Here is a 49677-nt window from a genome sequence, read left to right as displayed (position 1 = left end):
GGCCACACCGCCCCCGCCAGGTGCGTTGCCGCCGCCCCGGCTGCCGCCGTCGAGGCCCTGGCGGAGGAATACCTGCCGGAACTGAACCGCTGCGCTGTTGAAATCTCCCGGCGGCTCGGCGCCCCTGCCGGACCGTAACGGCGGGGCGCTGCCCGGAATCCCGGCAATCACGGGCACCGATCCCTGGAACGGGTGCTGTCTGGTATCCCAGAAAGCGATGGCTCCGGAGGCGGTACGGGAAAGCCCGTGGGCTACGGTCTGGCTATGGCAACCACATCCGATCCGGACCGGCAGGTCAGTGCACCCCGGGGTACCCGTCTCACTGCGAAAAGCTGGCAGACCGAAGCGCCGCTGCGCATGCTGATGAACAATCTGGACCCCGAGGTGGCGGAACGGCCGGCGGACCTGGTGGTCTACGGCGGTACCGGGCGCGCAGCGCGCAGCTGGGAAGCCTATGACGCCATCATCGCGACCCTGTCCACCCTGGCCGGGGATGAGACGCTGCTGGTCCAGTCCGGCAAGCCGGTGGGTGTCTTCCGCACCCACGAATGGGCCCCGCGGGTGCTGATTGCCAACTCCAACCTGGTGGGGGACTGGGCCACCTGGCCCGAGTTCCGGCGGCTCGAAGCTGAAGGCCTGATGATGTACGGGCAGATGACTGCCGGGTCCTGGATCTACATCGGCACCCAGGGCATCCTGCAGGGCACGTATGAAACCTTCGGTGCCGTGGCCCGCAAACTCTTCGGGGATGGCAACGCCACCCTGGCCGGAACGCTGACGCTTACCGGCGGGTGCGGAGGAATGGGCGGTGCGCAGCCGCTGGCCGTGACCCTGAACGGCGGAGCGGTGCTGATTGTGGACGTGGACGAAACCCGGCTGCAGCGCCGTGCCGCCAAGCGCTATCTGGACGAGGTGGCACCGGACCTGGACACCGCCGTCGCCCGGGTAATGGCGGCCCGGACCGAAAAGCGGGCGTTGTCCGTGGGCGTGGTCGGCAACGCCGCCGAGGTGTTTGAAGAGCTGCTGCGGCGCCGTCACGACGGGGAGATTACGGTGGACATCGTCACTGACCAAACCTCGGCCCACGACCCGCTGAGCTACCTGCCGGCAGGCATCCCGGTGGACCGCTGGCACGCCGAAGCGGCAGCGGACCCGGACGGATTCACCAAACAGGCACGTGAGTCCATGGCACGCCAGGTCGCGGCCATGGTGGGCTTCCAGGACGCCGGGGCGGAGGTCTTCGACTACGGCAACTCCATCCGGGACGAGGCCCGCCAGGGCGGTTACGCCCGCGCCTTCGACTTTCCCGGGTTTGTGCCCGCCTACATCCGGCCGCTGTTCTGCGAGGGGATGGGCCCGTTCCGCTGGGTGGCGCTCTCCGGCGACCCGGCGGATATTGCCGTCACGGACGCAGCCATCAAGGAGCTGTTCCCGGAGAACACCCGGCTGCACCGCTGGATCGACGCCGCCGCCGAACACGTGGAGTTCGAGGGACTGCCGGCACGGATCTGCTGGCTGGGCTACGGGGAGCGGGCCAGAGCCGGCCTGCTGTTCAACCGGCTCGTGGCCGAAGGCAGGGTCAGCGCGCCCATCGTCATTGGCCGCGACCACCTGGATTCCGGCTCCGTGGCTTCCCCGTACCGGGAAACCGAGGCCATGGCAGACGGGTCGGATGCCATTGCGGACTGGCCGTTGCTGAACGCCCTGCTCAATACGGCCTCCGGCGCCACCTGGGTATCGCTGCATCACGGCGGCGGTGTGGGGATCGGCCGGTCCATCCACGCCGGCCAGGTAGGCGTGGCGGACGGCACCGAGCTGGCCGCCCGCAAGCTGGAAACGCTGCTCACCAATGATCCCGGCACCGGAGTGATGCGCCACGCCGACGCCGGATACGCGCGGGCGCACGATGTCGCGGCAGAGCGCGGCATCCGAATCCCCATGAACGAATAGGGTCCGGACCATGGACAGCTCCGGCGTTAACCCACTCCTCGCAGCCATCGCGGACACCGGCCGTGACCGACGGCACGGCGGCTACTCCCGTCCGGTATTTTCCACCGCCGAACTGGACCTGCGCAGCTGGTTCACCGCCGAGGCGCAGCGTCGCGGACTGGACACGGAGACTGACCGCAACGGGATTCTCTGGGCCTGGTGGGGGCCGCCGCAGGCCGGGGCACTGGTCACCGGGAGCCATCTGGACTCCGTTCCGGGCGGCGGCGCGTTCGACGGTCCGCTGGGGATCGCCTCGGCGCTCGCGGCCGTCGACCTGCTGCGCAGCCGCGGCGTGCAGCCCCGACGGTCACTGGCGGTTGCCGTCTTTCCGGAGGAGGAGGGATCCCGGTTCGGCGTTGCGTGCCTGGGGTCCCGGCTCCTGACCGGCGCCATCGATCCGGATACTGCACGGAACCTGCGTGACGCAGACGGCACCACCTTCGCCGAGGCGGTCCGCGCCCACGGGCTGGACCCGGACCGGCTGGGCCGGGACGAGCAGGCCCTGGCCAGGATCGGGGACTTCGTGGAACTGCACGTGGAGCAGGGCAGGGGACTGGGCGACGGCGGCCCGGCAGTCGCCGTCGGCGGTTCCGTCCTCGGCCACGGCCGCTGGCGGCTGAGCATACGCGGAGAAGGCAACCACGCAGGCACCACCGCGATGGCCGACCGTGCCGATCCGATGGTTGCTGCAGCGCACATTATTGTGGCCGTGCAGCAGGCCGCCGCCGCGGTGGACGGCGCCCGGGCCACGGTGGGCAGGATTTCCCCCGTGCCCGGCGGTACCAACGTCATTGCCTCCCGGGTGGACCTGTGGCTGGACGCCCGGCACCCCCGGGACGCCGTCACCCTGGAACTGGTGGACACCATCCACGGCAAGGCACAAAAGATCGCCGCATTCGAGGGCTGCACCGTGAGCCTCTCGCGCGAGTCATGGACCGGGACAACGGAGTTTGAGCCCATGCTTCGGCGCAGCCTTGAACTCTCCCTGCCCGGAGCTCCGGTGCTGGCCACCGGCGCCGGACACGATGCAGGAATCCTCGCCGGCCACGTCCCTGCCGGGATGCTCTTTGTCCGCAACCCCACCGGCATCTCGCATTCGCCGGAGGAACACGTGGAACCGGCTGACGCGGACGCGGGAACCGCAGCACTGGCCGATGTCCTTGCGGACCTGCTGTGAGCGGCAAAGCTGCCGGGGTATGGGCTGACCTTCCGGTGGAGCGTTTCTTCTGGTGCGAACAGGCGCTGCTGGACGGGCGGATATCCCGGGGCGTGCGGGCGGAGGTCGACGGCGCAGGCTGCATCGCCGCCGTCGAAACCGGTACGGCGGCACGCGACGGTGACCGGGTGCTGCCCGGGGTGACCTTCCCGGCCGCGTCCAACGCCCACTCCCACGCCTTCCACCGGATCCTGCGCGGGCGCACCCATGCCGGCGGCCCGGGCAGCTTCTGGACCTGGCGGGAGCAGATGTACGCCGCCGCCGCAGTCCTCACGCCGGAGCTGTACGAGGAACTCGCCACGGCGGTGTTCGCCGAGATGGTGGTGACCGGGTGGACCTCCGTGGCGGAGTTCCACTACCTCCACCATCACCCGGACGGCACCCCCTACGCTCCTGCGCACGCGATGGAACGCGCCCTGGCCCGCGCCGCCCTCGCCACCGGCATCCGGCTCACCCTCCTGGACACCGCGTACCTCTCGGGCGGATTCGACACCGCCCTGTCCGCCGAACAGCTGCGCTTCGGGGATGCCGGCGCAGACGGCTGGCTCACCCGGCTGGCATCGCTCCGCACGGCGTTTGCCAACGAGTTCGATCCGGCGCAGATCAGCGTGGCCGCAGCCCTGCATTCGGTCCGCGGCGTCCCGGAGGCCGCCCTGGCCGCGGTGGCTTCCCGCCTGGACCCGGAGGTGCCCCTGCACATCCACCTCTCCGAACAGCCGGCGGAAAACGAGGCATGTCTGGCGGCTACCGGGATGACTCCCACCGGGTTGCTGCATAAACACGGGTTGGTGACCGGCCGGCTGTCTGCGGTCCACGCCACCCATCTGAGCGGGGAGGACATCGGCATTCTCGGCGGGGCGGGAGCCACCGTGGTGCTGTGCCCCACCACGGAGGCGGACCTGGCGGACGGTATCGGCCCCGCTGCCCGGTTGCGCGACGCCGGAGCCGGGATTGCGCTGGGAACTGACCAGCACGCCGTCGTCGATCCGTGGCAGGAGATGCGCGCCCTGGAGTACGGGGAGCGGCTTGGCTCGGGGGAGCGCGGCAGGTTTGCCCCGGCCCTTCTGCACCGGGCCGTTTCCGACGCCGGTGCCCTGGCGATGGGGAGGCCTGCGCCGGGACTCGCCGTTGGAAACGCCTGTGACCTGATGGTGATGGACCCGGCTTCGGTCCGCACCGCCGGAAGCCGGCCGGAGCAGCTGGCGCTGACGGCCACCGCTGCGGATGTGCGTACAGTCGTGGTGGCGGGGCGGATCCTCGCCCGGGACGGACACCACGCCGTGCTGGGGGATCCGGCAGCCCTGCTCGCCGGCGCCCTGGCGGCGGCGGATTCCCTACCCGACCCGCAAGGACGTGCCCGCCCGTGACACCGGCCTCCCTTCTTATTACCAACATCGGCGAGCTGTCCACCCAGGACCACCGCCGCCCGGACCCGGTGCTCCGCAACGCCGCCATAGCGTTTGAGGGCGAGCGGATCAGCTGGATCGGTCCCGCACCGCAGGCGCCGGCGGCGGACGAGGTGTTCGACGCCGGCGGGCGGGCCGGGCTGCCCGGCTGGGTGGACTCGCACACCCATCTGGTGTTCGCCGGGGACCGTAGTGCGGAGTTCGAGGCACGGATGGCGGGGGAGCCGTATGCCGCCGGAGGGATTGCCGTCACCACCGAAGCAACCCGCTCGGCGTCGGACTATGACCTGACCCGGCTGCTAATGGCCAGGGCGGCCGAAGCGGCCGCGGGCGGCACCACCTACCTGGAAACCAAAACCGGTTACGGGCTGACCGTGGAGGAGGAGGCGCGCAGCGCCAGGATCGCGTCCACCGTGGCGGACACGGTCACGTTCCTCGGCGCCCATCTGGTTCCGCCCGGAGCCGATCCGGAGGAGTATACGGAGCTGGTCTGCGGGCCGATGCTCACCGCCGTCCGCCCCTATGTGCAGTGGATCGATGTGTTCTGCGAGGAAGGAGCCTTCACCGCAGACCAGTCCCGCCGCGTCCTGGCCGCCGGACAGGCGGCCGGGCTGGGACTGCGCGTCCACGGCAACCAGCTGGGCCCCGGTGCCGGTGCCGCCCTGGCAGCGGAGTTTGGCGCGGCCAGCGTGGACCACGTGAACCACCTCTCCGACGCCGACGTGGCGGCGCTCGCCGGCACCTGGACCGACTGGGACGGCACGGCCGGCACGGGTACCCCGGGCACTGTGGCAACCTGCCTGCCGGCCTGCGACCTGTCTACCCGTGCGCCGCTGGCCCCGGCCCGCCGGCTGCTGGATGCCGGGGTGCAGGTGGCGCTGGCATCGAACTGCAATCCGGGCACCTCCTTCACCAGCTCAATGAATTTCTGCGTCGCAACGGCGGTGCTGCAGATGGGGCTGACCGTGGCCGAAGCCGTCCGGGCAGCCACCTACGGCGGTGCTTTGGCGCTGCGGGTGCACACCGGGGAGGACCGGGACGGCGCCAGGGCCGTGGGGTCCCTCGCCGTCGGGCACCGCGCGGATCTGCAGCTGCTGAACGCGCCCTCGGCCGCGCATCTGGCCTACCGGCCCGGCATGCCCCTGACCGGCATGGTGTTTAGGGCCGGGGAGCCGGTCCGCGGCTGACTTCCGGCGGGGGTGCGTCGGTGACCGGGGCTGCGGGATGCGGGCTGAGGGCGCATGACGCACCGCCGGCGAATCGAGAAGTCACAAATTACCGTTTTTACGGACGAAACCTGTAAATCGTGCCGTTTCGATTCCCGAAACGGTAAATCGTGCCTTTTCGATGCGGGTCTGACCCCGTCCGGCACAATGGAGTCCATGCGCGCTGCCTTCCCTTCCGCGCCGGACGGTTCCCTGGACCCCCGGGCCCGCCGGATGCTGGTTTTCGAGATCCTGATTGTGCTGGGGCTGTCCCTGGGCCGCTCCGGCGTCTACGCCGTCGTCGAGCTGATCGAGAAGGCCACCGAAGCGCCTCTTGGTTCCCAGACCACCACACTGAACCCGGTGCTGGATGAACAGCCCTGGTTCGACCTCACCTACCAGCTGCTGGGCATTTTTTTCTCCCTGCTTCCCGTGGCACTGGTCCTGTACCTGCTGACCGAGCCGGGGAAATCAGCGTTCCGGCGGATCGGCTTCACCTTCGCCCGGCCCGTGCATGACTTCCTGCTGGGCGCCGGACTGGCGGCGCTGATCTGTGTAGGGACCCTGGGTGTCTACGCCGCCGGCCGTGCCCTGGGCATCACCACGGCGTTGGTCCCCGCCGCACTGGATACCTATTGGTGGACGCTGCCGGTCCTGATTCTCTCGGCACTCAGGCACGCGGTGCTCGAAGAGGTGATTGTGGTGGGCTACCTGTTCCTGCGCCTGCGGCAGCTGGGCTGGAGCGCGCCGGCCATCATCCTCACCAGCGCCCTGATCCGGGCCAGCTACCACCTGTACCAGGGGATCGGCCCCGGGATCGGCAACTTCCTGATGGGGCTGATCTTCGGTTTCGTGTACCTGAAAACCAAACGGGTCATGCCACTGGTGATCGCCCACGCGCTGGTGGACATTACCGGATTCGTCGGTTTTGCCCTGTTTGGGCCGGCCATCGGAATAGGGAACTGACCCGCCTGCCCGGTCCGGGCTCAAGCTGCTGGTATGGTGCAGCACAACCCCCGCCGATGAGGAGTCCCATGCCACCGCTTCGCCCCCGCACGGACCGGCCGACGGCGGCTCTCGGCGGACGGACCTGGGCGGCACTGGTGATACTGGGGCTGACCGGCCAGCTGGCCTGGACCGTGGAGAACATGTACCTGAATGTGTTCGTCTACAACACCATCACCGACAACCCCACCGTTCTGGCGGGGATGGTTGCCGCCAGCGCCGTGACCGCCACGGTTGCCTCCCTGCTGGTCGGCTCCGCCTCGGACCGGTTGCGCCGGCGGCGGATCTTCATTTCCACCGGCTATGTTCTCTGGGGCGGCTGCACCGCCGCGTTCGGGTTCATCTCCGTGGATGCCGCCGCTGCGCTGGGGCCGGCGCGGGATGCCGTGGTGCTGACCGTCGTCGCCGTGGTGGCGTTGGACTGCCTGCTCTCCTTCTTCGGCTCCGGCGCCAACGACGCCGCGTTCAACGCCTGGGTCACCGATTCCACGGTGCCGGCCAACCGGGGCCGCGTGGATTCGGTCCTGTCGATCATGCCGCTGCTGTCCATGCTGGTGGTCTTCGGCGCCCTCGACGGGATGACGCGCGCGGGCATGTGGCAGGAGTTCTTCGCCGTCATCGGGCTGACAACGGCAGCTGTGGGGGTGTTGTCCTGGTTCCTGGTCCGTGAGCACCCGGACGCTGCCCCGGGGGCGGAGAACTACCTGCGGTCCCTGGTGCACGGCCTGCGTCCCTCAGCGGTCCGGGACTCGCCCGGGCTGTACCTGGTTCTGGCGGCCGCCGCCGTGCTGGGCATCGCAGCGCAGATCTTCCTGCCGTACCTGATCATCTACCTGCAGCGTTTCCTGCGGATTGAGAATTACGCCCTGCCCCTGGCCGTGGTCCTGGTGGCGGCTTCCGTTGCCAGCGTGGCCGGCGGGCGGCTGATCGACCGGATCGGGAAAATCCGTGCCATCCTGCCCGCCGCCGGAGTCATGGTGGTTGGTGCGGCCGGTATGTTCTTCGCCCGCGGCCAGGGACCGGTCATGCTCGCCGGGACGGTGATGATGGCCGGGTTCCTGCTGGCCACCGCCGCAGTGATGGCCTCGGTCCGGGATTTCACTCCGCCCGGACGGGCCGGTAACGTGCAGGGCCTGCGGATGATCTTCGCCGTAATGATCCCCATGGTGGTGGGGCCGTTCATCGGCTCGGCGGTGATCATCGGGGCCAATGAAACCTATCTGGACCTCGGAGTGCTCCGCCAGGTGCCCACCCCGTGGATTTTCCTGGCCGCCGCCGCAGTGGCCCTGCTGACCATAGTGCCGGTGTATTTGCTGCACCGGCTGAACACTCTGCACGACACCCAGCACCCGCCTGCCGCCGGTACGGCATCCGGGCCGGCAACCGGGGCCGGGCAAAAAACTGCCGAAAAGAAGGAGAACACGGCCCAGTGACACTGATGACCGAGTGGGGAACGGACCTGGATCCGGCCGCCGTGCTGCAGGAATACCCCCGGCCCCAGCTCGTGCGCGACAGCTACCTGAATCTGAACGGGTACTGGGAATACGCCATCACTGCAGGCGGACGCGAAGAGGCGCCGGACGCTTGGGACGGGCAGATTCTGGTGCCGTTCTCCCCGGAGGCACCGCTGTCCGGCGTCGGCCGGCAGCTGCAGCCTTCCGAGGCGCTCTGGTACCGGCGCAGTTTCATCCTGCCCGCGGACTTCGCCGGGGATACGGGGGTGGCGCGGGAGCGGGTGATGCTGCACTTCGGTGCCGTGGACCAGAGCTGCACCGTCACGGTCAACGGCGTTCCGGTGGGCGGGCACGACGGCGGCTACCTGCCGTTCAGCCTGGACGTCACCAAGGCGCTGGCCGGGCAACCCGGCGCAGAGCAGGAGCTCGTGGTCCGGGTGCGGGACATCAGCGACACCGGCTACCACAGCCGCGGCAAGCAAAAGCTGGACCGGGGCGGTATCTGGTACACGGCGCAGTCCGGCATCTGGCAGACCGTGTGGCTCGAATCGGTGCCCGGAATATCCATCGGGGGATTGGCCCTGGTGCCGGATCTGGACTCGGTGACGGTTACCGTGCAGGTCAGCGATGCCGGTACGGCAGGCACTGCCAGCACCGGGCATGGCAGCGGCAACCAGGCCAGCGCGGCCGGGGCGGATTCCACCGGAACCCCGGCCGGCGGAGCGGACCTGAGCAGTGCCGGAGTGGCCGTGCCCTCCGAAGCCGGTACCCCGGCCGGCGGAGCGGACCTGAGCCGTGCCGGAGTGGTCGGGCCCTCCGAAGCCGGAACCCCGGCCCGCGGAGCGGACCTAAGCGCCGAGATCACCGTCTCCGCGGCCGGACAGACCGTGGCGCGCGCCGTCGTCGTCCCCGGTGTTCCACTGCGCCTTGCCATTCCCCATCCGCACGTGTGGACGCCGGAGGACCCGTTTCTTTATGACGTTCAGGTGCGGCTGCTCGACGGCGGGCGCGAAGTGGACCGGGTACAGAGCTACACCGGGCTGCGGACCTTCGGCATGGGTCCTGACGCCGCAGGGCGGCTGCGGTTGCTGCTCAACGGCCGCCCCTACTTCCACGCCGGGCTGCTGGACCAGGGTTACTGGCCGGACGGGCTGTACACCGCGCCGTCGGACGCCGCGCTGGCTTCCGATATTGAACGGGCACGCGACCTGGGCTTCACCATGCTGCGCAAACACATCAAGATTGAACCGTTGCGCTGGTACTACCACTGCGACCGGCTGGGAATGCTGGTCTGGCAGGATCTGGTCAACGGCGGGACCACGTACCGGCATTCGGTGGTCACCGCTCCTGCCGTGGCAGGGACGCACCGGCGGGATAACGCGTATCTTGCCTTCGGCCGTGATGAGGAAGCCGGCCGGGCCGAGTTCCTGGCGGAGATGCACGGCACGGTGGAGCTGCTCCGCAACACTGTCAGCCTGGCCGTCTGGGTGCCCTTCAATGAAGCCTGGGGCCAGTTCGACGCCAACGCGGTCACCGCGCAGCTGCGCCGGCTGGATCCGACCCGCAGTATCGACCATGCCAGCGGCTGGCATGACCAGGGCGGCGGCGACATGAAAAGCCTGCACGTCTATTTCCTGCCGTTCCGGCTGCGGAAAGCCTGGCTGCGCGGCAGCCGCGCCGTTGTCCTCTCCGAATACGGCGGCTACAGCCTGCGCATCCCCGGACATACGTTCAATACCAAGGAGTTCGGCTATCGGAGCTTCCGGACCAGGCAGGCGCTGCAGCGCGCTTACCGCCGGCTGCATACCCGGCAGATCGAACCGGCGGTGGCGCGCGGCCTCGCGGCCACGGTCTATACCCAGCTCACCGACGTCGAGGACGAGGTCAATGGGCTGCTCACCTATGACCGGGCGGTGCTGAAGATCGACGCCGGGACGCTGCGGGAGGTTAATGCCCGGCTGATCCGTGCTGCGGGTGGGTAAACGCTGGTTCCGGTCCGTTTGGGATAAATCGACCGGTTTGGGAAATCCCTGCCAGTTTGCGGCGGAGGGAATTCCCAAAACGGCAGGGAATTCCCAACCGGCAGAGAGTTCAGCGCTGGCGGCGGGTTGGAGACAGGCCAGCTTGGATCAGCCGGTGGACCAGGCTCTCCGGGTGCTGCGCCGGCATGCGGATATCGCGCCAGGACCAGCGGACAAAATCGACCCCGGTTGCACGGATGGCGTCTTCGCGACGTTTTTCCCGCATCAGCGTGTCCCACGACGGAGGGAGTACGGATCCGTTGGCACCGTACTTCACTGCACCGTCGAATTCTCCGACCACCCGCTGGTCCTTCCAATAAAAATCTGTTCGGAAGTGACCCATTGAAGTAAGAAATTCATACTGAAGCTCCGGAACCGGAAAACCATGGCGGTGCAGAACTGCACGTGAATACGATTCCCCTGGGGACTCGGACCGGGGGTCGGCAAAGTCGATTACGCGCCGGGCCCTCGTCTGTTTGGCCATGTCGGGCAGATTCCGAGCCAGTTTTTCCAGCTCGTCTTTGTTCGTGGCTGGGCGGCCGTGCACCAGGTCCGGGCGCAGGACACTGTCCATAGCCGGAACCGAGTGCTCGAAAGCCAGATACGCGGCCATGTCCAGAGCGGTCTGTGCACGGGAGGTCAGCGACATTCCCTCAACAACATCGAGCGGTTCCAGCAGCTTGCGTTCCGTCCAGTGGAGACCGCCCCGGCGCCGGCCGTGGGAGGACGGGGAAGCCAGCAGTAGTACCTCAGGTGGTGAATCGATCACCGGTAGCCCCCAAATGACGGCGGCGGACTGCTGGACGAGGACGCGTTGCCCGGGCACTTGTTGTGATGCCGCCTGGATACGTACCCGCTCTTTTTCCCAGGCACGGAGCTGTCGCCATACCTCGACGTCGATATAGATCCCGGCACGAAGCCGCACCAGTTGCCCCGCCCGGCACTGCAGGGCAAGGGAACGGCGGCCTGAGCCGAAGGAATCGGCGTCAGCCGCGAAGATGAGCTCGGGATTCACGCCTTCAGGGTGGAAGGGCGGTGGCGTAGATGCGAGCGAACCAGGCTCAAATGTGGAAAACCTGCGGCTCGGAGAGAGAATCTACCGGTTTGGGAAATTCCTGCCACTTTGCAGCGGAGGGAATTCTCAGACCGGCAGGAAAACCCCAAACCGGCAGCAAAACCCCGGAGCTAGATCTCCACCCGGCCGTTGGCGGTGTCGAAGGTGACCGACATGATGCCGGGCGTGCCGGCCGGAGCGATCCAGGTGACGGCAACGCCCTCCAGCGGTGCCTCCACCGGGTGGCCCAGCCAGTCAGTGACCCGGGCAGCCGACCCGGCGATGGTCAGCGAATTCAGTTTCACCGAACCGGGCATCCCGGGAAGGGCATTGGAGGGGTGCAGTGCCTCGGTGCCGTCATCCCATCGCAGCAGGTAGGGCACCTGGGGATCCGCGATCAGGCCGTTGATGCCGATCTGGCGCCAGGTGAGTTCCTGGCCATCAGGGAATTTTCGGTTGCCCGGCACTGACGGGCGGCCCAGGCGTTCTTCGAAGGGCGAGAGGTCATCAACTGCGACGCACCACCCCATCCAGCCGCCTCCGCATTCGGAGCGCTGGCGGACGGCCTGCCCGAAGGGCGCCTTGTCCGAGGCAGGGTGGTTGAGCACCTCGACAACTTCCACATATTGGTTGTTGGCCAGGGGCAGGATCATATTGCGGGTACCGAATCGGGGGTGGACGCCACCCTTTACGAAGTCGGCTCCGAGAGCAGCAGCAATCCTCTCGGTGGTGGCCAAAAGACCGTCGGATTCACAGGCATAAGAAACATGGTCCAAGCGCATGCGGCTCATTGTGGCACGTTGTGATGCCCGTCTCGACTAAGGGAAGCCTAAGAAGAAATCCAGTTGCCTCAGGACACGAAATCTATACACGGGGCCGGTTATTTTTTCACGAAAAGTCATGAAGGTTGCGCATCCTCAGCGGATCAGTTTTTATGGGTGCAGGTCATGAGTGCCAGCAGATAGCCCCGGCTTGCTGGCCGGCAACCCTCCAACCGCGGTGGGGTGCCCCGGGTGAAGACCTGGCCGCACGCCAAAAGGGCGTCCGGCAAGCGCGGGTCCCACAAACCCCACCGGACATCCGGCGTACCCGGATGTTCCCGCGAAGGTAGTGTGCGGCCCCTGGCATGAGGGAGCATCATGAGTGCAGATTGGTCTTTTGAAACCCGTCAGATCCACGTAGGACAGGAGCCCGACGCCGTCACCGGCGCCCGCGCCCTGCCCATCTACCAGACATCGTCCTTCGTCTTTCCCAGCGCCGAGGCAGCCGCAAACCGGTTTGCCCTGGCCGATCTTGAACCCATCTACACCCGGATCGGAAACCCCACCCAGGAAGCGGTAGAGAACCGGATCGCGTCCCTGGAAGGCGGGGTCGGCGCACTGCTGCTGGCCTCGGGACAGGCCGCGGAAACCTTCGCCCTGCTGAACGTGGCCCAGGCCGGTGACCACATTGTGGCCAGCCCCAGCCTGTACGGCGGCACGTACAACCTGTTAAAGCACACGCTGAAGAAGTTCGGCATCGAGACCACCTTTGTGCAGGACCCGGATGACCTGGAGCAGTGGCGCACCGCGGTGCAGCCCAACACCAAGGCGTTCTTCGGCGAGGTGGTGTCCAACCCGCGCCAGGACGTACTGGACCTTGAAGGCATCAGCGCCGTGGCACACCAGGCCGGAGTGCCGCTGATCGTGGACAACACGCTCGCCACGCCGTACCTCATCCGCCCCATTGAATGGGGTGCGGACATTGTGGTGCACTCGGCCACCAAGTACCTCGGCGGGCACGGCACCTCCATCGCCGGCGTCATCGTGGATTCGGGGAACTTCGACTTCGCGGCGGACCCGGAGAAGTTCCCCGGCTTCAACACACCGGATGAGAGCTACAACGGGCTGGTCTACGCCCGGGACCTGGGGGTCGGGAGCCCGCTTGGCGCCAACCTGGCCTTCATCCTCAAGGCACGTGTGCAGCTGCTGCGCGATCTCGGCTCGGCGGTCTCACCGTTCAACGCGTTCCTTATTGCCCAGGGCCTGGAAACCCTCAGCCTGCGGGTGGAGCGGCACGTGGCCAACGCCGTCGAGGTTGCCAACTGGCTGGAGGCGCACGACGACGTCCTGTCCGTTGCGTACGCGGGCCTGGAGTCGAGCCCGTGGTTCGAACGCGGACGCAAGTACGGCCCGCGCGGAACGGGGGCCATTGTGTCCTTCGAGATTGCCGGGGGAGTGGAAGCAGGCAAGCGGTTCGTGGATGGTTTGGAACTGCACTCCCATGTGGCCAACGTGGGTGACGTGCGCTCGCTGGTCATCCATCCGGCCTCCACCACGCACAGCCAGCTGGGAGCCGAGGCGCAGCTCGCCGCCGGAGTCAGCCCCGGGCTCGTGCGGCTCTCCGTGGGCATCGAGCACATTGACGACATCCTCGCGGATCTCGAGGCCGGCTTCCGGGCCGCCAAGGGCGCGTAACGGGGCACCGTGACTATTCGGCATTCTGCACCGCAGCACCCCGCCACCGCCGTGGACGGGGTGCTGCGGTTCGCCTCGATCGGCGGACTTGAACTGGAAACCGGCGGATACCTGCCCGACGTCGTCCTCGGGTATGAGACGTGGGGCCAGCTGAACGCGGACGCGAGCAACGCCGTGTTTGTGGCCCACGCCCTCACCGGAAGCACCCATGTGGCCCGCGGGCACACGGATGAGCCCGGCTGGTGGGATGAGCTGGTGGGGCCGGGCCGGCCCGTGGACACCAATCGGTTCTACGTGGTCGCGGCGAATATGATCGGCGGCTGCTACGGTTCCACCGGCCCGTCCTCGCTGGACCCGCAGGGCCTGCCGTGGGGCTCACGGTTCCCGCTGGTTACCATCCGCGACGCCGTGCGGGCCGAGGCACGGCTGGCGGACCGCCTTGGCATAGCCCGTTGGCATGCCGTGCTGGGCGGCTCCCTGGGCGGGGCGCGGGCGCTGGAATGGGCGGCCACGGAACCGGACCGGGTGCAGCGCTGTGCCGTGATCGCGGCAACCCCGGCCAGCACCGCCGAACAGATCGCCTTTGCGCAGGCGCAGATTGCCGCCATCCGGCTGGACCCGGACTTCAGCGGCGGCGATTACTACAACGGGAACCCGCCCCTGGCAGGCCTCGGCCTGGCCCGGCGGATCGCCCACATTACCTACCGGTCCGAACCGGAGCTCGAATACCGGTTCGGGCGCAGCCCGCAGGAGGACGAGAACCCCTTCGGCGCCGTTTTGCCCGCTGAACGGGGCCGATACGCCGTCGAAAGCTACCTCGACCACCAGGCCGGCAAGCTGGCCGGCCGTTTCGACGCCAACACCTACCTGGTCCTGACCGAAGCGTTGATGGGGCACGACGTCGCCCGCGGGCGCGGCTCGCTGCGCCAGGCCCTGGCGCGGACGACGGCGGAATTCTTTGTGGCTGCCGTGGAATCAGACCGCCTCTACTTTCCGCAGCAATCGGCCGACCTCGCTGCGGCACTGCCGCGCGGCACACAGGTGCATTTGATCCGCGCCCCGATAGGGCACGACGGTTTCCTCACCAACGTGCGGGAGATCGCCGGCCCGCTGCAGGCAGCCTTCTTCGCCTAGCGGAACGGTGGAACGCCCGGCACCGCCGGAGGCAATCCCTGCCGCGGACGCACGGTACCGGAATTCCTCCCTTGCCAACGGGTCCTGTCCCGGCGAAAACTCTTCCCATGACAGACCGCATCCACCTTTCCGGACGTGCCCGGTGCTCACCGCAGGTGCTCTGGCACACGCTGGTGGACAACCGCGCCGCCTGGTGGCCGGACATGGACTTCGCACCCCACCCCGGCGCCCCGCTGCAGGAGCGCTGGATGGAGGACGGAGTGGAACACATTTCACGCGGAACGGTCCTGGCCGTAGCCCCGGAGAAACTGCTCTCCTTCCGGTGGACGGCCCCGGACTGGGAGGCCCACACCGTGGTGAGTTTTGAACTGATCCCGGCCGACGACGGCGGGGGCAGCGGGGGCGCGACGGATGTCGCCGTCACCGAAAGCGGGTTCTCCGGGCTGAAATCCGGCCCGGAACTTTCCGAGGCGCACCGCGAAGGCTGGGCGTTTCACCTGGCCAACCTGATTGAGCAGGCGGAGAAGTAGACGTGAATCAGGCGCGGGCAGGTTAGCCTTGGCGCCATGAGTGAAACAGCGGATGCCTCCAACCGCCGTCCGGACCGGGCAGCGCGGATCCTCAGGGCATCCGCGCTTCCGCTGGTGGCCGGTGTGCTGGTGCTGACCGGAGCAGTGCTGGCCGCGACCGGGACAACGGAGTCCTTCGGCTGGTTCTCCTACGCTCCGCTGCAGGAAGGAACGCGGGCAACAGGCGTGGGACCCGGAAGCCTGCTGGTGCTCACCGGCAGAATGCAGCTGGGCTATCTGCTGATTGGCACAGGCCTGGTTGCCGCCGCCTTCTGGGGCGGGTTCCGGCTGGGACGGCGGCCCGGGTCCGCCCGCAGTACGCGTCGGCAGGACCCGGCACCGCAGGACTAGTCTTCCGTGTCGGAGCCCAGGGGCATGGGGGCACCGAACATGGGCGCCGCGTCCGGCCGCTTGGCGGAGATGCCGTCACCGGAAGACTTATGCCGTACCCGGCGGACCACCCACGGGAACAGGAATTCCCGGGCCCAGACCAGGTCTTCGGAGCGGGCGGTCCGCCAGTTCTTGGGCGGCAGCGGCTTGTTCTCCAGCGGTTCGAGCGTATGCGGGACATTGAGTGTATCCAGGACCATCGCGGCGATGGTGTGGTGTCCCAGCGGTGAGAAGTGCAGCCGGTCCGGCGCCCACATTTGTGCGTCGCTCAGCTCACGGAGTGCCCACATGTCAGCGATTACCGCATCATGCCGTGCAGCCACGGTCCGCAGGTTCTCGTTGTAGATGGCGACTCTTCCACGCACGCTGCCGATAACCGGCGTGCTGCCCAAATCCGGGCCGGTGAACAGCACCACGGTGGCCCCAGTGCGGCGCAGCCTGGCGATGGCGCCGTCCATGCGTTCGGCGAGCTTGTCCGGATCCCCTCCGGGCCGGATCACGTCGTTGCCGCCGGCGCAGATGGTGATGAGGTCCGGTTTCAGGGACAGCGCAGGTTCCAGCTGCTCGTCAATGATCTGGTTAAGCAGCCGGCCGCGGATGGCGAGATTGGCGTAAGCGAAGTCCGGGTGTCCGGCCGCGAGTTCCTCGGCTACACGGTCCGCCCAGCCGCGGTTTCCTCCGGGGCTGTCAGGATTCGGATCCCCAATGCCCTCTGTGAAGGAATCTCCGAGTGCCACGAACCGGCTCCAAGGATGAGGCGGGACCTCCGGTGTGGCAGATTCAGCCTGGATGTCCGGGGTATGCGGTGTCGAATTTGTACTCACCGGTCAATACTCGCAAACGGGGTCCGGGCTACGCGACCGTAGGTTGCGCATTCCGGCCGCGGGGATCAAAAGTGCCAGAATAAGGAAATGACTGAACCGAATCCCGTAGTCCTCTGGTCCAAGCCCGAAGCCGAACGCGCCGGCACGCCGCTCCTTGTGCTGTTCCACGGGTATCTGGCCAATGAGGAGGACCTTATGGGGCTGGCGGACTATCTGCCGGAGGACTTCACCATCGCATCGGTGCGCGCTCCGCAGGCCATGGGGCCGGGATACACCTGGTTCCCGCTGATGAGCGACGCCGACTACAGTGTGGAATCCGTGGTGGACTCCGTGACCGATGTCTCGGCCTGGCTCGACGGCGTCAGCGGCACCCATTCCAGTGTGAGCCTGCTCGGATTTTCCATGGGCATGGCCGTAGCCACCACCCTGCTGCGGCACCGCCCGCAGGATTTCGCCACCGTCGTCGGCCTCTCCGGTTTTGTGGTGCCCGCCGAGGAGAACCCGTTCTTCCGTGACGAGGAGCTGGCGCAGCACAAGGTGCCGTTTTTCTGGGGCCGGGACCAGGCTGACCCGGTTATCGATCCGCAGCGGATCGAATACACGCATGCCTGGCTCAACGGGCACACGGCTCTGACCAAGATTCTTTACTCAAACATGGGCCACGGCATCAACATGCAGGAACTGGGCCATGTGAAGGAGTTCCTGGCGCACACGGTGCTGCGCGGCGCGCAGAAAGCCTGACCGGGCCGCCGGGGCGGGACATCAGCCTTCGCGGGTAATCCGGACCGTCTCGCCGTTCACGGAAACTTCGTCGCCGGCGTGCAGCTGGCGGCCGCGGCGCTCTTCGATCTCGCCGTTTACCTTCACCAGCCCGTCCTCGATGAGCTGTTTGGCATGGATGCCGTCCTCTGCCAGATTGGCGAGCTTGAGCAGTTGGCCCAGGCGGATCATGTCGTCACGGATGGGCAGGTCTTGGGCCTCGGTAGAACTCATGCCTCCATTCTGCCCGACTTCGGCTGCCGCCCGGCGCAGCACCCCTGCCGCCCGGCGCCGATGCGCCGGCTGCGGCATGGCGGCGCCGGGGACGGCGGGAGGCAACGGTAGGGTGGTCGGGTGCCAAATGCTGTGCGGATGTCCCCGCTGATCGGTCTGCCCCTGTCCCTGCTTGCCGGCGTCGCCATTCCCTCCCAGGCCCGTGTCAACGGTGCCCTGGGCGAACGCCTGGGCGACGGCCTTGGCGCCGCGCTCATCAGCTTTATCGTCGGGCTTGTGGTGATGGTGGTGATCAGTGCGGCCCTCCCGCGCGGACGTGCCGGCGCAGGCCAGCTGATTCCCGCCCTGAGGGAACGGCGTTTCCCGCGTTATTACGTGCTGGCCGGAATGATCGGCGGGTACTTCGTCCTGTCGCAGACCCTCACCGTGGCGGTTCTCGGCGTGGCTGTGTTTACAGTGGCCACCGTCGCAGGACAGACGCTGACCGGACTCGTGGTGGACCGGCTCGGGATCGGGCCGGCGGGGAAGAAGGCGCTGACCATCATGCGCCTGGTGGGCGCAGTGCTGACCATCGCCGCCGTGGCGTGGGCAGTCAGTCCGAAACTGGGCGCCGGGACAGAGCCCTCTGAATGGCTGCTGCCGGTGCTGCTGCCCCTGACCGCCGGCATGCTGATGAGTTTCCAGCAGGCCATGAACGGCACCACCGGAATGCATTACGGCACGCCGATCACGGCGACCCTGGTGAACTTCATCTCCGGCACCGTCCTGCTGGCAGTGCTCTGGGGCATCAAAGTAGCGGTCTCCGGGCTGGGAAACCCGCTGCCCACAGAATGGTGGCTCTACCTGGGCGGACCGCTGGGCTGCGTTTTCATCGGCGTGGGCGCCCTGCTGGTGCGCAGCCTGGGCGTCCTGCTGACCAGCCTGGGCCTGATCGGCGGACAGCTGATCGGCTCCCTGCTGCTGGACATCGTGTTCCCGGCACCCGGGTCCACCGTGGTCGCAGCCACCGTGCTCGGAACGCTGCTCACGCTGCTGGCCATCGTGGTGGCAACCCTGCCATGGAATATGCCCGGCGCACGCCCGTGGCGCTCCAGAACACCGCGCTAAGGATTGCCTGTTAACAGCAGGGGCCACAGCGGTAGAGACAGCCGAACAGGCTGATCCGGCACCGGTAGCGGGCTTTTACGGTCGTGACCTTAAGCTGGTATCTATAGGTTTTGCCCTCCACAGGCTCCCGGACGTTCATTCGAGCGGGGACACGCGTGGCAGGGATCAGAAGCGGACCGCACCCAGCGGCCTGCGCGACACGAAAAGAACGGCGGTACCATTCCATGGCTTCGACCAAATCCAAGCTGGATCCCATCATCTCCCTGGCCAAGCGCAGGGGGTTTGTCTTCCAGTCGGGTGAGATTTACGGCGGGTCGCGGTCCGCATGGGATTACGGCCCCCTGGGTGTCGAGCTCAAGGAAAACATCAAGAAGCAGTGGTGGCAGCACATGGTCCGCGGCCGCGACGACGTCGTCGGCCTGGACTCCGCCGTGATCCTGCCGCGCCAGGTCTGGGAGGCCTCCGGACACGTGGAGGTCTTCTCCGATCCGCTGGTGGAGTGCCTGAGCTGCCACAAGCGTTACCGTGCAGACCACCTCGAGGAGGCATACGAGGAAAAGAAGGGCCACGCCCCGGAGAACGGCCTGGCCGACATTGCCTGCGCCAACTGCGGCACCAAGGGCCAGTGGACCGAGCCGCAGGAATTCTCCGGCCTGCTCAAGACCTTCCTTGGTCCGGTGGCCAATGAAGAAGGCATGCACTACCTGCGCCCGGAGACGGCACAGGGCATCTTCGTGAACTTCAACAACGTGCTGACCACCTCGCGCAAGAAGCCGCCGTTCGGCATCGGCCAGATCGGAAAGAGCTTCCGCAACGAAATCACCCCGGGCAACTTCATCTTCCGCACCCGTGAGTTCGAGCAGATGGAAATGGAATTCTTCGTCGAGCCGGGCACGGACGAGGAATGGCACAAGTACTGGATCGAAAACCGGTTTAACTGGTACGTGAACCTGGGCATCGACCCGGAGAACCTGCGCCTGTTCGAACACCCGCTGGAAAAGCTCAGCCACTACTCCAAGGGCACCACCGACGTCGAATACCGCTTCGGTTTCCAGGGCAGCGAGTGGGGCGAGCTCGAAGGCATCGCCAACCGCACCGACTTTGACCTCGGTACGCACTCCAAGCACTCCGGCACGGACCTGAGCTACTTCAACCAGGCCACCAACGAGCGCTTCACCCCGTACGTGATTGAACCCGCGGCCGGCCTGACCCGCTCCTTCATGGCGTTCCTGGTGGATTCCTACACCGAGGATGAGGCCCCCAACGCCAAGGGCGGCGTGGACAAGCGCACCGTGCTGAAGCTGGACCCGCGCCTGGCCCCGGTCAAGGCCGCCGTACTGCCGCTGAGCCGCAACGAGGACCTCTCGCCCAAGGCCAAGGACCTCGCCGCGCAGCTGCGCCGGAACTGGAACATCGACTTCGACGACGCCGGTGCCATTGGCCGCCGCTACCGCCGCCAGGACGAGATCGGCACCCCGTTCTGCATCACCGTGGACTTTGACACCCTCGAGGATCAGGCCGTCACCGTGCGCGAACGCGACACGATGGCCCAGGAGCGGGTGAGCCTGGACAAGGTTGAGGGCTACCTCGCGGAAAGGCTGATCGGCGCGTAATGGCTTTGACGTTCCGCGAATGGCGCGAAGACGACGACCTCAAGCTGAACCAGCTCTGGGGCGATCCGGAAGGGGTGCAGGCCGGGCAGTTCCGTGCCGTCCTGCGGCCCTCCTCGGATGAGCCGTGGAGCCGCTGCATTGTGGCCGAGGATGACGGAATTCCGGTAGCGGCCGGGGTGGTCTACGAGACCAGCCTGCACCCGGACCGGCTCTGGGCCTACGTGGAGGTGGCCCGGGAAAACCGGCGCACCGGACTGGGCACCACCCTGCTGGATATGTTGCGCAAGGAAGCCGAAGCCGCGCCGTCGGGCGTCCGGAAGCTGCGGGCCAAGGTGGAGCCGGGAACCCCGGCCGCCGCCTTCGCCGAGGCCGCCGGGCTTTCCCCGATCCAGCGGTCCGCCGTGATTGTGGTGGAGCCGGGCAAGCTCAAGCTGCCCGTCTTCAACGACGACGGTCCCCAGCTGGACGAGGCAGCCACCGGATCGGTGGAACTCACGCAGGCGGTTACCGCGTTCTACAACGCGGTCCACGGCTGGGACCGCGCCGAAATGAGCCTGGGCAAGGCCCAGCAAATGCTGCTCAACGAGGCAACCGGCGCGGCCGGAGCCATTGTCCTGCGGGATAAGCCGAAGAAGGACGGCGGAAAGATCGCAGCCTTCGCGGTGAGCTACACGCAGGAACGCACCGACGAGCCGGCCGATGTGCTGGTCGGCTATGACACGGAGCTGGACGACGCCGAGGCGCAGGCCGCGGTCGAGTCACTGATCGCGATGCTGGCCTACCAGTACCCGGTCCAGCTGGAAGTGGATGAATCCATGACCGCCGTGGTCCGCGCGCTGGAACCACTGATCAGGGCGGGTGTTGCCCGGCAGGCGGGCAGCGAGACGCTGATCCTCAGCGACTAGGGCGCTCAACAAAGAGGCGGTTCCGGCACGGTATTCACGGTGCGAGCCGCCTCTTTTGCATGCCTTGGGAGCGTCAGGTATTCAGCCGCCCGGACAGTGCATAAAGCACGGACGAGGCCACGTCCTGGACGGGCCTCTCCGGATCAAAGACCAGCCAGTCCAGGGCCCCCATCAGGGTTGCCCCGAAAACACTGCCGGCAATCAGGGTCAGGCGGTCCGGCCCGCCGGCGTCCACCGCATTCCAGCCGCCGGTCTGCCGGATCGGTTCAACAAATTCGGCCAGCGCCTCCTGCCGGAGCAGATGCAGGGAGTGCTGCCAGGTGCGGTCGGTCCGCAGGATTTCTGCGGCCATCAGCTTGGCCAGCGCCCGGTTCTCGGAAAGCAGTTCCAGCAGTGCCCGAACCATGGACTCAATGGCAGTCCACCCTTCCAGGCCGCTGCGTGCCGTACGCAGGCACTGCGTCAGTGCGCCCACGCCTTCGAGCAGGAGGGTTTCGAAGAGCTTGTCCTTCGCGGAAAAGTTGTAGTAGAGGCTGCCTTTGGCCACCCCGGCGCGTTCGGCAACGTCATCCATGGTGGTGCCGGAAATGCCGTTGGCTGCAGCAAGTTCCAGCGCGGCGTCCAGAATGGCCCGCTTGGTACCGGATTCGCGTGGCATGCGGCAATACGTCCTTAGAACCGATGGAAAACTCTCTCCCTCTGATCTTAGATGCCGCCGCGGCAGGTCCCGGCGCCCGGTGATGCCTGGCTCCGTCAGGGGGCGGGTGCTTCCGCCGGGATGACGGGCGGTTCGAAGGTGAAAGTCATGCCCAGGAGCCAGACCAGCAGCAGCACTACGGGCAGATGGATGGTGAACTGCAGGAAGGTGAATCCCACCAGGTCCCTCGCCCGGAGCTTCAACACGGCGAGCAGGGGGAGCATAAAGAACGGGTTGATCAGGTTTGGCAGTGCCTCGGCAACGTTGTAGATCTGTACAGTCCAACCAAGATTCATTTGCACGTCGGTGGCGGACTGCATGACGTAGGGTGCCTCCACCAGCCATTTTCCGCCGCCGGAAGGGACAAAAATGCCCAGAATTGCGGTGTAAATGGCGATGATCACGGCAAAGCCGCCGCCGGAACCAATGCTGGTGAAGAACTCGGCCAGGTGCGAGGAGATGGTCATCCCGTTGGAGCCCTCGGCCTTGGTGAGGATGGCTGCCATCGCGGCGTACAGCGGGAACTGCACCAGGATCCCGGCTGTGGCGGGAACAGCCTTGGTGACGGCCTGCAGGAACTTGCGCGGAGTACCGTGCAGCACCAGGCCCAGCATCAGGAAAACCAAAAGGTATCCGTTCAGGCTCGAGATGACGCTCAGGAACGGTTTGCTAAGGAACTGTGAGATCAGCCAGCCGACGGTCAGCAGGCCCAGCAGCGCGGGCAGGATGCGGCTGTATTCCAGCCATTCGCCCGGACGCTCCCGCTTGGCTGCAGGCTCCGGGGCGTCGTTGAGGTCCACATCCAGGTCCTGCGCCGTGCGGATGGCCAGCCCGCGCGGGGCGGAGAAATGGGCGATCAGCGTGGTGAGGACAATCAGGATGGCGCAGGTCAGCAGGGACTGCCAGGTGAAGATGGTCTTGCCGAAGTCCAGCACGCCGGTGACCTGCAGCAATGCCGGCGGGATCGAGGCCGCCGTCGCCTGCAGTTGAGCTGCGGAGGAGGAGAGCCCCAGTGCCCACACGGCGCCAAGCCCCATAAACGCCGCAGCGCCCAGTGCCCGGTAATCCACCCGCATATCCTGCCTGCGGGCAATGGCCCGGGCCAGCAGGCCGCCGAAGACAAGGCTGAGTCCCCAGTTCAGGAACGAAACGGACATGGACAGGAACGCCACAAAGCTCACCGCTGTGGCGGCGGTTTGCGGAACCAGGGCAAGCCGGGCGATCAGCCGGGCCACAGGCGGGGACGTGGCAACTGTGTAACCGGTCAGCACCACCATGGCCATCTGCAGCGTGAATGCGGTCAGGTCCCAGAAGCCGTTGCCGAAGGAATCAACCACCGCCTGCGGCGAGGAGCCGTTGAGCAGTGCCGCGAGGGCGACGATAACCACGCCGCCCAGGGCAAAGACGTAGGCATCCGGAAACCATTTTTCCGTCCAGCGCGCCATGACCTGGGCAACACGGGCCAGGCCTTTCTCGGCAGGGGCAGCGGTACTTGGGGCAGCGGTGGTCATGGGGAAACCTCGTATCTTCGGTTGCGACAGTGAAACCGATGGGCGGCGGTGCGAGAGCCGGAAAAGTGATGCAGGTCACCTGCACGCTAGGGTGTGCAGGGAACCGTGTCAATTTCCCTCACGGGCCGGGCAGGACAGGATTTGCACGGGCTTGCGAGAATAGGGGAGTGACTGTTTTATCTCCGGAACTCAAGCTCGAGCTTCCCCCGCTGCAACTAGGCCCGATCACCGTGGACACGCCGGTGATCCTGGCACCCATGGCCGGCATCACCAACAAGGCGTTCCGCCGGCTCTGCCGTGAATACGGCGGCGGGTTGTACGTGACCGAAATGGTCACCTCCCGCGCCCTGGTGGAACGTTCGCCGGAATCCATGCGGATCATCAAGCACGACGACGACGAAAAAGTGCGTTCCGTCCAGCTCTACGGTGTGGACCCCAAGACCGTCGGTGCTGCCGTCCGCCTGCTGGTGGAGGAGGACCGTGCCGACCACATTGACCTGAACTTCGGCTGCCCCGTCCCCAAGGTCACCCGCAAGGGCGGCGGCTCGGCCCTGCCCTGGAAGCTGGACCTGTTCACCGCCATTGTGCAGACCGCCGTGAAGGAGGCCTCCCGCGGCAACGTCCCGCTGACCATCAAGATGCGCAAGGGTATTGACGAGGACCACCTGACCTTCCTGGATGCCGGGAAGATCGCCCGGGATTCGGGTGTGGCCGCGGTGACCCTCCATGGCCGCACCGCCTCGCAGTTCTACTCCGGCAAGGCCGACTGGTCCGCCATCGCGGAACTGCGCGAAGCCCTGCCGGATATGCCGGTGCTGGGCAACGGCGACATCTGGTCCGCCGAGGACGCCATCCGCATGGTGCGCGAAACCGGTGTGGACGGCGTCGTCATCGGCCGCGGGTGCCAGGGCCGCCCGTGGCTGTTCGGCGACCTCGAAGCAGCCTTCGAAGGCAGTGCCGAACGGCACCGGCCGGGCTTGAAGCAGGTCTCGGACAGTGTCTACCGGCACGCCGAGCTGCTGGTGGAAACCTTCGGCGATGAAGTGATTGCCCTGCGGGACATCCGCAAGCACATGGCGTGGTACTTCAAGGGCTACGTAGTGGGCGGAGACCTCCGCGCTAAACTGGCCACGGTGCCGTCCCTGGCGGTGCTCCGTGAACTGCTGGACCAGCTCGATCCCGAAGCTCCGTACCCCGGCACAGACGCCGAGGGGCCGCGCGGACGGGCCGGCACACCAAAAAAGACAGCTCTGCCGGAAGGCTGGCTGGACGGGCGGGAACTGAACGCCGCCCAGAAGGCCATCATTTCGGCAGCCGAACTCGACGTATCAGGCGGCTAAAGCAACCCATGAGTTTCCCGCAGGCAGTCTCCACCGCAGGCTATACAGAAGTCGATCTGGCCCGCTGGGTTACGGAACCGGCGAAAAACACCAACCGAACCCAGTTCGGCCGTGACCGTGCCCGCGTGCTGCATTCCTCCGCACTGCGCCGGCTGGGCGCCAAAACGCAGGTGGTTGCCCCGGACACGGATGACTTTGTACGCACCCGCCTGACGCACAGCCTGGAAGTGGCGCAGGTGGGACGCGAGCTGGGCAACGCGCTGGGCTGTGATCCCGACGTCGTCGACGCGGCCTGCCTCTCGCATGACCTGGGGCACCCGCCCTTCGGGCACAACGGGGAAACCGCCCTGAACGACATTGCGCACGCGATCGGCGGTTTCGAGGGCAATGCCCAGACGCTGCGCCTGCTCACCCGGCTGGAACCGAAGATCATTGCCCCGGACGGCACCCCGGCCGGCCTGAACCTGACCCGGGCCAGCCTGGATGCCGCCTGCAAATACCCGTGGTCCATCACCGACGCGCCGCTGGTCAACGGGCACCGGACCACCAAGTTCGGCGTCTACGAGGATGACCTGCCGGTCTTTACCTGGCTGCGCGACGGCGCTCCGGCCGGCCGCTCCTGCCTCGAAGCCCAGGTCATGGACCTGGCCGATGACATTTCCTACTCCGTGCATGACGTGGAGGACGCCATCGTCGCCGGCCATGTGCAGCTCAAGTGGCTGGACAATCCGGACCAGCGGGCCCGCGTGGTGGGTTACACCCAGCAGTGGTACCTGCCCGGCGTTGACGCGGCCGCCATCGAAGCAGCTCTTGCCCGCCTCGAGGCCACAGCAGTCTGGGTGCGCGAGTCCGATGGCAGCCGCAAGTCCATGGCTGCCCTGAAGGACATGACCAGCCAGCTGATCGGCCGGTTCTGCAACAGCGCACTGGAAGCCACCCGCGTCATCTACGGCACCGACCCGCTGACACGGTACAACGCGGAAATGGTGGTGCCGGAGGATACGACACTGGAAATCGCCGTGATGAAGGGACTGGCCACCACCTTCGTGATGACCACCGACCAGCGCCAGCCGCTGTACGAACGCCAGCGTGAAATCCTCACTGCCTTGGTCGCCCAGCTGTCCGCCACCGGGGATCGGCACCTCGAGCCGATGTTCGCCGCCGATTGGCGGGATGCAGCCGACGACGGCGCCCGGCTGCGCGTGGTTGTTGACCAGGTCGCCTCGCTGACGGACGGTTCGGCACTGGCACTGCACGAACGGCTGGTGGGGCCGGTTCCGGCGCTCTGGTAGGAGCGGTGTGTGGGCTGAATGAGCGTTTTTCGGGCTGCTCTCTGGCAGGGGACGGCACCGACCGTTAGCGTGTGGCGTTCACAGTCTCCCGGGTCACTCCCGGGGGATGCCGGCCGAACGAGCGCACCTGAGGATCCTGATGAGCCGCCAGCAATCCCGCGTAAACCGTCCCCGCCACCGATTCGGATCCGCTGCCTGGATCCGTAGCCCCCGTTTTCGGAGCGCCCTGGTGTTCCTTATGGGCCTGCTTCTGATGGCGGTCCCGTTGGCAGCACCGGCCCGGGCGGCCGTGGATCCGGAACCGACGCGCAACGAGCTTCCGGCCTCCGACGCCGGAACCGACATTGTGATCACCTCCCTTGGCGAAGGGCGCCGGAACGTCCCCGGGGCGCTGCCGCCGGCCGGGACCACCTGGCCCATCAATGCTTATCCCGCCTCCATTCCACCCGGCTACGAGTCCGAGACTGTCGGTTTTGCGGGGGTTATCAATACCCAGGAAGTGGACGGGACCACCACCGCGCAGATGTACTGCATCGATCTGCGGACGGAGACCCGTGTTGGCATTGGGTATGAAAACGGGACCTGGGACGAGTCCAACGTCCCGAACATCGGATATGTGAACCGGATCCTGAATACCTACTATCCGAGTACCAACCTGCCGCCCGGCACGAACAACAACACGAAGGCAGCGGCGGTGCAGGCGGCCATCTGGTTCTTTACCGACGGCTACGTGGTCAATCCGAACAACAACCTCTATTCCACCGTCGCATCGATCGTGAACTCCACTATCGCGGCCGGGCCGCTTGAGGAACCGGACGCCCCGGACATTTCGATTACCCCCGCCACGGCAGAAGCAGCGGTCACCGGAGTGGCCGGACCATACACGGTGACCTCTGAAGCTGATGAAATCACCGTGACTGTCGACGACGGCTTTGGACTTTTTGCGGACGCCGCAGGAACCATCCCGCTTACCAACCCGGTGGCCAGCGGCACTCAGGTCTGGGTACGGAGCGAGACCGGCGGCACCGGTCCGGCATCCATCAGTGCACGGGCGGTGGTGACCGTTCCCACGGGGAGCGTGTACCTCTACGACGGCGCGACACCGGGAGTGGACGCCGCCCAGAAACTGATCCTGGCGGACACCCGCGAACTGAGTTCCGCAGCCAGTGCCACGGCAAGCTTCTTCGAGGTGGGGTCCCTGACGGTTACCAAGTCGATTGAGGGACCGGCCGCCGGCAGCCAGGACGCGGTGGTCATCAGCATAGACTGCGGGCCCGGATACCAGTTCACGTTCAATATCCCCGCCGGTTCCACCGGGACGCCGTCGGAGACCTTCAACGACATCCCGGCCGGAACGGTCTGCACCATCGCCGAGCCCACCGACGGCACCAATGCAAGTGTCGCGGTCAGCACAACCATTGTGCCCACGGCAGTGACCATCCCCTCGGGTACCGCGGCGACGGCGACCGTTACGGACACGTACACCTTCACCTCCGGGACGCTGGTGGTTACCAAAACCAATACGGGGGAGGCAGCCGGCGCCCAGGGCGAGGTGACGATCTCCGTGGTCTGCACCCTGGACGGCGCCACGGTACTGAATGAAACGGTGACTATCCCTGAGGGGACGCTTACGCCGGAGGCAGCGGAATTCCCCAACGTAGCCGTAGGCTCCAGCTGTGCGGTGACGGAAACCGCCAGGGGTGAGAGCACTGCCGTGTCGGTCACTGTCGAAGGCGAGGGGACCGTCGTCGTTCCGCCGACAGGCAGCGTTACTGCCGCACTGACCAACACCTACACGTTCAACCCAGGGACCCTTGCGGTGCGCAAGGACATCACCGGGGCCGGGGCCGGGCGACAGGGTGTGGTCACCCTGCAGGTCACCTGCAGTTCCGGCGCTAGCCGAACCATCACCATTCCGGCCGGCACCACCGAACCCACCACGGAGGAAATCTCGGGGCTTCCCGCCGGGACCACCTGCACGGTCACGGAGACCGCCGACGGTGCCACCACGGAGGTCAGCGTCAGCACGGTGATCGATCCGGCCGGGGGAGCAATAACCATCCCCGCGGGCGACGGCGTGGAGGTCACGGTCACGGACACGTACACGGTGAACCCGGGGGCACTGCTGGTGAACAAGAGCATTGCCGGCCCGGGAGCGGGCCAGCAGGGCGAGGTCACCCTTGAGGTGACCTGCACCCTGGAGAGCGCGGTTGTCGCAGAGGGAAGCTTCACCGTCACAGCCGGCACCACCGGAACTGTTCCGGCAGGCACCCTCACGGGGATCCCGGAAGGGGCGAGCTGCGCGGTCACCGAACCCGTCACCGGCGAGAGCACCGAAATAGGCGTGGTGGTGGATCTGCCCGATTCCGTGACCATCGCCGCAGGTGCCACCGCCACGGCAACTGTGACGGATACCTACAGCCAAAACCCGGGGCTCCTGCGGGTGACGAAGGTGATCGCAGGTGAGGCGGCGGGAAACCAGGACGCCGTGGAAGTTGACGTCCTGTGCACCCTGGGCGGCGAAACGGTCTTCTTCGAAACCTCCCAGATCCCGGCCGGCGAGACCGGCGAGGTAGGGGCGCAGTTCCTAAATATTCCAGCGGGCGCCAGCTGTGCCATTACTGAACCGGTCACAGGGGCCACCGAGTTTGTCCAGGTCAGCACCGACCTGCCGGCAGAGGTCACCATCACTCCCGGTGGCATCCAGGACGCCACGGTGACCAATACCTACACCTTCACCCCCGGAACGCTGGCAGTCACCAAGGAGTTTGCCGGAGAGGCCGCAGGAGAGCAGGGCGAGGTGGTGCTGCAGGTGACCTGCGGCCCGGACGGGTCGGTCCTGGATGAAACCGTGACCATCCCCGCCGGAACTGCCGAGACAGTGACCCGGAATTTCGAGGACCTGCCCGCCGGCACGGAATGCACCGTCACTGAAACGGAGAACGGAGCCACAACAACGGTATCCGTGGAAACCGTCATTACGGACCCGGTCACCATCCCGGCCGCAGGCGGTGCGGAAGTGACAGTCACCAACACGTACAGTTTCGTGCCCGGCGCCCTGGCGGTGACCAAGGCCTTCGCCGGCGAGGCGGTCGGCCAGCAGGGCGAGGTTGTCCTGCAGGTCACCTGCGGACCGGACGGATCGGTACTGAATGAAACGGTGACCATTGCGGCAGGCACTGAGGAGAACGTAACCACTACGTTCGAGGACCTGCCGGTGGGCACGGAATGCGCTGTCACTGAAACGGCCACCGGAGCAACCACCGAAGTTTCCGTGACCACGGAGGCGGCGGAGCCGGTCACAGTCCTGGCTGCGCAAACCGTCACCGCCACTGTCACCAACACGTACTCGTTCACCCCGGGAACCCTGGTGGTGACCAAGGTGATCACCGGAGAAGCAGCCGGCCGCCAGGGCGAGGTTGTGCTGCGGGTCCAGTGCGGTCCGGAGGGAACGGTCCTTGATGAGACGGTCAGTATTCCGGCAGGATCACAGGGCGACGTCAGCACCGGCTTTGAGGGCCTGCCGACCGGAACCGAGTGCACGGTTACCGAAACAGCGGGCGGGGAAAGCAGCACCGTCAGTGTGGTGGCGGACCTGCCGGAGCCGGTAACCATTCCTGCCGGTGGCGGGGCAGAAGCAACCGTTACCAATACCTACGCACCTGTGGTGCAGCCGAAACCGCAGCCGGCTCCCGCCCCGGCCGGGCCGGACCGCCCCAACCTTCCGTCCACCGGTGCCAACGGTGCCCTCGGCTGGCTCTACGCCGGTGCCGGGCTGCTGCTGGCAGGAGGACTTGCCATGGCGGTCAGCCGCCGCAGGTCAGGCAGCGCGGAGGAAGAGGCTAAACCTCAGGAGTAAAGGGGAGTAGCTGTTCAGAAGGATCCCGTGCGGCCCGACGGCTGCACGGGATCCTCTCTGTGCGGGCCCCGACAGCGCGGCGTCGGCGGGGAAGAATAGACTGGGAGGTATGGCCGGACTGATCAAGCGTGAAGACATCGATGAAGTGCGGCTGCGCACGGACATCAAAGCCGTGGTCGACGGTTATGTAACCCTCAAATCGGCGGGGCTTGGGTCCTTCAAGGGTCTGTGCCCCTTCCATGACGAGCGCTCGCCGTCCTTCCATGTACGGCCACAGGTGGGTACCTACCACTGCTTCGGTTGCGGGGAGAGCGGCGACGTCATCTCCTTCGTGCAGAAAATGGACCACGGTTCCTTCTCTGAGACGGTGGAAAAGCTTGCGGCACGGCTCGGCTACGAACTGCACTACGAGGACGGCGGCACCGGGCCCCGGCGTGAGGATGTGGGTAAACGCCAGCGCCTGCTGGACGCCCACAAGGTGGCTGCGGAGTTCTTCCGGAGCCAGTTGGGCACGCAGGGTGCCGCCGCTGCCCGCAGTTTCCTCCAGGAGCGCGGTTTCGACCCCGCCGCTGCCGAACACTTCGGTGTCGGATACGCCCCGCAGGGCTGGGACTCGCTGCTGAAACACCTTACGGGCAAGGGCTTCACCCGTGCCGAGCTGGCCGAGACCGGCATGTTCTCCACCGGATCGGATGCCTCCCGGTTCTATGACCGGTTCCGCGGCCGGCTCATCTGGCCCATCCGCGACCTCACCGGATCCGTTATCGGCTTCGGTGCCCGGAAGCTCTACGAGGATGACCAGGGGCCCAAATACCTGAACACTCCCGAGACCCCGCTCTACAAGAAATCCCAGGTGCTGTACGGCATCGACCTGGCCAAACGCGACATCGCCAAAACCCGGCAGATAGTGGTGGTGGAGGGGTACACCGATGTGATGGCCTGCCATCTGGCCGGGATCACCACCGCCGTCGCCACGTGTGGCACCGCCTTTGGCACCGACCACATCAAAATTGCCCGGCGTCTGCTTTCCGACGACGGCACCGGGGGAGAGGTGATCTTCACATTCGACGGCGACGCCGCCGGGCAGAAAGCCGCCCTGCGTGCCTTCGAGGAGGACCAGCGCTTTACCGCGCAAACCTACGTTGCTGTGGACCCCAACGGCATGGACCCCTGCGATATCCGCCAGACCCACGGCGACGCCGCCGTGGCCGAGCTGATCCATTCGCGCCGGCCGCTGTTCGAATTCGCCATCCGCTCCACGCTGCGCAAATTCGACCTTAATACGGTGGAAGGCCGCATTTCGGCGCTGCGGGCGGCAGCTCCGGTGGTGGCGGACATCAGAGACCCCGCGATGCGTCCGGCCTACGCCCGCGAGCTGGCAGGCTGGCTGGGTACCGACGTCGACGACGTCACCCGGGCAGTCAATGCCGCGTCCAAGCGCCAGCATGCCGCCGGGACCGCCAACAGTCCTTCCGGGCAGTCGCCCACCGGCCAGCGCCGGCAGGACGGTGCACAGCAGGGCAGGCCCCCGTATGGCCAGCAACAGGGGCAGCAGCGTGGCGGCCAGCAGCAATACGGCCGGCAGGACCACAACCGGCAGGAGTACGGCCAGCAGCAATACGGCCGGCAGGAAGCTGTCCCCGACGCCGCACCGCCCGCCTACAGCCGTCCGGACCCCAATGACCCCGCCGCGCGGATGGAGCGCCAGGCATTGGAAGTGGCCCTGCAGCAGCCCGGCCTGCTCGATGCCGGCCAGTGGGAGCGGTTCAAAGCGGCCAGATTCACTGTGCCGGCCTACGTTGCGGTCCATGATGCCATTCGTGCCGCCGGCGACGCCGGAACCGCCCCGGCGGCCTGGGTGGAGCGCGTGCGGCAGGAGCTGCCGGACGCACTGCGCGGTTTTGTGAGCGAGCTTGCCGTGACACCGCTGCCGGCGCGCGATGCCGATGCTTTGTTCCTGTACTGCAGGGACATCCTGAACCGGCTCTTCGAACTGCAGGTGACACACTTGAAGGCTGAGAAGCTCGGTCAGCTGCAGCGCCTGGATCCCAACGCCGATCCGGAGCTTTTCCACCAGCTGAACCGGGAGCTGATGGAACTGGAGATGCAGCGCAGGGCCCTGCGGGGAGACCAGTAGCTCCGCGAGCCTGACGGCAGGGCGCCGATTTCGTTTCGGCGGGAAATCTCTGTAAAGTAAAACCTGCCGCTTTCCCCCGTAGCTCAATTGGCAGAGCATTCGACTGTTAATCGAAGGGTTACTGGTTCGAGTCCAGTCGGGGGAGCAAACAGGAAGCCCCTGACCTGCATTACCGCAGGTCAGGGGCTTCTTTTATGCCCGGACAGGCGGTCCGTCCGCTTATCCTGTCCTGGGACTGGCAGGGGAAGGCGGCCCCGTGGCTCCGCCCGGCCCCGGCTTTTGGTTCGGGCCCCTCCTGTCGCCACCGCCGCGACGAAGGCTGCGCTGGCCGTCTGTGCCTGTTCCACCGGAGCGGCGGCGGCTGCTGGTTCGTTAGCACCGCAAACTTGCTGTATAGTTGAGGACGCCGCTTTCCCCCGTAGCTCAATTGGCAGAGCATTCGACTGTTAATCGAAGGGTTACTGGTTCGAGTCCAGTCGGGGGAGCCAGCAAAGGGTCTGCATCCGGGTTTCTGCCGGATGCAGGCCCTTTTTGTTTGGCCGGCTGGCCCGGTTCCCGGCGGCCGCTACATGTAGTCAGGTGTTGCACAGCGGAAACACCCGCGAAACCCCCGCTTCCTAGGGTGGAGCCATGACAGAGCCGATAAGTCCGAAACGCCCTACATTCCTTCACTCGAAGATTTACAAATCGTTATTTGTGCAATTGCTTATTGCCGTAATCCTGGGCGTGGTTGTGGGGTATGTCTGGCCGGATGTCGGTGCTGCCTTCAAAGTCCTGGGTGACGGCTTTATCCGGCTGATTAAAATGATCATTGCGCCTTTGATCTTCCTGGTGATTGTCACCGGTATCGCCCGGATCAGCGATGTGAAGGCAGTGGGGCGCGTTGGCGTGAAGGCACTTGCCTACTTCCTGGCCGCGTCCAGCTTCGCCCTCCTCTTCGGGATGGTGGTGGGCAACGTGGTCCGGCCGGGCGCGGGGCTGAACATTGACCCGTCCGGCCTGGACACGTCGGACCTGGATGTAAAAACCTCAGCCGAAGTGGCATCGCCGGCCGAATTTATCCTGAATATCATTCCGGTCAGCGTCTTTGACGCTTTCGCATCCAATTCCCTGTTGCAGGTTCTTTTCTTCTCAGTCTTTTTTGGCGCGGCAGCCGTGGTTAGCGGGCGAGAGACCTGCGAACCGGTCCTGCGGGTGATGGAAGGGACCCTGGAGATTATTTTCAAGGTGATGTCCTGGATCATGCGGCTGGCCCCCATCGGTGCCTTTGGTGCGATGGCCTTCATCATCGGCCAGTACGGCCTCTCAACACTGGGCACCTACGCCAAACTCATTGCCGCCTGCTATGGCGCTGCCCTGCTCTTCATCGGTGTCCTGTTTGTGATCGCCCGGGTTTTCGCCGGGGTGCCGCTCTGGCAGTTCATTAAGTACACCCGGGAAGAGTTCCTCCTTGCCCTCGGGACCGCATCCACGGAGTCCGTGATGCCGAGGATCATGACCAAACTGACCAACGCCGGATGCTCGCGCGCAACCACCGGCCTGGTCATCCCCACCGGATACTCCTTCAACCTGGACGGCGCGGCCATTTATCTGTCCATTTCGGTCGTGTTCCTGGCACAGGCCTTCAACATCGACCTCAGTTTCGAACAGCAGCTTGGCGCTTTGGGGATTCTGCTCCTGACGTCCAAAGGCATGGCAGGGGTTCCCGGCTCATCCTTCCTGGCCCTCTCCGCCACGGCAGCTGCCCTGGGGCTGTTCCCTGTGGCCGGCGTTGCCCTGCTCCTCGGCGCGGACCGGCTGATGGATTCCATGCGGGTGGTGGTGAACCTGTTGGGAAACTGCGTGGCGACGTTTGTCGTGGCTAAGTGGGAAGGGCAGCTGGACCGGCAGGCAATGCTGGAGGCGTTCGCCGGACACGGAACAGCGGTGCCCGCGGGTCTTGCTCTGCATACGGAGGAAGAACCGGCGGCGGCTGAGCGGGCTTCTTCCGCAAAGCTCCCGTAACCCTTCGACGCACAGGTGTCTTTTAGGCAGGCCCGGGCGTGCCGGACTTGCCCGCAGGCCGTGCCGTGCGTTTACACTTTCACTAATCGCACCCGGCAGGGCGGTCCCGGCATCACCGGACCTCCGCCTCTCCGGGTGGAAAAGGCATCCCATCCTGTTGCCTCTGGCCCGGAGCCCTAAGGCTCCCGGTATCCGTTGCCAGCGTGCCCGTGTATCCGAAGGGCAGCCAGCGGACCTTCCATAGGAACCAACAGCAGGAGCACCGCTATGTCCACTACTGAAACGGCCCCCACCATGATGGACGGCAACCCCACCCACGCCAGCGCATCGAACACTGAACCGATCACTACCGACGAGATATTTTCCGCGCACGAAGGCGGGAAGCTTTCGGTGGAAACCCGGCTTCCGCTGGACTCCAAGCGGGCGCTCTCCATTGCTTACACGCCCGGTGTTGCGCAGGTCAGCCGCGCCATCGCAGCTGAACCCGAACTCGCTGCCTCGCATACCTGGGCCTCACGCCTGGTGGTTGTGGTCAGCGACGGCACGGCTGTGCTGGGACTGGGGGACATTGGCCCCGCGGCTTCCCTGCCCGTTATGGAGGGAAAATCCGCACTATTCCGCACTTTCGGCGGTCTGAACTCGATTCCCCTGGTGCTGGACACCACCAACGTGGATGAAATCATCGAAACACTGGTCCGCCTGCGGCCCAGCTACGGGGCGGTGAACCTGGAAGACATTTCGGCGCCGCGCTGCTTCGAGCTTGAGCAGCGCCTGATTGAAGCACTGGATTGCCCGGTTATGCACGATGACCAGCACGGAACCGCCATTGTGGTGCTTGCTGCCCTGCGGAACGCTGCACGGGTAACCGGACGTGAGCTTGCCGGACTGCGCGTGGTGATTTCCGGAGCGGGGGCTGCCGGTGTCGCCTGCGCGAACATCCTGCTCGAAGCGGGGATACCCGACGTCGTGGTGCTGGACTCCAAGGGCGTGGTGGGTTCCGCGCGTACCGACCTGACCAGCGTCAAAGCTGATCTGGCAGCGCGGACAAACCCGCGTGGGGTGGCCGGGGGTGCGGCCGAAGCACTGCAGGATGCAGATGTGTTTATCGGGGTGTCTTCGGGCACTGTCGCTGAAGACATCCTTGCCGGCATGGCTCCCGAAGCCGTCATTTTCGCCCTGTCCAACCCGGATCCCGAAGTGCATCCGGAAACCGCCCGGCGCTATGCCGCCGTCGTTGCAACCGGACGCAGCGATTTCCCGAACCAGATCAACAACGTGCTCGCTTTCCCCGGCGTGTTCCGCGGTGCGCTGGACAGCGGTGCCCGCCGGATCACGGCGGCGATGAAGGTGGCCGCAGCCACCGCCATTGCGGACCTGGTGGGTGAAGAGCTGACGGCGGAGTACATCGTGCCCAGCCCGCTGGATCCGCGGGTCGCCCCGGCGGTGGCTGCAGCCGTCGCTGCAGCCGCCACCGCCTAGCGTCAGCCGGCCAGGCCCGCACTTTCACCGGCGGGCCGGAACCGCCGTCCCGGCGGCCGGCCGGCCCTGGAAGGCCTCCGCGGAATGTGATCCGGATTGCTTTTTTTACGTACGGTGCCCGCTCCCGTTGCACGTAAAATACCCGGTTTTCCGGGCCGGGCACCCGCTGGAAGGCGGATCGTTAGTCCTGATGCGCCGTCGTTCGCCCCCTTCGGCTACCGTGCTTGAACAAGCATGCTTAGGGTTGTGCGTAGGCTTAAGTGTTTTGACACCAGTCACACGTACGCAGCTAACGGACAGAAATCGAGGAACGGTCGATGGGCGCGACTCAGCCAGGACCTAATCAGGGCGGATCCGAACGGATAGCCCACCCCGGAAAGGTTATCGGCGTTACCGTCGCTGCCGCTGTGGGTGGTTTGCTCTTCGGGTTCGATACCGCGGTTATCAATGGCGCGGTGGATGCCATTGGTGAAGAGTTCACGCTCAGCCCGGGCATCCTCGGCTTCACCGTTGCCATCACACTGCTGGGCTGTGCCGTTGGCGCATGGTTTGCCGGACAGCTGGCGGATCGGCTCGGACGCAAGCTGGTGATGGTGGGCGCCGCCGTGCTGTTTGCCGCCAACTCCGTTGGTTCAGCCTTCGCCTTCTCCGAGTGGGACCTGATGCTCTGGCGCCTGATCGGCGGCCTCGCCATCGGTACCGCATCTGTCATCGCCCCGGGCTATATTGCAGAAGTTGCCCCGGCCAAGTGGCGCGGTGCCCTGGGCTCCGTGCAGCAGTTGGCCATCACCATCGGTATTTTTGCCGCACTGCTTTCCGACGCGTTCCTGGCCAACAGCGCAGGCAGCGCCCTCGGGGAACTGTGGTGGGGACTGGCTGCCTGGCGCTGGATGCTCCTGGTGGGCGTTCTCCCGGCAATTGTCTACGGTGTGCTGGCACTGACCATCCCCGAATCCCCGCAGTTCCTGGTCCGCCGCAACCGCGACGCCGAGGCGGCAACGGTACTCAGCAGCATCTCCGGGGTGACGGACACTGACCGGAAAATCCGGGAGATCCGGGAAAGCTTCAAGAGCCCCAAACCGACCTTCCATGACCTGCGCGGGCCGAAGTTCGGCCTGCAGCCGATCCTCTGGGTGGGCATGGCCATTGCCGCCTTCCAGCAGCTGGTGGGCATCAACGCGATCTTCTACTACTCCACCACTCTGTGGAAGTCTGTGGGCTTCAGCGAAAGCGATTCATTTACGACGTCGGTCATCACCTCCGTGGTCAACGTGGTGATGACCCTGGTTGCCATCGCCTTTGTGGACCGCATCGGACGGCGCAAGCTGCTGATGATCGGTTCCGCGGGTATGTTCGTGGGCCTGCTCGCTGCCACCGTGTCCTTCTTCCAGGCCGAGGACGTTGCCGGGGAAGTTTCGCTGCCGGGCATCTGGGGCCCGGTGGCCTTGGTGGGTGCGAACCTGTTCGTGGTCTTCTTCGCCGCCACCTGGGGGCCGGTCATGTGGGTCACCCTGGGCGAAGTATTCCCCAACAACATCCGATCCCTCGCCCTCGGGCTGGGGGCCATGGTCAACTGGATCTTCAACTTCATCGTCACCCTTGCCTTCCCGTGGGTAAGCGATAACTTCGGGGTGTGGATCATGTACGGCATCTTTACCGCATTCGCGGTGCTGTCCTTCTGGTTCGTGAAAACCAAGCTTCCCGAACTCTCCGGCCGCGAGCTTGAGGACCGTGAGGGCCTTGAGGCGTCCTGACGGGCGGCTGATACAGATGAGCAGGCTGAGAACACTGAGGAGAATGGTAATTTGGGGTTATGGCTACGGTGAACACTGAACAGGGGACGGAGGCTGGGCGCATGAACCGCTCTGCTAGCACTCGGACACAGCGAACGGCGGGGAGCTCTTCGCTGGTGGGGCTGGCAAAGGTCATGGCTCGCCTGACACCGCGCCAGTTGAATGACGAGTTTGCCCTCGCCACTGCGGAAATGAAACAGAAGGGCATTAAGGCGGGCATCGCCGCGGCTCTTATGGTGGTGGCCCTCGTGCTGCTCGCAGCCCTGGCCATTTCGCTGCTGGTGGCAGGCATCCTTGCCCTGTCGCTGGTCATGCCCGGCTGGCTGGCGGCACTCCTGGTCGCCGCATTCTTCCTCGTGATCGCGGCAATTGCAGGCCTGATCGGCTTCAGCCGTTTCAAGAAGACCCTGCCGCTGCTGCCCGAAGAGGCCATCCGCGGACTGCGCTACGACGTCGGCGTACTGAAGGAAGGCCGCCGCTTCGATCCGGCCACCTTGGACAAGCCCAAGGAACCGAAGGAGAAGAAGGACAAAAAGGCGGAGAAGGCTGACAAGCCTGAAGGCCCGAAGCAGCCGACCCCTGAGGAACTGCGGACCCGCGCACGCCAGCGTCGCGAACACCTTGCCGCAGTCCGTGACGGACTGGGCGAAAAGGTGGACGTCAAGGCCCGTATCCAGGAGCTGAAGTCCCGCCGTGCGGCAGGCTCCCGTTCCACCGCCAACACCGGCGCCGGTTCCAGCTCCGGGCAGGCAGACGATGTACTGGCCATGATCAGGGAACGCTGGCAGCCGCTGGCGGTCATGGGCGCTTCCCTGCTCGCCATGGTCATAATGTTCCGCCGGCTCGCCCAAAAGTAAGCTGTACTCGTACATCTTTTTGAACGAGGGGAACGGACCGTGATCAAACTCATCGGTGCCGGAACACGTCCCGACATGGAACTGACCGTGTCGGAGAGGTTCTGGACCATACCGAATCTGGTCACGGTCCTTCGCTTTCTGGGCATTCCGCTGTTTGTTTTTTTCATTGCCCAGGACCGCTACGGCAGCGCCTTCCTCACACTGGTCATTGTGGGATCCACCGACTGGATTGACGGCTATCTGGCCCGCCGGCTCAACCAGGTTTCCACCACCGGCCAGTGGCTTGATCCGGTAGCGGACCGGCTGGCCCTGATAATCGTCTCGGCCACGTTTGTGCTGGACGGCATCGCCCCGGCCTGGCTGATCCTCAGCATTGCCGTTCCGGATGCTGTCCTGATCCTCAACGCATTGGTGCTCTTCCGCGGCAGCCCGGACCTTCCGGTGAGTACCATCGGCAAGGTCCGAACCGCCCTTCTGCTGGTGGGCGCCCCGTTGCTGCTGCTGAACCGGGTCCCCGGATTCGACTCACCCGGGCTCGCCGCGGCCGGCACCATCGTGCTGGTCCTTGGCTGCTTCGGGCACATTGCAGCGGCGGGCGGCTATCTCGCTGCCGCCTGGCGAAAATACCAGCACCTGCAGGAGCAGGTCCCGGCCGGAACCGGAACCGGCCATGTTCCCTAGAACCATCCGGGTGCCCGCCGGATTGGGCGTTTCCCGGGCCGGAACTGCGGCAGGACGCTGCTGATGGTAGGGATCGCCGTCGCCTGCGCCCTGGCCAGCGCCTTCTTCCTCGCCTTTGGCGCCCAGCGCCAGGGCAGCGCCGTCCGCGCCGACACCGGCGGACTGGCATTGAACTCTTCCCAGCTCAGCAGGCTGCTGCGCAATCCGCGATGGCTTTTCGGCCTTCTGCTGCTGGGTACGGGCATGGCCCTGAACGTGGCCGCACTCTCCATGGCCCCGCTCACCGTGGTGCAGCCGATCGGTTCGATTGCCCTGGTGATCACCACGGTGGTGAACTCGCGCGACCAGGGGCTGCGGATGAACCGCATCACTGTCGCCGCCATCACTGCCTGCGTCACGGGCAGCATGCTGTTTGTGTCGCTGGCCATCCTGGTCACCCGCAGCCAGCAGGAGGTGGAGCCGGCCCAGGAAGTGACCATTGTGCTGATCCTCGCCGTCGTGGTGGCGTTCTTCGGCACCCTGAACCTGGTGTTCGGCAAGCGGCTCGGCGCCATTGCGCACATCCTCGGGGCGGGGATCCTGTTCGGTTTTGTGGCCGTGCTGACCAAGATCATCGCCGGGGACCTGCTCAACCCCAACGGCCGGTTCCTGCTGAACGTCCCGTGGTACACCATCGTGGGCATCGCTGCGGCCGGCGCACTGGGTTCATGGTTTGTGCAGAACGCATATTCCAGCGGCCCCCCGGACCTGGTGATCGCCGGCCTGACCGTTATTGATCCGATGGTGGGGATCGCCATCGGCATCTCCGTGCTGCATGAATTGCGCCCCGACGTGCCCGCAGTGGCCGCCGTTGCCATGGCTGTCGCAGCCCTGATTGCTATTGTTGGGGTCATAGCCCTCTCGAGGTACCACCCTGATGTTATCCAGCGGCGGAATGAAGAGCGGAGGCGGCAGAAGCTGGCCTCAAAGAATCCGAAACACCGATAAGGACCTCCAACGTGACCGAAACGCCGGTACAAAAACCGCTGACGATCCTGATTGCCTGTGACACCTATCCTCCGCATCTGAACGGCGCTGCACAGTTCGGCTACCGGCTGGCGCGGGGCATGCACGGGCGGGGCCACAACGTGCACGTCCTGGCCCCGAACGACGTCGACGGCGGCAGCCGCACCGATCTTGACGGTGAGTGGGCGGTCCACCGGCTCCGCTCGCACGGCGTCCCGACCCATGAATACTGGCGCATTTGCCTGCCATGGGAGATCAAGAAGGAAATCGCACTGCTCTTTGACCGGGTGCAGCCGGACGTGGTGCACATCCAGTGCCACTACATGGTGGGGGAGTACACGCTCTACGAAGCACGCAAGCGCGGCATCCGGGTCATCGCCACCAACCACTTCATGCCCGAGAACCTGGACCCGTTCCTTCCGTTCCCCAAATGGGTCAAACGGATTGTGGCGAAGAACTCCTGGAAGGACATGGGCAAGGTCATGGGGCAGGCGCAGGTGGTCACCACGCCCACTCCGCTGGCCGCCGAGGCCATGTACCGCCACGCCTTCCTGCATGACGTCATGCCGCTCTCCAACGGCATTGACGCCTCGGTCTACGAACCCCGCCCGGGGGAGCAGATTGAGCCGCATCCGGGACCCACAGTGCTGTTTGTCGGCCGGCTGGCTGAGGAAAAGCACGTGGACGTATTGATCGATGCCGTGGCCAAGACACCGCCGGAGCTGGGCATACGTGCCGAAATTGTCGGCGGCGGGGAAGTCAAGCCTGCCCTGCAGGCACAGGCGCAGCAGCTGGGGCTGGGGGACCGGGTGGTGTTCCGCGGCTTGGTCTCGGACGAGGAACTTCGCCAGGCGTACCTGAAGGCGGACCTGTTCTGCCAGCCGGGCACCGCTGAACTGCAGTCCCTGGTAACGCTGGAGGCCATGTCCGCGTCCAAGCCCGTGCTGCTGGCCGATGCCATGGCACTGCCGCACCTGGTGGAAAAGGGCCGTAACGGGTACCTGTTTACGCCCGGAGACAGTGACGAACTCGCCGGGCGCATTACGGAGATCCTGGAACTCGCGCCGGAGGACCGTCAGGCGATGGGCAGTTACAGCCGGGAGATGGTGGACCGGCACAGCCTGGAGGCCACATTGGCCACCTTTGAGGGTCTGTACCGCGGTGTGCCCGTGGAAGGCATTCCCGCCCGGTGACAAACTGCTGAATTGGTTCCGCGGCGTCCGTACACACTAGGATGGCAACGTTGCCCGTAAGGCGCACCGGTACCTATGGGGCTGTAGCTCAGCTGGTCAGAGCAGCGGACTCATAATCCGTGGGTCGTGGGTTCAAGCCCCACCAGCCCTACCGGTGGTGATGCGAGTCGTCCGTATGTGACGCATCGGATTGCCGCAAACACACCCTGGTCTTCGGGCCGGGGTGTGTTTGTTTTAATCGACGTTGTGATCCTTGTTACTGATGGGTAACATTGGCTCAGCGGGTTCCCCACGGGGGCCGGCAGATCACCGATGATCAGCAGCGAAGGATATTTCCATGGCAACTATCGACGTCGACAACCTTCCGTACCCGGACGGCGACTTCTACGCATTCGAGGACCTGCTCACTGACAAGGAGCGCGACCGTCTGCATGAAATCCGGACCTGGCTTGCCGCGGAGGTCAAACCGCACGCCGCTGACTGGTGGAACGCCGGTGAATTCCCGCACCACATGATCCCCAAGATCGCCGAACTCGACGTAATGAGCCCGGTTTACCGCCAGGGCTACTCCAACCTCTTCGCCGGCCTCTGCCACGCTGAGGTCACCCGCGCGGACACCTCGTTCGCCACGTTCCTGGGTGTGCATGACGGCCTCTTCACCGGTTCCATTGAGGCACTGGCCTCCGAAGAGCAGAAGGCAGCCTGGCTGCCGGATATCTACGCCATGAAGAAGATCGGCGCCTTCGGCCTGACGGAGCCGCTCGGCGGTTCCGACGTCGCCGGCGGCACCCGCACCACCGCACGCCGCGACGGGGACAACTGGATCCTCAACGGCGAAAAGCGCTGGATCGGCAACGCCACGTTCTCCGACTGGGTTGTCATCTACGCCCGCGACGTTGAAGACAACCAGGTCAAGGGTTTCCTCGTGGACACCAAGACCCCCGGCTACCGCGCCACGAAGATCGAAAACAAGATTGCGCTCCGCACCGTGCAGAACGCGGACATCGTGCTGGACAACGTGGTGGTCAGCGACGATTTCCACCTCAAGGGCGCCAACAGCTTCCGCGACACCAACAAGGTGCTGAAGGTTACCCGCCTTGCCGTAGCCTGGCAGGCCGTGGGCCAGCAGATGGCTGCCTTTGATGTTGCCCGCAAGTACGCGGTGGAACGCCACCAGTTCGGCAAGCCGCTGGCATCCTTCCAGCTGGTGCAGGAACAGCTGGTAAAGATCCTGGGCAACACGGTCAGCTCGCTGGGCATGATGGTCCGCCTGGCCCAGCTGGAAGACCTCGGCCAGGCCAAGGACGAGCAGTCCGCACTTGCCAAGGCTTTCACCACCGCCCGTATGCGCGAATCCGTTGCCCTCGGCCGCAGTATCCTGGGCGGCAACGGCATTGTCACCGACTACGGCATGGCGAAGATCTTCGCCGATGCCGAGGCAATCTACTCGTATGAAGGCACCTACGAGATCAATACTCTGGTTACCGGCCGTGCGATCACGGGTGTAGCCGCGTTCGTCTAAGTAACGCCGCATCCCGTCTTCGGGACCAGTAAAGAACCCCGGCCGGGTCCTGCATAGGACCCGGCCGGGACGTTTAAAACCGGAAACGCGGGATCCGGAACAGCGGCCCGCGTCCCACTGCCGCCGAATTACCGACGGGCAGCAGCACGGACGGCCGCCGGTCCAGGACGTAGTCCAGAGGATTGACGTACTCCTTCTCCAGCCGCACACCCCAGTGAAGGCAGTTGCCGCTGCAGTGCACTTCCGGACTGGACGCCACCGTGCCGACCTCGGTTCCCCGCGCCACGAAGGTACCCGTGCCCACAGACGCTGTCACCGACTCAAAACTGGATTTCAGTCCGCTGCCGTGGTCAATGGTGAGCACCGGGCGGTTCACCACCACGCCGGCGAAAACAACGTAGCCGTCCGCCGGGGCGAGAACCGGAGCGGCCGGCGTCGCTGCCAGGTCAAGACCCCGGTGCCCGGCGAGCCACGGCTGGACGGGTTTATCGAAGTATCTGATCGGTGCGGGATCCGGACTCAGGGGCCACGACCACGGCGCGGCAAACCGGGCACCGCCCACCCGCCCTGTGGAGACAGGGACAGCCGGTGCCGGCTCAGGCGGGGCCGGTAGGAGCACTGCCACCAGAAGGAGCGCCACCAGCGGCAGGGACGGGAATATCCTCATGGGGCCAGCATGCTGTCCAGGTGCAGATAACGCCGCCGGAACCCTCCCCGTGTGGAGCGCGCACCATTGCCGCTGCCATGGGGAGGAATGGTCCGGGACCGTGCGTTTGGTCCCCGGCGCTGTAGTACACTTGACGGAGCAGCTTGCTGTGCCATGTGGCCTGCGTGGATTGAAACCAACGGACTTGTTCTGTTCACTCCGCGGGCTGTCCGGGATCATTGTCCGGGGCAGCACCCATACGCACGGGAATCTGACTACGCGTATCCCAACTATCCCCGTCACGGGGGTGCATCTCCAACGGTCCGGCAATGCCGGCAGGGGAGGCACGCTGGAAGCCCTCACAGGAATTCGGCTGATGGATACCAGGAGCTCCGCCCGCCCGGGCGTACAGCTAAAACCGTCAATAGGCAGTAGGACCAGTGCGCCGTGCGCACGGCTGCTGCCGGAAGGAGTGACGACATGCCCGTCGTTACAATGCGCCAGCTGCTCGACAGCGGCGTCCACTTTGGTCACCAGACCCGCCGTTGGAACCCGAAGATGAAGCGTTTCATCTTCACCGAGCGCAACGGCATCTACATCATCGATCTGCAGCAGTCGCTGTCCTATATCGACCGTGCCTACGAGTTCGTCAAGGCCACCGTTGCCCACGGCGGAACCGTCCTGTTCGTCGGTACCAAGAAGCAGGCCCAGGAAGCCATCGCCGAGCAGGCCACCCGTGTTGGCCAGCCGTACGTCAACCAGCGCTGGCTCGGTGGCATGCTCACCAACTTCCAGACCGTTGCCAAGCGTATCCAGCGCATGAAGGAACTCGAAGAGATCAACTTCGAGGACGTTGCTTCCTCCGGCCACACCAAGAAGGAGCTCCTGCTCCTCAAGCGTGAACTGACCAAGCTGCAGAACAACCTCGGTGGTATCCGCAACCTGACCAAGGCACCGTCCCTGCTCTGGGTTGTTGACACCCCGAAGGAACACCTGGCCATTGACGAGGCCAAGAAGCTGAACATCCCCGTTGTTGCCATCCTGGACAGCAACTGCGATCCCGACGACGTCGACTTCCCGATCCCGGGCAACGACGACGCCATCCGCTCCGTAAACCTGCTGACCCGCGTCATCGCCGATGCCGTTGCGGAAGGCCTGATGGTCCGCCACAACAAGTCCGGGAACACCGAAGCCGCGGCCGAGCCGCTGGCCGAGTGGGAGCGCGAACTGCTTGAAGGCGCTGCAGAGACCCCCGCAGCCGAAGCCGCTGCAGAGGCCCCCGCCGCTGAAGCAACAGGAGTCGACGCCGTCGTAGACGCTCCGGCCGCCGAAGTAACTGAGAAGTAAAGAACGAATTCCTTGGTCCGGGTGATCTAACGCCGGGACCGGGTATCTGTTGGTGCGGCTGGCCGGGATTCCCGACCAGCCGCACTGGCGGAACCGCACCAATACTTATAACGGGAGGACTGGAGTCCAAATGGCGAACTACACCGCTGCTGATATCAAGGCACTGCGCGAGCGCACCGGCGCCGGCATGATGGATGTAAAGAAAGCTCTGGACGAGGCCAACGGCGATGCCGACAAGGCCATGGAGCTCATCCGCATCAAGGGCCTGAAGGGCGCTACCAAGCGTGAAGGCCGTTCCACCGCTGAGGGCCTGGTTGCTGCCAAGGTCATCGACGGCACCGTTGGTGTCATGATCGAACTGAACTGCGAAACCGACTTCGTTGCCAAGTCCGCCAAGTTCATCGAACTGGCTGACAAGGTGCTGGCCGCCGCTGTTGAGTCCGCTGCTGCCGACGCCGAAACCCTCCTTGCCTACAACGTTGACGGCAAGCCGCTGTCCGAGGTTGTCGTCGAGGAAGGCGCCATCCTGGGCGAGAAGGTTGTTGTCCGCCGCGTGGCACGCATCGAAGGCAAGACCGTTGATGCCTACCTGCACAAGACCTCCAAGGATCTTCCGGCACAGGTCGGCGTGCTGTTCGCCGTTGACGGCGAAGGCGCAGACGCTGCCACGGCCGCCCACGACGTCGCCGTGCACACCGCTGCCTACGCTCCGACCTACCTGACCCGTGACGAAGTTCCGGCAGAGACCGTCGAGAACGAACGCCGCATCGCCGACGAGACCGCACGTGCGGAAGGCAAGCCCGAAGGCGCGCTGACCAAGATCGTTGAAGGCCGTCTGACCGGTTTCTTCAAGGAAATCGTCCTGCTGGACCAGCCGTTCGCCAAGGACGCCAAGAAGACCGTCGGCAAGGTGCTCGAAGAAGCCGGGGTTGCACCCGTTGGATTCGCCCGTTTCCGTGTAGGCGCCTAATTCCTTAGGCCATAACGGTTCCGACGAAAACGTCATCATGACAGAGGGGGTGGTCACCACGGGTGACCACCCCTTTTGCCTGTCCAGAACAGCTAACTAGTCTTAAAAGCAGCATCAGCATCTATGCCCGGGAGGCACAATGGCCCACGTATTGAAAGACACCGATTCCCCGCGACGACGCGTCCTGCTGAAACTTTCGGGCGAGGTGTTCGGCGGCGGGAAGCTCGGTGTTGATCCGGATACCGTGCGTGCCGTGGCCAAACAGATCGCGGCAACCGTCGGTGAAGTTGAAGTCGCCATTGTGGTGGGCGGAGGGAACTTCTTCCGCGGCGCGGAACTGTCCACCAGCGGCATGGACCGCTCCCGCGCGGATTACATGGGCATGCTCGGCACGGTTATGAACTGCCTCGCGCTGCAGGATTTCCTGGAGCAGGCCGGCGTCGAGACCCGGGTGCAGAGCGCCATCACCATGGGCCAGGTTGCTGAAGCGTACATTCCCCGGCGGGCCATCCGGCACCTGGAGAAGGGCCGTGTAGTGATCTTCGGTGCGGGCGCGGGCCTGCCCTACTTCTCCACCGATACGGTGGCCGCACAGCGTGCCCTGGAGGTCCACGCAGATGAGGTCCTGATGGCCAAGAGCGGCGTGGACGGTGTCTACACTGCGGACCCCAACAAGGACCCCAACGCGCGGCGCCTTGAGACCCTGACCTACGACGACGCCCTGCGCCAGGACATCCGCGTGATGGACCAGACGGCCATGACCATGTGCAAGGACAATGACCTGGACATGGTGGTCTTCGGCATGGAGGGCGAGGGTAACGTGACCCGCGCGATCCGTGGCGAGAAGATCGGCACCATCGTTTCCAACTAGTCCCTGGTGGTCCCTGCGGGCAGGTGCGGCGGCAGGTGCGTTTTCCCTACACCTCGCTGCGCTCGGTGCAGGGAACCCGCACCCTTGCGCCAAGGGTTTCCCCTACACCTCGCTGCGCTCGGTGCAGGGAACCCGCACCCTTGGCTTAGGATGATATAAGAGCCCGGCCGCCAGGCAATATTGCCTGCGGACACTGTTTTATGAGGAGAGACCGTGATTGAAGACACCTTGAAAGAGGCCGCCGACAAAATGGACAAGGCGGTGGAAGTTGCTAAGGAAGACTTCTCCTCCGTCCGGACCGGCCGCGCCAACCCGGCACTCTTTTCCCGGGTGCTGGTGGACTACTACGGTTCCCCGACGCAGCTTCAGCAGCTGGCGTCCTTTGCCACGCCGGATGCCCGCACCCTGCTGATCACTCCGTACGACGTAACCGCACTGCGTGCCATTGAGCGTGCGCTCAGCGACTCCGAGGTGGGTGCCAACCCGTCTAACGACGGCAAGGTCATCCGGGTCATCATGCCCGAACTTACCCAGGACCGCCGCAAGGAATACGTCAAGATTGTCCGCGGCAAGGCAGAGGACGCCAAGGTCTCCGTCCGGAACATCCGCCGCAAGGCAAAGGACGGGATTGACCGTCTGGTGAAGGACAGCGAAGTCGGCGAGGATGACGGTGCCCGCGCCGAAAAGGACCTTGATGCCCTGACCAAGGCACACACGGATTCCATCGACGAGCTCCTCAAGCGCAAGGAAGCCGAGCTTCTCGAGGTCTGATGAGTGACACCCAGCCTTCCACCCAGGCTGGCGGGTCACCGTCCGTCGAGACAGTTCCGGCAGCAAAGGCCCAGGATATGAGCGCACCGGAGTCTAGCCAGGCCGGCGGACGCCGCGCCCGCAACCGGAGCGGTAAGGATGCCAAACCGGCCAAAGTGTCACGGGCCGGACGCAACCTGCCCGCTGCCATCGCCGTCGGCGTTATTCTCCTGGGATCTCTGCTTGTAGGCCTGCTGTTCCTGCCGTTCGCCATCGTGGTGATAGCGGTGGCCTTCGCCGCCGTCGGCGTCTGGGAAGTCAGCCGGGCCCTGGAGGTGCGGGGCATGAAGGTGCCCCTGGTGCCCGTACTCGTCGGATCCGTGGGCCTGCCTTTCGCCGCCTACTTCGGCGGTACGGAGGCGCTGGCCTTTGCCACGGTTGCCACGGCAGTGGCGATTCTGCTCTGGCGCAGCATTGATACCGCTGCCGAAGCGATCCAGAGCATCCTTGCCGGCATCTTCGTGGTGCTCTGGGTTCCTTTCCTGCTCAGCTTCGCCCTGTTGCTGCTGCGCGAGCCGGACGGGCAAATCCGGGTGGCCGTGCTGCTTCTGCTGGTGGTAGCCAATGACACCTTCGGCTACCTGGTGGGTGCCTTCTTCGGAAAGCATCCCATGGCCCCGAAGATCAGCCCGAAGAAATCCTGGGAGGGATTCGCCGGGTCCGCGGCCGGCGCTGCCATTGTCGGAGTGGGGGCAGCGGTGCTGTTCCTGGACCAGCCCTGGTGGTTCGGCGTGGCCCTGGCGGTCGCAACCGTGGCCGCGGCAACGGCGGGGGACTTCTCCGAATCCATGGTCAAACGTGAACTCGGCGTCAAGGACATGTCCAACCTCCTGCCCGGCCACGGCGGGGTGATGGACCGCCTGGACTCGGTGGTCTTCGCTTCCCCGGTGGTCTTCCTTCTTTCGGTGCTGCTGTCGGCAGTGTCCTGACGGGATTCCCCGCTGGTACCGACCGGCGGCCGCCGCCCGGCCATTGGCAGCCGCTGTGGAAACGCAGTAAGCGTAACGGTCCGGCAACAACCGGTGCGCCTGAACCGGGCCCCTGCGGCGGCGTCGTAAGATGTTTCAGAGTTTTTCAGGCGTTGGACGCGGAGTGTCCGGTGCCAACACGGCCTCCAGCGGCAATAGCTCCCGAGGCAATAACCACAGAGGAACAGTACATTCATGGACGATGAGCGGCAGGCCAGTGCCCCTTTCGAGCGCGTGGGACGACGGGACTACGGCTACAACATCCGCCAGGTCGATGAGTTCCTGACCAAGGCACGGAACTACTACAACTCGGAATCCAGGACCGCGAAGCCCGTCACCAGTGCGGATGTCCGGTCCATGGCCTTCGACCCGGCCAAGGGCGGCTACGAACCGCAGGCAGTGGACGCGGCCCTGGACCGCCTCGAGGACGTTTTCGCCCAGCGGGAGCGCGACGAGATGATCACCGAACGCGGTGAGGAAGCGTGGCTGCTGCAGATCGGCCGCATGTCAGCCGTGCTGCGGGCAAGGCTGCACCGGAAGCCGGGGGAGCGGTTCCGCCGTCCGGTCAAGAAGCGTGTCCCCAGTTACAACGTCAAGGACGTGGACGCGCTCTGCAACGAACTTCTCGGTTACTTCGAGCATGACCGTCCGCTGAGTGTCGATGTGGTGCGCCGCGCCGTGTTCCGCGAGGCACGGGGTGCCGACGGTTACGAAGAGACCCAGGTGGATGCCTTCCTGGACCGCGTTGTCGAGCTGATGGCGTCCATAGACTAACGGTTGTCCTCGGCGGGGGACCCGGCGCCGGGACGGGGCCGCTCAAGGGGCTCCGGTGTATGCAGTCGGGCCAGGAATTTCGCCGCTCCGCCGGGCAGGGCGCCGGACGTCAGCTTGGACACGAGGACGGTGACGGCAAAGGCAGCCGGCACCGTCCAGGCGGCAGGCTGCTCTATCCACGCCGGAATCGAGGCCCCCATCCGGGGTAGGACGGCACCTGCCACCATTGCGCCGCCGCACAGCAGGGCACCGGTGAACATCCCCGCCCCGGCCCCGGCAGCGGTCAGCGGCCGCCACCAGATGCCCAGCACCAGCAGGGGACACAGCGTGGAGGCCGTGAAGGCAAAAACCATGCCAATGCTTCCGGCCAGGGCCGATGACTCGGTCAGCAGGGCAATGACCAGCGGGACCACGGCGGCCAGGACCGCAGAGAGCCGGAAACCGCGCACGCTGCCGCGGAAAAACTCCTGGCTGATGACCCCCGCCAGCGAAACCGTCAGCCCGCTGCTCGTGGAGAGGAACGCTGCGAAGGCCCCGGCAGTCACCAGGGCAGCCAGCAAATCACCGGAGGCGCCGTCGA

41 protein-coding genes, 3 tRNA genes and 1 riboswitch (1 of these 45 only partly in view) are annotated in these 49677 nt (G+C 65.6%); of the genes, 36 read left to right on the top strand and 8 right to left on the bottom strand.

Annotated elements, in window-relative coordinates:
* Positions 1–264: 264 nt before the first annotated feature.
* From hutU to AC5RVB_RS07330, 7 genes are all read left to right on the top strand, one after another.
* Positions 265–1950 (top strand): urocanate hydratase, encoded by a 1686-nt coding sequence (hutU, locus tag AC5RVB_RS07360; protein WP_494142333.1) that lies wholly within the window; start codon positions 265–267, stop codon positions 1948–1950.
* 10 nt (positions 1951–1960) lie between these two features.
* On the top strand, positions 1961–3166 hold the full coding sequence (locus tag AC5RVB_RS07355) for an allantoate amidohydrolase (protein ID WP_494142332.1): 1206 nt from the start codon (positions 1961–1963) through the stop codon (positions 3164–3166).
* Complete coding sequence (locus tag AC5RVB_RS07350; protein ID WP_494142331.1) at positions 3163–4572, top strand: formimidoylglutamate deiminase; 1410 nt, start codon at positions 3163–3165, stop codon at positions 4570–4572. Before AC5RVB_RS07355 ends, AC5RVB_RS07350 begins: the two co-directional genes overlap by 4 nt.
* A complete protein-coding gene (gene hutI, locus AC5RVB_RS07345) occupies positions 4569–5798 on the top strand; it encodes an imidazolonepropionase (protein WP_290245375.1) in 1230 nt (409 codons plus the stop codon). The genes AC5RVB_RS07350 and hutI overlap by 4 nt, the downstream gene beginning before the upstream one ends.
* 195 nt (positions 5799–5993) lie before the next feature.
* Positions 5994–6782 carry a CPBP family intramembrane glutamic endopeptidase gene (locus AC5RVB_RS07340; RefSeq protein ID WP_227904343.1) on the top strand — a complete coding sequence of 263 codons (789 nt, stop codon included), beginning with the start codon at positions 5994–5996 and terminating at the stop codon, positions 6780–6782.
* Between the two features lie 68 nt (positions 6783–6850).
* Positions 6851–8254, top strand: a complete 1404-nt coding sequence (locus AC5RVB_RS07335; RefSeq protein ID WP_227928963.1) for an MFS transporter — start codon at positions 6851–6853, stop codon at positions 8252–8254.
* Positions 8255–8259: 5 nt separating this feature from the next.
* Positions 8260–10257, top strand: a complete 1998-nt coding sequence (locus AC5RVB_RS07330) for a glycoside hydrolase family 2 protein (RefSeq protein ID WP_494142339.1) — start codon at positions 8260–8262, stop codon at positions 10255–10257.
* 109 nt (positions 10258–10366) lie between these two features.
* Here the strand turns inward: AC5RVB_RS07330 and AC5RVB_RS07325 are convergent, their stop codons facing one another.
* Together AC5RVB_RS07325 and AC5RVB_RS07320 are read right to left on the bottom strand one after the other, a co-directional pair.
* On the bottom strand, positions 10367–11311 hold the full coding sequence (locus AC5RVB_RS07325; protein ID WP_494142330.1) for a hypothetical protein: 945 nt from the start codon (positions 11309–11311) through the stop codon (positions 10367–10369).
* Between the two features lie 170 nt (positions 11312–11481).
* The gene (locus AC5RVB_RS07320) at positions 11482–12132 is read right to left on the bottom strand and encodes a VOC family protein (RefSeq protein ID WP_494142338.1); all 651 of its coding nucleotides are present in this window, start codon (positions 12130–12132) and stop codon (positions 11482–11484) included.
* A gap of 161 nt (positions 12133–12293) precedes the next feature.
* Positions 12294–12410, top strand: a riboswitch (SAM riboswitch).
* A 79-nt stretch (positions 12411–12489) separates the two neighbouring features.
* On the opposite strand from AC5RVB_RS07320, the gene AC5RVB_RS07315 reads away from it, so the two are divergent.
* From AC5RVB_RS07315 to AC5RVB_RS07300, 4 genes are all read left to right on the top strand, one after another.
* Positions 12490–13806: a bifunctional o-acetylhomoserine/o-acetylserine sulfhydrylase gene (locus AC5RVB_RS07315; RefSeq protein WP_227928965.1), complete on the top strand. Its 1317-nt coding sequence runs from the start codon at positions 12490–12492 to the stop codon at positions 13804–13806.
* Between the two features lie 9 nt (positions 13807–13815).
* Positions 13816–14940, top strand: coding sequence for a homoserine O-acetyltransferase MetX (gene metX / locus AC5RVB_RS07310; RefSeq protein WP_227904347.1), 1125 nt, complete (start codon positions 13816–13818; stop codon positions 14938–14940).
* 107 nt (positions 14941–15047) lie between these two features.
* A complete protein-coding gene (locus AC5RVB_RS07305; RefSeq protein WP_494142329.1) occupies positions 15048–15470 on the top strand; it encodes an SRPBCC family protein in 423 nt (140 codons plus the stop codon).
* Between the two features lie 36 nt (positions 15471–15506).
* Positions 15507–15860, top strand: a complete 354-nt coding sequence (locus tag AC5RVB_RS07300; RefSeq protein ID WP_494142328.1) for a hypothetical protein — start codon at positions 15507–15509, stop codon at positions 15858–15860.
* Here the strand turns inward: AC5RVB_RS07300 and AC5RVB_RS07295 are convergent.
* On the bottom strand, positions 15857–16690 hold the full coding sequence (locus AC5RVB_RS07295) for an SGNH/GDSL hydrolase family protein (protein ID WP_494142337.1): 834 nt from the start codon (positions 16688–16690) through the stop codon (positions 15857–15859). The two genes, AC5RVB_RS07300 and AC5RVB_RS07295, sit on opposite strands and share 4 nt — an antisense overlap.
* A 120-nt stretch (positions 16691–16810) precedes the next feature.
* Here AC5RVB_RS07295 and AC5RVB_RS07290 point away from each other — a divergent pair, with 120 nt between their 5' ends.
* Entirely contained in the window at positions 16811–17464 is a 654-nt protein-coding gene (locus AC5RVB_RS07290) for an alpha/beta hydrolase (RefSeq protein WP_494142327.1), read from the top strand.
* A 21-nt stretch (positions 17465–17485) separates the two neighbouring features.
* Here AC5RVB_RS07290 and AC5RVB_RS07285 read toward each other — a convergent pair whose 3' ends face one another.
* Complete coding sequence (locus tag AC5RVB_RS07285; RefSeq protein ID WP_227904351.1) at positions 17486–17716, bottom strand: RNA-binding S4 domain-containing protein; 231 nt, start codon at positions 17714–17716, stop codon at positions 17486–17488.
* 120 nt (positions 17717–17836) lie between these two features.
* Here AC5RVB_RS07285 and AC5RVB_RS07280 point away from each other — a divergent pair, with 120 nt between their 5' ends.
* From AC5RVB_RS07280 to AC5RVB_RS07270, 3 genes are all read left to right on the top strand, one after another.
* The gene (locus AC5RVB_RS07280) at positions 17837–18823 is read left to right on the top strand and encodes a DMT family transporter (protein WP_494142326.1); all 987 of its coding nucleotides are present in this window, start codon (positions 17837–17839) and stop codon (positions 18821–18823) included.
* A gap of 224 nt (positions 18824–19047) precedes the next feature.
* The gene (locus AC5RVB_RS07275) at positions 19048–20436 is read left to right on the top strand and encodes a glycine--tRNA ligase (protein ID WP_227904353.1); all 1389 of its coding nucleotides are present in this window, start codon (positions 19048–19050) and stop codon (positions 20434–20436) included.
* Positions 20436–21341 carry a GNAT family N-acetyltransferase gene (locus AC5RVB_RS07270; RefSeq protein ID WP_227904354.1) on the top strand — a complete coding sequence of 302 codons (906 nt, stop codon included), beginning with the start codon at positions 20436–20438 and terminating at the stop codon, positions 21339–21341. Before AC5RVB_RS07275 ends, AC5RVB_RS07270 begins: the two co-directional genes overlap by 1 nt.
* A 73-nt stretch (positions 21342–21414) precedes the next feature.
* Here the strand turns inward: AC5RVB_RS07270 and AC5RVB_RS07265 are convergent, their stop codons facing one another.
* Entirely contained in the window at positions 21415–21999 is a 585-nt protein-coding gene (locus AC5RVB_RS07265) for a TetR/AcrR family transcriptional regulator (protein WP_494142325.1), read from the bottom strand.
* A 95-nt stretch (positions 22000–22094) separates the two neighbouring features.
* Positions 22095–23549, bottom strand: a complete 1455-nt coding sequence (locus tag AC5RVB_RS07260; RefSeq protein ID WP_494142324.1) for a short-chain fatty acid transporter — start codon at positions 23547–23549, stop codon at positions 22095–22097.
* A gap of 68 nt (positions 23550–23617) precedes the next feature.
* On the opposite strand from AC5RVB_RS07260, the gene dusB reads away from it, so the two are divergent.
* From dusB to AC5RVB_RS07185, 15 genes are all read left to right on the top strand, one after another.
* Positions 23618–24889 (top strand): tRNA dihydrouridine synthase DusB, encoded by a 1272-nt coding sequence (gene dusB, locus AC5RVB_RS07255; RefSeq protein WP_494142323.1) that lies wholly within the window; start codon positions 23618–23620, stop codon positions 24887–24889.
* 8 nt (positions 24890–24897) lie between these two features.
* Positions 24898–26181, top strand: a complete 1284-nt coding sequence (locus AC5RVB_RS07250; RefSeq protein ID WP_494142322.1) for a deoxyguanosinetriphosphate triphosphohydrolase — start codon at positions 24898–24900, stop codon at positions 26179–26181.
* Positions 26182–26320: 139 nt separating this feature from the next.
* Positions 26321–30040: a thioester domain-containing protein gene (locus tag AC5RVB_RS07245; protein WP_494142321.1), complete on the top strand. Its 3720-nt coding sequence runs from the start codon at positions 26321–26323 to the stop codon at positions 30038–30040.
* Positions 30041–30149: 109 nt separating this feature from the next.
* A complete protein-coding gene (gene dnaG, locus AC5RVB_RS07240) occupies positions 30150–32177 on the top strand; it encodes a DNA primase (protein ID WP_494142320.1) in 2028 nt (675 codons plus the stop codon).
* 72 nt (positions 32178–32249) lie between these two features.
* Positions 32250–32322 (top strand) — tRNA-Asn (locus tag AC5RVB_RS07235).
* A 267-nt stretch (positions 32323–32589) separates the two neighbouring features.
* Positions 32590–32665: transfer RNA gene (locus AC5RVB_RS07230), tRNA-Asn, on the top strand.
* A gap of 142 nt (positions 32666–32807) precedes the next feature.
* On the top strand, positions 32808–34181 hold the full coding sequence (locus tag AC5RVB_RS07225; protein WP_494142319.1) for a cation:dicarboxylate symporter family transporter: 1374 nt from the start codon (positions 32808–32810) through the stop codon (positions 34179–34181).
* A 294-nt stretch (positions 34182–34475) separates the two neighbouring features.
* A complete protein-coding gene (locus AC5RVB_RS07220; RefSeq protein ID WP_494142336.1) occupies positions 34476–35660 on the top strand; it encodes an NAD(P)-dependent malic enzyme in 1185 nt (394 codons plus the stop codon).
* Positions 35661–35977: 317 nt separating this feature from the next.
* Positions 35978–37414: a sugar porter family MFS transporter gene (locus tag AC5RVB_RS07215; RefSeq protein WP_227928974.1), complete on the top strand. Its 1437-nt coding sequence runs from the start codon at positions 35978–35980 to the stop codon at positions 37412–37414.
* Between the two features lie 173 nt (positions 37415–37587).
* Positions 37588–38310, top strand: coding sequence for a phage holin family protein (locus AC5RVB_RS07210; RefSeq protein ID WP_494142318.1), 723 nt, complete (start codon positions 37588–37590; stop codon positions 38308–38310).
* Positions 38311–38349: 39 nt separating this feature from the next.
* Positions 38350–38991, top strand: coding sequence for a CDP-alcohol phosphatidyltransferase family protein (locus AC5RVB_RS07205; protein ID WP_494142317.1), 642 nt, complete (start codon positions 38350–38352; stop codon positions 38989–38991).
* Between the two features lie 63 nt (positions 38992–39054).
* Positions 39055–39978 (top strand): DMT family transporter, encoded by a 924-nt coding sequence (locus AC5RVB_RS07200; protein WP_227904364.1) that lies wholly within the window; start codon positions 39055–39057, stop codon positions 39976–39978.
* Positions 39979–39989: 11 nt separating this feature from the next.
* Positions 39990–41189, top strand: a complete 1200-nt coding sequence (locus tag AC5RVB_RS07195) for a glycosyltransferase (protein ID WP_494142316.1) — start codon at positions 39990–39992, stop codon at positions 41187–41189.
* A gap of 77 nt (positions 41190–41266) precedes the next feature.
* Positions 41267–41340, top strand: a tRNA-Ile gene (locus AC5RVB_RS07190).
* 186 nt (positions 41341–41526) lie between these two features.
* On the top strand, positions 41527–42711 hold the full coding sequence (locus AC5RVB_RS07185; RefSeq protein WP_227904366.1) for an acyl-CoA dehydrogenase family protein: 1185 nt from the start codon (positions 41527–41529) through the stop codon (positions 42709–42711).
* Positions 42712–42784: 73 nt separating this feature from the next.
* Here the strand turns inward: AC5RVB_RS07185 and AC5RVB_RS07180 are convergent, their stop codons facing one another.
* Positions 42785–43378 carry a M23 family metallopeptidase gene (locus AC5RVB_RS07180; RefSeq protein WP_494142315.1) on the bottom strand — a complete coding sequence of 198 codons (594 nt, stop codon included), beginning with the start codon at positions 43376–43378 and terminating at the stop codon, positions 42785–42787.
* Between the two features lie 459 nt (positions 43379–43837).
* Here AC5RVB_RS07180 and rpsB point away from each other — a divergent pair, with 459 nt between their 5' ends.
* From rpsB to AC5RVB_RS07150, 6 genes are all read left to right on the top strand, one after another.
* Positions 43838–44704, top strand: a complete 867-nt coding sequence (gene rpsB, locus AC5RVB_RS07175; RefSeq protein WP_227904368.1) for a 30S ribosomal protein S2 — start codon at positions 43838–43840, stop codon at positions 44702–44704.
* Positions 44705–44834: 130 nt separating this feature from the next.
* Positions 44835–45674: a translation elongation factor Ts gene (gene tsf, locus AC5RVB_RS07170; RefSeq protein ID WP_227904369.1), complete on the top strand. Its 840-nt coding sequence runs from the start codon at positions 44835–44837 to the stop codon at positions 45672–45674.
* Positions 45675–45813: 139 nt separating this feature from the next.
* Entirely contained in the window at positions 45814–46545 is a 732-nt protein-coding gene (pyrH, locus tag AC5RVB_RS07165) for a UMP kinase (RefSeq protein ID WP_227904370.1), read from the top strand.
* A gap of 213 nt (positions 46546–46758) precedes the next feature.
* On the top strand, positions 46759–47316 hold the full coding sequence (frr, locus tag AC5RVB_RS07160; RefSeq protein WP_227904371.1) for a ribosome recycling factor: 558 nt from the start codon (positions 46759–46761) through the stop codon (positions 47314–47316).
* Between the two features lie 77 nt (positions 47317–47393).
* Complete coding sequence (locus AC5RVB_RS07155) at positions 47394–48284, top strand: phosphatidate cytidylyltransferase (RefSeq protein ID WP_423723773.1); 891 nt, start codon at positions 47394–47396, stop codon at positions 48282–48284.
* A gap of 234 nt (positions 48285–48518) precedes the next feature.
* Positions 48519–49097, top strand: coding sequence for a DivIVA domain-containing protein (locus AC5RVB_RS07150; RefSeq protein ID WP_227904373.1), 579 nt, complete (start codon positions 48519–48521; stop codon positions 49095–49097).
* Here the strand turns inward: AC5RVB_RS07150 and AC5RVB_RS07145 are convergent.
* Positions 49094–49677, bottom strand: partial view of a sodium/solute symporter gene (locus tag AC5RVB_RS07145; RefSeq protein WP_494142335.1) — the 3' end only. The gene runs 928 nt beyond the window's last position; the window shows 584 of its 1512 coding nt (coding positions 929–1512); its start codon lies beyond the right edge, outside the window — the gene reads right to left on this strand; it ends in the stop codon at positions 49094–49096. The genes AC5RVB_RS07150 and AC5RVB_RS07145 overlap by 4 nt on opposite strands.

Source organism: Arthrobacter sp. Y3225209 (assembly GCF_059090685.1).
This window is presented reverse-complemented; position numbering and strand designations above follow the sequence as displayed.

Bases quoted from the DNA above. Each gene is read 5' to 3' on its own strand.
- rpsB (WP_227904368.1), top strand. From the start codon at position 43,838: ATGCCCGTCGTTACAATGCGCCAGCTGCTCGACAGCGGCGTCCACTTT.
- dusB (WP_494142323.1), top strand. From the start codon at position 23,618: ATGCAGGTCACCTGCACGCTAGGGTGTGCAGGGAACCGTGTCAATTTC.
- AC5RVB_RS07155 (WP_423723773.1), top strand. From the start codon at position 47,394: ATGAGCGCACCGGAGTCTAGCCAGGCCGGCGGACGCCGCGCCCGCAAC.
- AC5RVB_RS07340 (WP_227904343.1), top strand. From the start codon at position 5,994: ATGCGCGCTGCCTTCCCTTCCGCGCCGGACGGTTCCCTGGACCCCCGG.
- AC5RVB_RS07260 (WP_494142324.1), bottom strand. From the start codon at position 23,549: ATGACCACCGCTGCCCCAAGTACCGCTGCCCCTGCCGAGAAAGGCCTG.
- tsf (WP_227904369.1), top strand. From the start codon at position 44,835: ATGGCGAACTACACCGCTGCTGATATCAAGGCACTGCGCGAGCGCACC.
- AC5RVB_RS07215 (WP_227928974.1), top strand. From the start codon at position 35,978: ATGGGCGCGACTCAGCCAGGACCTAATCAGGGCGGATCCGAACGGATA.
- AC5RVB_RS07185 (WP_227904366.1), top strand. From the start codon at position 41,527: ATGGCAACTATCGACGTCGACAACCTTCCGTACCCGGACGGCGACTTC.
- AC5RVB_RS07330 (WP_494142339.1), top strand. From the start codon at position 8,260: ATGACCGAGTGGGGAACGGACCTGGATCCGGCCGCCGTGCTGCAGGAA.
- AC5RVB_RS07150 (WP_227904373.1), top strand. From the start codon at position 48,519: ATGGACGATGAGCGGCAGGCCAGTGCCCCTTTCGAGCGCGTGGGACGA.
- hutU (WP_494142333.1), top strand. From the start codon at position 265: ATGGCAACCACATCCGATCCGGACCGGCAGGTCAGTGCACCCCGGGGT.
- AC5RVB_RS07225 (WP_494142319.1), top strand. From the start codon at position 32,808: ATGACAGAGCCGATAAGTCCGAAACGCCCTACATTCCTTCACTCGAAG.
- AC5RVB_RS07305 (WP_494142329.1), top strand. From the start codon at position 15,048: ATGACAGACCGCATCCACCTTTCCGGACGTGCCCGGTGCTCACCGCAG.
- AC5RVB_RS07300 (WP_494142328.1), top strand. From the start codon at position 15,507: ATGAGTGAAACAGCGGATGCCTCCAACCGCCGTCCGGACCGGGCAGCG.
- AC5RVB_RS07250 (WP_494142322.1), top strand. From the start codon at position 24,898: ATGAGTTTCCCGCAGGCAGTCTCCACCGCAGGCTATACAGAAGTCGAT.
- AC5RVB_RS07180 (WP_494142315.1), bottom strand. From the start codon at position 43,378: ATGAGGATATTCCCGTCCCTGCCGCTGGTGGCGCTCCTTCTGGTGGCA.
- AC5RVB_RS07220 (WP_494142336.1), top strand. From the start codon at position 34,476: ATGATGGACGGCAACCCCACCCACGCCAGCGCATCGAACACTGAACCG.
- pyrH (WP_227904370.1), top strand. From the start codon at position 45,814: ATGGCCCACGTATTGAAAGACACCGATTCCCCGCGACGACGCGTCCTG.
- AC5RVB_RS07210 (WP_494142318.1), top strand. From the start codon at position 37,588: ATGGCTCGCCTGACACCGCGCCAGTTGAATGACGAGTTTGCCCTCGCC.
- AC5RVB_RS07290 (WP_494142327.1), top strand. From the start codon at position 16,811: ATGACTGAACCGAATCCCGTAGTCCTCTGGTCCAAGCCCGAAGCCGAA.
- AC5RVB_RS07200 (WP_227904364.1), top strand. From the start codon at position 39,055: ATGGTAGGGATCGCCGTCGCCTGCGCCCTGGCCAGCGCCTTCTTCCTC.
- AC5RVB_RS07265 (WP_494142325.1), bottom strand. From the start codon at position 21,999: ATGCCACGCGAATCCGGTACCAAGCGGGCCATTCTGGACGCCGCGCTG.
- AC5RVB_RS07275 (WP_227904353.1), top strand. From the start codon at position 19,048: ATGGCTTCGACCAAATCCAAGCTGGATCCCATCATCTCCCTGGCCAAG.
- dnaG (WP_494142320.1), top strand. From the start codon at position 30,150: ATGGCCGGACTGATCAAGCGTGAAGACATCGATGAAGTGCGGCTGCGC.
- AC5RVB_RS07335 (WP_227928963.1), top strand. From the start codon at position 6,851: ATGCCACCGCTTCGCCCCCGCACGGACCGGCCGACGGCGGCTCTCGGC.
- AC5RVB_RS07245 (WP_494142321.1), top strand. From the start codon at position 26,321: ATGAGCCGCCAGCAATCCCGCGTAAACCGTCCCCGCCACCGATTCGGA.
- AC5RVB_RS07270 (WP_227904354.1), top strand. From the start codon at position 20,436: ATGGCTTTGACGTTCCGCGAATGGCGCGAAGACGACGACCTCAAGCTG.
- AC5RVB_RS07315 (WP_227928965.1), top strand. From the start codon at position 12,490: ATGAGTGCAGATTGGTCTTTTGAAACCCGTCAGATCCACGTAGGACAG.
- AC5RVB_RS07320 (WP_494142338.1), bottom strand. From the start codon at position 12,132: ATGCGCTTGGACCATGTTTCTTATGCCTGTGAATCCGACGGTCTTTTG.
- AC5RVB_RS07285 (WP_227904351.1), bottom strand. From the start codon at position 17,716: ATGAGTTCTACCGAGGCCCAAGACCTGCCCATCCGTGACGACATGATC.
- AC5RVB_RS07355 (WP_494142332.1), top strand. From the start codon at position 1,961: ATGGACAGCTCCGGCGTTAACCCACTCCTCGCAGCCATCGCGGACACC.